At 72.2% G+C, this 41657-nt stretch carries 32 protein-coding genes and 2 tRNA genes (1 of these 34 only partly in view); 22 read left to right on the plus strand and 12 right to left on the minus strand.

What is annotated here, in order from left to right; genetic code table 11:
- Positions 1–506, plus strand: partial view of an ATP-dependent DNA helicase gene (locus ACH0A8_RS01590; RefSeq protein WP_406906228.1) — the end only. It extends 2809 nt beyond the left edge of the window; only the last 506 of its 3315 coding nucleotides appear in the window; its start codon lies beyond the left edge, outside the window; it ends in the stop codon at positions 504–506.
- A 196-nt stretch (positions 507–702) separates the two neighbouring features.
- Here the strand turns inward: ACH0A8_RS01590 and ACH0A8_RS01595 are convergent, their stop codons facing one another.
- Positions 703–1701: a phosphotransferase gene (locus ACH0A8_RS01595; protein ID WP_066652883.1), complete on the minus strand. Its 999-nt coding sequence runs from the start codon at positions 1699–1701 to the stop codon at positions 703–705.
- 119 nt (positions 1702–1820) lie between these two features.
- Between ACH0A8_RS01595 and nudC the strand changes: the two genes are divergently transcribed.
- On the plus strand, positions 1821–2756 hold the full coding sequence (gene nudC, locus ACH0A8_RS01600) for an NAD(+) diphosphatase (protein ID WP_066652885.1): 936 nt from the start codon (positions 1821–1823) through the stop codon (positions 2754–2756).
- Positions 2753–4507 carry an ATP-dependent helicase gene (locus tag ACH0A8_RS01605; RefSeq protein ID WP_311205941.1) on the plus strand — a complete coding sequence of 585 codons (1755 nt, stop codon included), beginning with the start codon at positions 2753–2755 and terminating at the stop codon, positions 4505–4507. The genes nudC and ACH0A8_RS01605 overlap by 4 nt, the downstream gene beginning before the upstream one ends.
- On the opposite strand, the gene ACH0A8_RS01610 is transcribed toward ACH0A8_RS01605, so the two are convergent.
- Both ACH0A8_RS01610 and ACH0A8_RS01615 read right to left on the minus strand, forming a co-directional pair.
- Complete coding sequence (locus tag ACH0A8_RS01610; protein ID WP_406906232.1) at positions 4398–5255, minus strand: TOMM precursor leader peptide-binding protein; 858 nt, start codon at positions 5253–5255, stop codon at positions 4398–4400. The genes ACH0A8_RS01605 and ACH0A8_RS01610 overlap by 110 nt on opposite strands.
- 60 nt (positions 5256–5315) lie before the next feature.
- Positions 5316–6737 carry a zinc-dependent metalloprotease gene (locus ACH0A8_RS01615; RefSeq protein WP_251154720.1) on the minus strand — a complete coding sequence of 474 codons (1422 nt, stop codon included), beginning with the start codon at positions 6735–6737 and terminating at the stop codon, positions 5316–5318.
- A 169-nt stretch (positions 6738–6906) separates the two neighbouring features.
- On the opposite strand from ACH0A8_RS01615, the gene ACH0A8_RS01620 reads away from it, so the two are divergent.
- The 4 genes from ACH0A8_RS01620 to ACH0A8_RS01635 all read left to right on the plus strand — a co-directional run bounded on the left by ACH0A8_RS01620 (position 6907) and on the right by ACH0A8_RS01635 (position 12444).
- Entirely contained in the window at positions 6907–8016 is a 1110-nt protein-coding gene (locus tag ACH0A8_RS01620; protein ID WP_251154721.1) for a S16 family serine protease, read from the plus strand.
- A gap of 248 nt (positions 8017–8264) precedes the next feature.
- Entirely contained in the window at positions 8265–11294 is a 3030-nt protein-coding gene (locus ACH0A8_RS01625; protein WP_311205938.1) for a UPF0182 family protein, read from the plus strand.
- A 63-nt stretch (positions 11295–11357) separates the two neighbouring features.
- Positions 11358–11434: transfer RNA gene (locus ACH0A8_RS01630), tRNA-Met, on the plus strand.
- Between the two features lie 197 nt (positions 11435–11631).
- On the plus strand, positions 11632–12444 hold the full coding sequence (locus tag ACH0A8_RS01635; RefSeq protein WP_066652896.1) for a carbon-nitrogen hydrolase family protein: 813 nt from the start codon (positions 11632–11634) through the stop codon (positions 12442–12444).
- Between the two features lie 947 nt (positions 12445–13391).
- Here ACH0A8_RS01635 and ACH0A8_RS01640 read toward each other — a convergent pair.
- Positions 13392–14594, minus strand: coding sequence for an aminotransferase class I/II-fold pyridoxal phosphate-dependent enzyme (locus tag ACH0A8_RS01640; RefSeq protein ID WP_406906235.1), 1203 nt, complete (start codon positions 14592–14594; stop codon positions 13392–13394).
- 221 nt (positions 14595–14815) lie between these two features.
- Between ACH0A8_RS01640 and ACH0A8_RS01645 the strand changes: the two genes are divergently transcribed.
- The 5 genes from ACH0A8_RS01645 (at position 14816) to ACH0A8_RS01665 (ending at position 21296) form a co-directional block, all read left to right on the plus strand.
- Entirely contained in the window at positions 14816–16894 is a 2079-nt protein-coding gene (locus ACH0A8_RS01645; protein ID WP_406906237.1) for a S1C family serine protease, read from the plus strand.
- Positions 16895–17112: 218 nt separating this feature from the next.
- Positions 17113–18156 (plus strand): glycosyltransferase family 2 protein, encoded by a 1044-nt coding sequence (locus ACH0A8_RS01650; RefSeq protein WP_251154726.1) that lies wholly within the window; start codon positions 17113–17115, stop codon positions 18154–18156.
- A gap of 9 nt (positions 18157–18165) precedes the next feature.
- Positions 18166–18984, plus strand: coding sequence for a CDP-alcohol phosphatidyltransferase family protein (locus ACH0A8_RS01655; RefSeq protein WP_209683599.1), 819 nt, complete (start codon positions 18166–18168; stop codon positions 18982–18984).
- A complete protein-coding gene (locus tag ACH0A8_RS01660) occupies positions 18981–19925 on the plus strand; it encodes a glycosyltransferase (protein ID WP_311205935.1) in 945 nt (314 codons plus the stop codon). The genes ACH0A8_RS01655 and ACH0A8_RS01660 overlap by 4 nt, the downstream gene beginning before the upstream one ends.
- Positions 19926–20063: 138 nt before the next feature.
- Positions 20064–21296 (plus strand): CDP-glycerol glycerophosphotransferase family protein, encoded by a 1233-nt coding sequence (locus tag ACH0A8_RS01665; RefSeq protein WP_311205934.1) that lies wholly within the window; start codon positions 20064–20066, stop codon positions 21294–21296.
- 11 nt (positions 21297–21307) lie between these two features.
- Here the strand turns inward: ACH0A8_RS01665 and ACH0A8_RS01670 are convergent, their stop codons facing one another.
- The 4 genes from ACH0A8_RS01670 to ACH0A8_RS01685 all read right to left on the minus strand — a co-directional run bounded on the left by ACH0A8_RS01670 (position 21308) and on the right by ACH0A8_RS01685 (position 24064).
- The gene (locus ACH0A8_RS01670) at positions 21308–21619 is read right to left on the minus strand and encodes a hypothetical protein (RefSeq protein ID WP_251154728.1); all 312 of its coding nucleotides are present in this window, start codon (positions 21617–21619) and stop codon (positions 21308–21310) included.
- A gap of 108 nt (positions 21620–21727) precedes the next feature.
- Positions 21728–22498 carry an ABC transporter ATP-binding protein gene (locus ACH0A8_RS01675; protein ID WP_271825987.1) on the minus strand — a complete coding sequence of 257 codons (771 nt, stop codon included), beginning with the start codon at positions 22496–22498 and terminating at the stop codon, positions 21728–21730.
- On the minus strand, positions 22498–23322 hold the full coding sequence (locus ACH0A8_RS01680) for an ABC transporter permease (RefSeq protein ID WP_251154730.1): 825 nt from the start codon (positions 23320–23322) through the stop codon (positions 22498–22500). The genes ACH0A8_RS01675 and ACH0A8_RS01680 overlap by 1 nt, the downstream gene beginning before the upstream one ends.
- Positions 23323–23368: 46 nt before the next feature.
- Entirely contained in the window at positions 23369–24064 is a 696-nt protein-coding gene (locus ACH0A8_RS01685; protein ID WP_066652912.1) for an NTP transferase domain-containing protein, read from the minus strand.
- 333 nt (positions 24065–24397) lie between these two features.
- On the opposite strand from ACH0A8_RS01685, the gene ACH0A8_RS01690 reads away from it, so the two are divergent.
- The 3 genes from ACH0A8_RS01690 to ACH0A8_RS01700 all read left to right on the plus strand — a co-directional run bounded on the left by ACH0A8_RS01690 (position 24398) and on the right by ACH0A8_RS01700 (position 27738).
- Positions 24398–25738 (plus strand): ABC transporter ATP-binding protein, encoded by a 1341-nt coding sequence (locus ACH0A8_RS01690; protein WP_271825986.1) that lies wholly within the window; start codon positions 24398–24400, stop codon positions 25736–25738.
- A complete protein-coding gene (locus tag ACH0A8_RS01695; RefSeq protein ID WP_311205932.1) occupies positions 25714–27285 on the plus strand; it encodes an ABC transporter permease in 1572 nt (523 codons plus the stop codon). The genes ACH0A8_RS01690 and ACH0A8_RS01695 overlap by 25 nt, the downstream gene beginning before the upstream one ends.
- Before the next feature lie 192 nt (positions 27286–27477).
- A complete protein-coding gene (locus ACH0A8_RS01700) occupies positions 27478–27738 on the plus strand; it encodes a DUF3039 domain-containing protein (protein ID WP_144411249.1) in 261 nt (86 codons plus the stop codon).
- Positions 27739–27742: 4 nt separating this feature from the next.
- Here ACH0A8_RS01700 and ACH0A8_RS01705 read toward each other — a convergent pair whose 3' ends face one another.
- Positions 27743–29212: a nicotinate phosphoribosyltransferase gene (locus ACH0A8_RS01705; RefSeq protein ID WP_406906259.1), complete on the minus strand. Its 1470-nt coding sequence runs from the start codon at positions 29210–29212 to the stop codon at positions 27743–27745.
- On the opposite strand from ACH0A8_RS01705, the gene murI reads away from it, so the two are divergent.
- From murI to rdgB, 3 genes are read left to right on the plus strand one after another with little or no spacing between them, the layout of a single operon-like run.
- Positions 29196–30041: a glutamate racemase gene (murI, locus tag ACH0A8_RS01710; protein ID WP_066652917.1), complete on the plus strand. Its 846-nt coding sequence runs from the start codon at positions 29196–29198 to the stop codon at positions 30039–30041. The two genes, ACH0A8_RS01705 and murI, sit on opposite strands and share 17 nt — an antisense overlap.
- Entirely contained in the window at positions 30038–30769 is a 732-nt protein-coding gene (rph, locus tag ACH0A8_RS01715; protein WP_066652919.1) for a ribonuclease PH, read from the plus strand. The genes murI and rph overlap by 4 nt, the downstream gene beginning before the upstream one ends.
- Positions 30766–31359 carry an RdgB/HAM1 family non-canonical purine NTP pyrophosphatase gene (gene rdgB, locus ACH0A8_RS01720; RefSeq protein WP_066652922.1) on the plus strand — a complete coding sequence of 198 codons (594 nt, stop codon included), beginning with the start codon at positions 30766–30768 and terminating at the stop codon, positions 31357–31359. The genes rph and rdgB overlap by 4 nt, the downstream gene beginning before the upstream one ends.
- A 189-nt stretch (positions 31360–31548) precedes the next feature.
- On the opposite strand, the gene ACH0A8_RS01725 is transcribed toward rdgB, so the two are convergent.
- The 3 genes from ACH0A8_RS01725 to ACH0A8_RS01735 all read right to left on the minus strand — a co-directional run bounded on the left by ACH0A8_RS01725 (position 31549) and on the right by ACH0A8_RS01735 (position 33916).
- Positions 31549–32289 carry a DedA family protein gene (locus tag ACH0A8_RS01725; protein WP_209683580.1) on the minus strand — a complete coding sequence of 247 codons (741 nt, stop codon included), beginning with the start codon at positions 32287–32289 and terminating at the stop codon, positions 31549–31551.
- 118 nt (positions 32290–32407) lie between these two features.
- A tRNA-Leu gene (locus tag ACH0A8_RS01730) sits at positions 32408–32488 on the minus strand.
- A 66-nt stretch (positions 32489–32554) separates the two neighbouring features.
- Entirely contained in the window at positions 32555–33916 is a 1362-nt protein-coding gene (locus ACH0A8_RS01735) for an MFS transporter (protein ID WP_066652930.1), read from the minus strand.
- A 53-nt stretch (positions 33917–33969) separates the two neighbouring features.
- On the opposite strand from ACH0A8_RS01735, the gene mnmA reads away from it, so the two are divergent.
- The 4 genes from mnmA to ACH0A8_RS01755 form a co-directional block, all read left to right on the plus strand.
- Positions 33970–35076, plus strand: coding sequence for a tRNA 2-thiouridine(34) synthase MnmA (mnmA, locus tag ACH0A8_RS01740; RefSeq protein ID WP_251154733.1), 1107 nt, complete (start codon positions 33970–33972; stop codon positions 35074–35076).
- Between the two features lie 127 nt (positions 35077–35203).
- The gene (gene ligA / locus ACH0A8_RS01745) at positions 35204–37594 is read left to right on the plus strand and encodes an NAD-dependent DNA ligase LigA (protein ID WP_209683570.1); all 2391 of its coding nucleotides are present in this window, start codon (positions 35204–35206) and stop codon (positions 37592–37594) included.
- 229 nt (positions 37595–37823) lie between these two features.
- Positions 37824–39263, plus strand: a complete 1440-nt coding sequence (locus ACH0A8_RS01750; protein WP_209683567.1) for an alpha/beta hydrolase — start codon at positions 37824–37826, stop codon at positions 39261–39263.
- Between the two features lie 116 nt (positions 39264–39379).
- Positions 39380–41657, plus strand: a 2278-nt coding sequence (locus tag ACH0A8_RS01755; protein ID WP_406906246.1) for a transglycosylase domain-containing protein, incomplete at its 3' end; no start/stop codon positions are given.

Consider the following 41657-nt stretch of genomic DNA (forward strand, 5'->3'; position numbering starts at 1 on the left):
GGGTCGAGCAGCGCGCGCGCAGCGGTGGCTCGCTCGAGACCCTCGACCTGTGGGACGACGAACGCGACCTCGACGCGGACGAGGCCGTGGACGCCTCGACCGACGCCGCGGTCACCGACGACGACGCACGACGACTGGCGGCGTTCCAGGCGACCTTCGCCCGGTCACGCTGGGCCGACCTGACCCCGGTGGAGGTCGAGCGCGAGATCCACATCCCGTTCCTCGGGCACAGCGTGGTGTGCAAGCTCGACGCGGTGTACGAGATCGACGGTCGCGCCGAGGTGGTGGACTGGAAGACCGGCAAGGCACCGACCGGCACGGCGGACCTGGCCGCGCGGCAGCTGCAGCTCGCGCTGTACCGGGTGGCGTACGCCGAGTTCACCGGGCGACCGGTCGACGAGGTGGACGCCGTCTTCTACTTCGTCGCGGACGACCTCGAGGTGCGGCCCACGGCACTGCTCGACCGTGCCGGTCTCGAGCGCGCCTGGCAGGAGGCGCTCGGCTGATCCGGTGCGTCGACCGGCCGGGTGCGTCGACCGGCCGGGTGCGTCGACCGGCCGGGCCCGGTGCGTCGGCCGGCCGGATCAGGGCTGGGCCGCTGCGGCACATGGACCGACGCCGTGTCGGACGGGAGGCGCGGGGCGGGGCCGCGGCGAGCCTCCCGTCCGGTGGGTGGTCGCGACGGACGGGGCGGTGGCCGGGTCAGCCGTGTCGACGCTCGGTCGACGACAGCAACTGCTCGACCTCGCCGATCTCCATCGTCTCGGGGGAGACCGACTGCAGCGGCGCCGCGCTCGGGGTCTGCACGGCGTCGACCAGCCGGTGCATCATCGCGACCGCGTCGTCGACCACCTCGGTGCTCTTCGCCTGCACGCCGTGCAGCAGCCACTGGGCGGTCTCGAGCTCGTGGTGGACGCGGGCGCGCTGGGCGAGCTGGCGGTCCCGACCCCCGCCGTTCGCCTCGTACGCACTGATCACGGTGTCGAAGGCGTCGCGGTGACCGGCGAGCACCCATGCCAGGTCCTTCGCGGGGTCGCCGAGTCGGAGCTCGCCCCAGTCGAGGACGCCGGTGACCGAGTCGCCGTCGACCAGGACGACCCCGGTGCCCAGCGCGCCGTGCACGACCGTCGGGGTGAACTGCCAGAGCTGCTGGTCGCGCGCAGCGCCCTCCCACCGTTCGACGAGTGCGGCGGGCACGAGCTTCGTGGCGACCGCGCGGTCCATCACGGAGACGGCGGAGCGCAGGACCTCGAACGGGGTGAGCGACGGCAGTCCCGCGTCCGTCACGAAGCTCGTCGGCAGCTGGTGGACGGCCGCGACGGCACGGCCGACGGCGGTCGCGAGGTCGGGACGCTCGGTCAGGTCGCGCAGCGTCGGGTGGGTGCCCGGCACGTAGGTCGTGACGATCGCCCGGGTCGAGCCGATCGGCGCCTGACCGCGGTACTCGGCCACGGCGAACGGCAGACGCGAACGGATGCCGGCGCTCAGGGCACGGATCGCGACGAGGTCCGCGGACTGCCGGGCCTCGGCCCGCTGGTTGCGTGGGCGACGGATCGCACTGAGCGCGCCGTCCGCGTCGCGGAGGACGGCCGACTCGTAGTCACCGGAGGCGGCCGAGCCGAGTGTGCGCGTGCCCGTGACGACCAGACCGGGAACGGCCGTGGTCGCCAACGCGGCTAGAGTGAACTGGGATCCCGCCATGCCCCTCAGGGTAGGTCCGCGTCCGGTGCCGGAGCGCACGCCACGCTGGCCTGTGCAAGCCCGGGCACCGCCCACAGGGTCCCGTTGAGAAGCCCGTCCCGATCGAGGAGCACCCCGCCGTGACCGTCGAGTTCGCCGCCAGACTCCCGCTGTCCCGCAACGAACTCGACCGCGACGCGGAGTTCCGGACCACCCCCGACCTCGACCGCGTCCTGCGGGCCGACCCGGACACCCGGTGGCTGCCGGTCCGCGGTGCCGAGCTGCTCCGTGACGCCGACGGCGCGCTCCGGTTCGTGGGCGCCGACGCGGTGCCCGAGCACGCGGTGACGCTCTACCTCGGCCGAGCGGTCACCGACGCCGCCGACGCTCCTGCCGGCACGCGCTTCGCCGCCGCGCTGCTCGACGCGACGGCCGCCGCCGCGATCGAGCCCGACGACGAGGCGTGGTCGAGCCTGCGCATGTTCGGCACCGAGCTGTCCGCCCGCGACCAGGGCCTCGCGGTCGAGGCCGTCGCGATGGCGAACTGGCACGCCGTGCACGGGTTCTCCCCGCGCACCGGCTCGCCGTCCGACGTCGTCAGCGGCGGGTGGGTCCGCCGCGACCCCGAGGGGCACGAGCTCTTCCCGCGGACCGACGCGGCGATCATCGTCGGGGTCACCGACGCCGACGACCGCATCCTGCTCGGGTCGAACGCCGCGTGGGACGCCGACCGCTACTCGCTGCTCGCCGGCTTCGTCGAACCGGGGGAGTCCCTCGAGGACGCCGTCCGCCGCGAGGTCTGGGAGGAGTCCGGCGTGCGCGTCGAGGAGCCCGAGTACCTCGGGTCGCAGCCCTGGCCGTTCCCCGCGTCGCTCATGGTCGGCTTCCGCGCACGCGCCGTGGACGGCGATCCCTCGACCGCTCGACCGGACGGCGTCGAGATCCTCGACGTCCGGTGGTTCTCGCGCGACGAGGTCCGCGAGCGTGCCGGCGACACCCTGCTGCTGCCCGGCCGCACGTCGATCGCCCGCGCGATCATCGAGGAGTGGTACGGCGGGCCGCTGGACGTGCCGTGACCGATCCCCGCGCGGCGACCGGTGCCGCACCGGTGCGCCCGCCGTCGCCGGACGAACTGCTCGCGGCGCTCGACGCCGAGCAGCAGACCGTGGCCCGGACGTTGCTCGGCCCCGTCGCCGTGCTCGCCGGCGCAGGGACCGGCAAGACCCGGGCGATCACCCACCGGATCGCGTACGGGGTCGCGACCGGCACGTACTCGCCGAACCACGTCCTCGCGCTCACCTTCACGACACGGGCGGCCGGGGAACTCCGGTCGCGGCTGCGCGCGCTCGGCGCCGGGACGGTCCAGGCGCGGACCTTCCACGCCGCGGCGATGGCACAGCTCAGCTACTTCTGGCCGGACACCGTCGGCGGGCACGCCCCGCGCATCGTGGAGTCCAAGGGTCGGGTCATCGCGCACGCCGCCGACACGGTCGGGATCCACGTGGACACCCCGGTGCTCCGCGACCTCGCGGCCGAGGTCGAGTGGCGCAAGGTGCAGATGCTCACCTACGACGAGTACGAGGCCGCTGCGGCCGACCGGGTGATGCCGCGGGACACCCCGCCCCGGCGGGTGATCGACCTCATGAAGGCGTACGAGCAGCTCAAGGACGACCGTCGGCAACTCGACTTCGAGGACGTCCTGCTCGCGACGCTCGGCATGGTCGAGTCGGAGCCGCGGGTGGCCTCGTACGTCCGACAGCAGTACCGGTTCTTCGTCGTGGACGAGTACCAGGACGTCTCGCCCGTGCAGCACGACCTGCTGCGCGCGTGGCTCGGCGGCCGCGACGACGTGTGCGTGGTCGGTGACGCCAGCCAGACGATCTACTCGTTCGCGGGCGCGTCGAGCCGGTACCTGCTGGGCTTCGGGTCGGAGTTCCCCCGCGGGTCGGTCGTGCGCCTCGAACGGAACTACCGGTCGACGCCCGAGGTGGTGCACGCCGCGAACACCCTGATGCGCGGGCAGCCCGGTGCGCTCGACCTCGTCGCGCAGTCCGCCGAGCGGGGCCCGGAGCCGGAGGTGCTGCCCTGCGTGCACGACGGCGACGAGGCGCAGACCGTCGCCCGTCGCATCGGCGAGCTCGTGGCGTCGGGAGCGGCGTTCGGCGACTGCGCGGTGCTCTTCCGCGTCGGCGCGCAGTCCGCCGCGCTCGAGTCCGCCCTCGGTCGCGCCGGCATCCCGTACCGGGTGCAGGGCGGCACGCGGTTCTTCGACCGGCCCGAGGTGAAGCTCGCGGTGCACCACATGCGCGGCGAGGCCGTCCGGCAGACCGACGACGAGCTCACCCGCCGGGTCGGGCTCGTGCTGCAGCTGAGCGGTTGGACCCCGACGCCGCCGGACGGCACCGGCGCGGTCCGCGACCAGTGGGAGGCGTTGCAGGCGGTCATGGGCCTGGCCGAGGCAGCGCCCGCCGGCACGACGATGCAGCAGTTCACGCAGGACCTGGTCGACCGTGCGGCGACCCACCACGAGCCGGAGCTCGACGCCGTGACCCTCGCCACCATGCACTCCTCGAAGGGTCTGGAGTGGCCCCACGTCGTGGTCGTGGGCGCCGCCGAGGGGCTGCTGCCCATCTCCCACGCCACGACCGACGCCGAGGTCGACGAGGAGCGCCGGCTGTTCTACGTCGGGCTGACCCGCGCGCGTCGCTCGGTCACCGTCACGTGGTCACGGCAGGGTTCCACGCGCGGGGGTGCCCGGGCGCCGAGTCGGTTCCTGGCAGCGCTCGACAGGCGCACCGAGGGTGCTGTGCCACCGGCAGCAGGCTGACCGTCAGGTCGTCGCGGTCGAAGACGACCTGCTCCGTCGTGGGGACCTGGGTCCGCAGGGGCAGGCGCTGCACGAGCATCCGCACCGCGGCCGACGCGACCGCTGCGCGTCGCCAGGGCGACAGCGGTGCTGCCGACCGACCCCACACCTGGGCGGCCAGCGCGGGCCACGCCGGGTCTTCGTCCACGCGGGCGTACTCGACACACTGCAGGCACGGGCCGTCGCCCGGGACGACCACCGGCCCGAGCCGGATCCGTCCGTCGCCGACCACGAGCGACAGGTGCGGGGTCCCGCGCCGCGCCCACGCCGACCGGAGCGCCGGGTCGACGACGTGGTCGGCGACGACCACCGCGAGAGCGGGGGTCGGGTCCGGCAGCACGACCGGCCCACCGCGGGGCGCGGCCGTCCGGGCCACCGTCACGCCCTCGCCGGAGAGCATCTCGGCGACGGTGTCGGCGAGGACGCCGTCCCCGTGGACCTCGACCCGGGCGAGCGGCTCGGGCAGGACGTCGACGACGGCGGGGGAGGCGTCACCGAGCACGCGGGCCGCCACCTCGGGCCTGCACCCCGTCGTCCCGGCGAGGGCGGTCAGGGCGTCGCGGCTCGTCTCCCGCCGGAGCGCGCAGAGGAAGCGCTCCTCGGCCACGGTCGGGACGGGGACGACGGCGCGCGGCGGGTCGACGCCGAGCTGCACGGTCCCCGGGTCGCGCCAGACGAACTCGAGCGTGGGGTCGATGCGGATGCCCATGCACCCACGCTGGCGGAACGGCCGGCCCCGTGGGGACCGGCCGTCACGATCTGTGGAGAACTAGCGGGGTCCGGCGCCGGGGGTGTCGTCGCCCGTAGCGCGGTCGTCCGCGGGGCCGCCCTCGTCCTCGATGCCGCCGCTCTCGTCCTCGCGCGGGCGGTCGCCGGAGGCGTCGTTGAGCAGGTCCTCGAGCGCCTTGTCGAACGCGTCGTCCTCGGCGGAGCGACCCGGGTTCCGCAGCCGCAGCACGAAGGCGTCCGGGTCGTCCACGTCCTCGGACGTCGGCACGGCGTCGAAGTGCGACCACAGGGCGTCGCGCTCCTCGGCCCCGAACTCCTCGGTGACGCGCTGCCAGAGCGCAGCGGCCTCGCGCAGTCGGCGGGGACGCAGCTCGAGGCCGACGAGCGTGGCGAAGGCCGACTCCGCGGGACCACCGGCGGCACGGCGACGGCGGACCATCTCCGCGATCGCGTCGGACTTCGGCAGCCGGACGGTCGCGGCGGCGGTGACCGTGTCGACCCAGCCCTCGACGAGCGCGAGCATCGTCTCGAGCCGGCCGAGCGCGGCTTCCTGCTCGGGCGTGCGCGGCGGGATGAGCGCCCCGGACGCGAGCGCGTCGCGCAGCTGCTCCTGGTTGGTCGGGTCGATCTCCGAGGCCAGCTCCTCGACCCGGTCGAACGGGATGTGGATGCCCCGTGCGTAGTCGGTGATCGACGAGATGATGTGCAGCCGGAGCCAGCGGGCGGAGCGGAAGAGCCGGGCGTGCGCGAGCTCACGGACGGCCAGGTAGATCCGGACCTCGTCCTCGGGCACGTCGAGGCCCTCGGCGAACTCGGCGACGTTCTGCGGCAGCAGTGCGGCGACCTGCTCGTCCAGGAGCGGCACGCCGACGTCGCCGCCGGAGACGACCTCCTTCGACAGCTGCCCGACGACCTGGCCGAGCTGGATCGCGAACAGGGCGCCGCCGACGCCGCGCATCGCCTTCGAGACGTCGCCGAGCATGGCCTTGAGCTGCTCGGGCGCGCGCTGGTCGATCGCCTCGGTGAGCGCGTTCGCGATGCTCAGCGCCACCGGCTCGGCGATCTGCGCCCAGACCGGGGTGGTGGCCTTCGCCCACTGCTCCCGCGTGTACAGGCTCGGCGTCGCGGTGAGCTCGGGGACGCTCGTGGCCTCGTCCAGCCAGAGCGCGGCGACCTGGAACGCCTGGTCCGAGGCCTGGGCGGTCGCCGGGTCGACCGGGTGTCCGCCGTCACGCGCGATCGCGGTCGCACGCTCGGACGCGACCGAGAAGTCGATGCCGTCCCCGCCCGACTGCGCCGCGCGCTGGAGCTGGCTCATCAGGTTCGCCACGAACGCCGGGTCGTTCGGCAGTCCGGCCGCGCCCGCGAGCTGCGACGGGTCGATCTGCCCCTCTCCGGAGAGCAGCTTGCGCAGCATCTCCTGGAAGTCGTCGTCCGGCCCCGGCTGCGGTTGATCAGGCATGACGACTACGCTAACCGCTGCTCACGGGGCCGCGCCCGGGATGCTCCCGAGGGGACGCCCGGACCGCTGCGCCGAGGGCGAACAGCCTGCGAGCACGCGGGCGACCGACCCGCCAGCGCGCGGGTGCACCGCCCGCACCCGCGGGCGCCCCGCCCGTGGAAGGACGTCCGTGACCCTCTTCGCCCCCGCGCCCCGTCGCCGTTCCCGCGCACGCACCGTCGGCTGGGCGTTCGTCATCGGCGCGGTCGTGCTCGGACTCCTGGCGAGCTTCCTGCCGAGCCCCTACCTGATCGAGGTGCCCGGGCCGGTCTACAACACGATCGGCACGCAGCGGCAGGGGCAGGGCAAGGACGCGAAGGACGTCGAGCTCATCCAGATCGACGGGGCGGAGACGTACCCGACGGGTGGCGCGCTCGACATGCTCACCGTGGGCATCCAGGGTGACGCCACGAACCGCCCGTCGTGGACGAGCGTGATCCGCGCGCTGTTCTCGCGCTCCGAGGCGGTCATCCCCGCGAGCGCCGTCTACCCGGAGGGCACCACCACCGAGCAGGTGAACCAGCAGGACGAGGCCGACATGCGGTCGTCGCAGCAGTCCGCCGTCGCCGCCGCGCTCATCCACCAGGGCCACGACCTGCCGACCGAGCTCCGGGTCGGGACGGTGCAGGAGGGCTCCGCTGCGGACGGCACCATCCGCGAGGGCGACGTCATCACGGCCTTCGACGGGGAGCAGCTGACCGAGAACGTCGACGCCGGGTCGCTCCGTGCGGCGGTCGCGGAGCACGGGACCTCGTCGCCGGCGACGGTGACGCTGCTGCGCGACGGGAAGCGCGAGCAGGTCGAGGTCACCCCCCGCGAGGAGCAGGGGACCCCGCTCCTCGGGGTCGGCGTCACCGAACGGTACGACTTCCCCTTCGACGTGAAGATCGCGCTGCAGGACGTCGGCGGCCCGTCCGCCGGCATGATGTTCGCGCTCGGGATCATCGACGAGCTGACGCCGGGCGAGCTCAACGGCGGGAAGCACGTCGCGGGCACCGGCACGATCACCGCGGACGGCGAGGTCGGCCCGATCGGTGGCATCCGGCAGAAGCTCTACGGCGCGAAGGACGCGGGTGCGACCGTGTTCCTGGCGCCGGCCGACAACTGCGACGAGGTCGTCGGCCACGTGCCGGACGGACTCGACGTCTACAAGGTCGCCACGCTCGACCAGGCGGTCACCGACCTCGAGACGATCGCCGCGGGGAAGAGCACCGCCGGGCTCGCACGCTGCGGCTCCTGACCCGGCCACCCGCACGGCGCGACGTGCGCGCTCGACGCGATCCGCGCCTCCCGGCCGACCGGCCTGGAGGCTCGGCTCGCCTTCCTGAGTCCCCGTACAGTTTCGCTGTCGGTCCGGACCAATAGGATCGGAGCACTGACGGCCCGGCGCGCCGGGCCCGCCGGTCCGACACGTCTGGAGCACATCAAGTGACGACAACCTCGTCCACCTCGGGCACTGCTGGGCGGCGTTCGCCGCGGGTCCCGATCGTGGTCACGATCATCGTGCTGGCCGCACTGGTGATCGGCTTCTTCATCTTCGCCAGCCTGTACACCGACTACGCGTGGTTCGCGCAGCTCGGGTTCCAGCAGGTCCTCACCACGCGCTGGATCGCGGGCACGCTCATGTTCGTGGCCGGGTTCCTCGGCATGGCGGTCCCGGTCTACGTGAGCATCGCGCTCGCCTTCCGCTTCCGCCCGGTCTACGCCAAGCTCAACTCGCAGCTCGACCGCTACCAGCAGGTCATCGAGCCCCTGCGCCGCGCGGTCATGATCGGCATCCCGGTCGTCCTCGGCCTGTTCGCCGGGCTCGCGACCGCCGGTCGCTGGAGCATGGTGCTCGAGTACTTCAACCGGACCCCGTTCGGCCAGAAGGACCCGCAGTTCGGGCTGGACATCGGGTTCTACGTGTTCGAGCTGCCGTTCTGGCGCTCGATCGTGGCGTACTCGTCGGCCGTCGTCCTCATCGCCGGCATCGCCGCGCTCGCCGCGACCTACCTCTACGGCGCGCTGCGCTTCGGCGGGCGCGAGGTCCGCATCTCGAAGGCCGCACGCGTCCAGCTCGCCGTCACCGCAGCGGTCTACGTGGCGCTTCAGGCCGTCAGCCTGTGGCTCGACCAGTACGCCGCGCTGACGAAGGACAACCCGCTCATCACGGGTGCGCAGTACACCGACGTCAACGCCGTCATCCCGGGGCGCGAGATCATGGCGGGCATCGCGGCGATCGTCGCGATCCTCTTCATCGTCACCGCCGTCATCGGCCGCTGGCGCATCTCGATCGTCGGCACCGGGCTGCTGCTCGTCGCGGCGATCGTCATCGGCGGCATCTACCCCTGGATCGTCCAGCGCATCCAGGTGAAGCCGTCGGAGCGGACCTACGAGTCGGCCTTCATCGAGCGCAACATCAAGGCCACCCGCGACGCGTACGGCGTGAGCGGGGTGCAGGAGCAGAACTACGACGCCACGACCGAGGCGAGCTCCGGCGCGCTGGCGCAGGACGCCCAGACCACGGCGAACATCCGTCTGATCGACCCGAAGATCGTCTCGGACACGTTCAGCCAGCTGCAGCAGTACCGGCAGTACTACCAGTTCCCCGACCAGCTGGACGTCGACCGCTACGACATCGACGGCCAGACCGAGGACACCGTCATCGCGGTCCGCGACATCGACCTCGACGGGCTCAGCTCGCAGGCGAACACCCAGTACAACCGGACGTTCGTCTACACCCACGGCTTCGGTGTCACCGCGGCCTACGGCAACCAGCGCGCGAGCGACGGCAAGCCGGTGTTCCTCGAGTCCGGCATCCCGTCGAACGGGCAGCTCGGCAACTACCAGGAGCGCGTCTACTTCGGTGAGACCTCGCCGCCGTACTCCATCGTGGGCGGACCCGAGGGCTCGAAGAACATCGAGCTCGACTACCCGGCCGGCTCCGACGACAGCGACGGCGGCAACGCCACGACGACGTACCAGGGCGACGGCGGACCGAGCCTCGGTGGGTTCTTCAACCGCCTCGTCTACGCGGCGAAGTTCCAGTCGGAGCAGATCCTGCTGTCGGACGCGGTGAACCGCGACTCGCAGATCCTGTACGACCGCGACCCGATCCAGCGCGTGCAGAAGGTCGCTCCGTACCTGAAGCTCGACAGTGACGCGTACCCGGCGATCGTCGACCACCGCATCCAGTGGATCGTCGACGGCTACACGACGAGCGACGCCTACCCGTACTCCCAGAGCCAGAGCCTGTCGGACACGGTCGCCGGGACCGACTCGTCGGCGTTCCGCACGGACCAGGTGAACTACATCCGCAACTCGGTGAAGGCCACCGTCGACGCGTACACCGGCAAGGTGACGCTCTACGCGTGGGACACCGAGGACCCGGTGCTCAAGACGTGGCAGAAGATCTTCCCCACGTCGACGCAGCCGGTCTCGCAGATGAGCGCGGAGCTCCTCGACCACGTGCGCTACCCGACCGACCTGTTCAAGGTGCAGCGCTCGATCCTCGGCACGTACCACGTGACGAACGCGAACTCGTTCTACTCGGGTGACGACGCGTGGAACACTCCGCAGGAGACCACCACGGGCACGACCGACTCCGAGGCCAACTCGGACACGGTGTCGCAGACGACGACGAACGCCCTCGGTACCAGGACCACGGCGTCGCAGGGCAACCTGCAGGACCCGTACTACCTGACGATGAAGGTGCCGGGGCAGGACACCGCCTACTCGCTGTACACGACCTACATCCCGCAGCAGTCGGCCGGAGCGAACAACCGCAACGTGCTGACCGGGTACCTGGCGGTGGACTCCGACGCGGGTGGTGCCGGCAAGGGCGAGAAGGCGTCGAACTACGGCAAGCTCACGCTGCTGACGATGCCGAAGACGGACAACATCCCGGGTCCGGCGCAGGTGCAGAGCCTCTTCAACGGTGACACCACCGTGTCGCAGGAGCTGAACATCCTGAAGCGGGGCAACTCGACCGTGAAGCAGGGCAACCTGCTGACGCTGCCGGTCGGCGGTGGGTTCCTCTACGTCCAGCCCGTCTACGTCCAGTCGACCTCGAGTGGCTCGTACCCGCTGCTGCAGAAGGTGCTCGTGGCCTTCGGCGACAAGATCGCGTTCGAGGACACCCTCGACCAGGCGCTCAACGAGCTGTTCGACGGTGACTCCGGTGCTGCCGCCGGTGACCAGGGCGCGGCGAACGGGTCGGGTTCGACCGGTTCGTCGGACTCGGGTTCGTCGGGCTCGGGCTCGTCGGGCTCGGGCTCGTCCGACTCGGGTTCGGGATCGTCCGACTCCTCGGGTGACTCCGGTTCGTCGTCCGGAGGGTCCTCCTCCGGCGGCTCGGGCAGCTCGTCGAGCAACACCGGCAACCAGGCGCTCGACCGGGCCCTGGCCGACGCGCGCAGCGCGCTGCAGGACCGCCAGAAGGCCTACGCCGACAACGACCTGGTCGCTGCGGCCGAGGCGGACAAGCGCCTGCAGGACGCCATCGAGGCCGCGACCGAAGCCGAGAACGGCAACTGACACGCCGTGGCGGGGCACTCGATTTGTGCCCCGCCACCGGGGTGTGTAGGCTATTGGATGTGCCGCGGGGTGGAGCAGTTCGGTAGCTCGCTGGGCTCATAACCCAGAGGTCGTAGGTTCAAATCCTGCCCCCGCAACCAAGCGTCACAAGAAGGCCCCGGTCCACTCGGACCGGGGCCTTCGTCGTTCCACCCGGACGTGCGAGGGCTGCTGGTCGTGCCGGTCGTGCTGGTCGTGCTGGTCGTGCTGGTCGTGCTGGTCGTGCTGGTCGTGCTCGTCGCGCCGGTCGTCCTCGCCGCTGCGTTCAGCGAGGACGTGCCGCGGCTACGCTCGGGCCATGGCAACCCTCACCGTCGCCGCCGCGCAGTTCGCTCCCGTCGACGACACGGCAGCCAACCTCCGCACCGTGCAGGCCGCTGCCGAGGACGCCGCCGCGCGCGGGGTCGACCTGCTCGTGACGCCCGAGTACACGTCGTACTTCAGCGCGGAGATCGACGACCGGTTCGTCGCCGCCGCCGAGCCGCTCGACGGGCCCTTCGTGACCGGGCTCCGGGCGATCGCGCGACAGCACGCCATCGCGCTCGTCGTGGGTGTGGCCGAGACCGCGGGGACGCCGGGACGGTTCCGGAACACCCTGGTCGCGGTGCTGCCCGACGGATCGATCGCGGCGACGTACCGCAAGGTGCACCTGTACGACGCGTTCGGGTCGAAGGAGTCCGACCGCATCGAGTCGGGTGATGCCGACCAGCTGCCGGTGTTCGAGCTCGGCGGGGTCCGCATCGGCCTCGAGACCTGCTACGACCTGCGTTTCCCCGAGGTCACCCGGCGCCTGGCCGCACCCGAGGTCGGCGCAGCCGATGCGGTGGTCCTGCCGGCCGAGTGGGTGCGCGGCCCCGGGAAGGAACACCACTGGCGCACACTGCTGACCGCCCGTGCGATCGAGAACACGGTCTGGGTCGTCGGGGTCGGTCAGACCGGGCCGATCGGTATCGGCGACTCCGTGGTGATCGACCCCGCCGGTGTCGCGGTCGCCGCCGGCGGAGCCCAGCCCGGCACCGTCGTCGCGACGATCGACACCGCGACCACCGAGGCGGTCCGTGCGGTCAACCCCTCGCTCGCGCTCCGTCGATTCGACGTGCACCCGCGCTGAGCGCACGCCCCGCACGGGCACGGACTGTGCACTCGCCCGCGCCGCACAGGCTGCGCCCGCCCGGGCCTCTTCCGCACGGTCTGTCTCCCCGAGCGGGCGGAACCGGCATCGCGGCGCGAGCTCCGCCCTCGATTCCGCCCGCTCGCGGGCCCTGGTGCGGTCGTGTTCGTCCTCTGCTGCAACCAGACGAGCCGCGCGGACCAGCGAACGACGGCGAACGGGCGGAACCGGGAGAGCCGCGTGTCGAAGGATGCAGGAACGACCCGCTCGCGGGGACAGCCGGCGCGGGCCGGTGACGGATCGACGAGCTGCGCTCCCCGAACGGGCGGAAACAGCGGCTCAGTACGGCGAGACGCGCAGAGAAGGTCCGCTCGCGGTGGCTGGGGGACCGGGGCTCGTCGAACGGGCGGAAACGGCGGCTGGGAGCGGCGAGACGTGCAGAGAAGGCCCGCTCGCGGTGGCTGAGGGACCGGGTGGCCGGGTGACCGGCGCTCGTCGAACGGGCGGAAACGGCGGCTGGGTGCGCCGAGATGTGCAGAAGAGGCCCGCTCGCGATGACCCGGTGATCGGAAGCCGGGAGACCGGGTGGCCGGGTGACCGGGTGGCCGGGTGACCGGCGCTCGTCGAACGGGCGGAAACGGTGGCTCGGTGCGCCGAGACGTGCAGGAGAGGCCCGCTCGCGGTGGCTGGGGGACCGGGTGGCCGGCGCTCGCCGGACGGGCGGAAACGGCGGCTCAGTGCGGCGAGACGAGCAGAGAAGGCCCGCTCGCGGTGACCGGGTGACCAGCGCTCGCCGAGCGGGCGGTAACGGCGGCTCGGTGCGGCGAGAAGTGCAGAAGAGGCCCGCTCGGCTGGCCAGCGCGGGACGACGGCTGCGGACGTGCACGTCGGGTGCGGCGCGCCGGAGCACGGGGTGCGCCGTGGGGGAGGGTGGGGGCGCCTCCGGGTCAGCGGGTCGGGCCGAGGGCTGCGAGGCGGCTGACGGCCTCGGACAGGACGTCGCGGCGCTTGCAGAACGCGAAGCGCACGAGCGACCGGTAGCCCGCCGCGCGCTCCGGTCGGACGAACGCCGACACGGGGACGCCGACGACCCCGGCGAGTCCGGGGAGCCGCAGGCAGAACTCCCGGGCGTCGTCGTACCCGAGCGGTGCGGTGTCCGCGAGGACGAAGTACCCACCGTCCGGGTGCATCACCTCGAAGCCCGACGCGCGGAGTCCGCCCGCGAGCAGTTCGTGCTTCTCGGACAGCTCGCGCGCGATCCCGTGGAACACCTCGTCGGGCAGACGGAGCCCGGCTGCGACCGCGGGCTGGAAGGGAGCCCCGTTCACGAACGTCAGGTACTGCTTGACCGAGACGACGGCCTCGACGAGTGCGGGTGCCGCCGTGAGCCAGCCGATCTTCCAGCCGGTGGTGCTGAAGGTCTTGCCAGCGCTGGAGATCGTGATCGTCCGGTCCGCTGCACCGGGCAGGGTCGCGACGGGGACGTGCGGTGTGCCGAAGGTGAGGTGCTCGTACACCTCGTCGGTGACGACCAGGGCGTCGTGCCGCTCGGCGAGCTCGAGGACGGTGGCCAGGACCTCGCGGGGGAGGACCCGCCCGGTCGGGTTGTGCGGTGTGTTCACCAGCACGACCCGCGTGCGGTCGGTGAACGCGGCACGCAGGGTGTCCTCGTCCGGCAGGAAGTCCGGTGCCGTCAGGGGAACCGTGACGTGGGTGCCGCCGGCGAGACGGATCAGCGCCCCGTACGCGTCGTAGAAGGGCTCGAAGGTGACGACCTCGTCGCCCGGCTCGACGAACGCGAGCAGCGTCGCGGCGAGGGCCTCGGTCGCGCCGGCGGTGACGAGGACCTCGCGGTCCGGGTCGACCGTCAGCCCGTACCAGTGCGCCTGGTGCTCGGCGATCGCCTCCCGGAGCTCCGGCGCCCCGCGGCCGGGCGGGTACTGGTTCACGCCGCGGCGGATCGCGTCGACCGCGGCGTCGAGCACCTCGACCGGGCCGTCCTGGTCGGGGAAGCCCTGGCCGAGGTTGACGGCGCCGGTGGCGGCAGCGAGCGCGCTCATCTCGGCGAAGACGGTCGGCGCGGGGACGCCGTCGGGACCGAGCAGCATCGCCCCCTCGGCGGCTCGGAGCCAGGGTCCGGTGCGGTGCATGGTGGTCCCTCCGGTGCGCGCGGCGCGGGTCGACGGCCTGGAGGCCCCAACCTAGTCGGACGGATCGGCAGTGCGCGTCCTGCGGGTCACCCGGCGCCGCGAGACCGGGAACGCGTCCACAGCCCACGCATAAGATCGCCATAGGTCGCTTGCAGCGCCAGCAGGAGCACCGCTCAGGTGGGTCCGGAAGACTGCACGAGCTTGAAAGGAGCACGTCCAGCATGACCGACACCACGCCACACGGCCAGGGCGACGACAACCGCCCCGAGGAAACCGACCACCGGGCCGCAGCCGAGGACGCCTCGCGCGCCACCTCCGGCGAGGGCACGTCGACGCAGGACGTCTCCGGACAGCCCGCCGACCGCCGTACGGACCACGACCACACCGACGTCATCGACGACGCCCACGGGGCCGAGACCGACGTCATCGCTGCGGGGACCGACACCACGACGGACCGCTACACCGCGCCCTACCCGACCATCGACCGCGACCGCGACGGCAGCGATGCCGGGCAGCAGGCCAGCCCCTACGGCTCCGACAACGCTCACCACGGGCGGGGCGACGGACAGAGCGCGTCCGGCCAGAGCGCCCACGGCCAGGACGACGACCGGTACGGGCACAGCCAGTACGGCCAGGGTCAGAGCCAGTACGGCCAGGGCCAGTACGGCCAGGACCAGGGCCAGTACGGCCAGGGCCAGTACGGCCAGGGCCAGTACGGACAGAGCCAGTACGGCCAGGGCCAGTACGGCCAGGAGCAGAGCCAGTACGGCCAGAGCCAGTACGGCCAGGACCAGAACCAGTACGGCCAGGACCAGAACCAGTACGGCCAGACCCAGAACCCGACCCCCTACGGTCAGGACCAGTACGGCCGGTCCCAGGGCCAGCCCCGCTACGGCGAGTACGCCCAGGGCACGCCGCAGGTCGGCTCGCAGTACGGCGCACCGCAGAGCGCTTCGTACCCCGGCTCCGCCCAGGCCCCCTCGTCCGCCAGCGCCTTCGGCGACGTGGACGGCTCGAACCAGCGCAACGGCCACTACTTCGGCGGCGCTGCCGCGGGTGCGGCGACCGGGACCGCCACGGGTGCCGCAACGGGCACGACCGCGAACGGGAAGGGCGGCCGCAACAAGCTCGTCCTGCCGATCGTCGCGGGTCTGGTGCTCGCCGGCCTGGTCGGCGGCGGCGCCGGTTGGGCGGCCGGTGCAGCCCAGGGCGGCGGCACCACCGTGATCGGCTCCGGCTCGTCGCAGAACGGCGGCAACCTCACGGTCAACGACTACAACAACGCCACCGTCGTGACCGCGGTCGCCGCGCAGGCGACGCCGTCCGTCGTCACGATCAACGTCTCCTCGGGCTCCGCGGGCGGCACCGGCTCCGGTGTCTTCTTCACGAAGGACGGGTACATCGTCACGAACACCCACGTGGTGACCCTCGACGGTGACAGCTCGAACGGCACGATCACGGTCACGACGTCCGACGGCAGGATCTACCCGGCGAAGCTCGTCGGCACCGACCCGACGGTCGACCTCGCGGTCATCAAGATCGACGCGACCGGCACCAAGCCGATCTCCTTCGCGAACTCCTCCGAGCTCAACGTCGGTGACACCGCCGTCGCGATCGGCGCGCCGCTCGGCCTGTCGAACACCGTCACCGACGGCATCGTCTCGACCCTGAACCGCAGCATCCAGGTCGCCTCGAGCGCCCCCAGCCAGGGCGGCGACTCGAACGAGGGCGGCAACGGCGACAGCCCGTTCGAGTTCCCGGGCAACGGCGGATCCTCCACCAAGACGACCGTCTCGCTGCCGGTCATCCAGACCGACGCGTCGATCAACCCCGGCAACTCGGGCGGCGCCCTGCTCGACTCGAAGGGCAAGCTGATCGGGATCAACGTCGCGATCGCGAGCGCGGGCAGCTCACAGTCCTCCGACGCGCAGTCGGGCAGCATCGGTGTCGGCTTCGCCATCCCGGCGAACCTGGTCCAGCGCGTCGCGAACGAGATCCGTGAGAACGGGTCCGCGACGCACGGTCTGCTCGGCGCGACGGTCGGCGACGCCTCCGAGGACGCGAACGCCACGCAGATGGGTGCGCTCATCAAGTCGGTGTCGTCCGGCGGAGCGGCGGCGGATGCCGGCCTGCAGAAGGGCGACGTCGTGACGAAGATCGGCTCGGCATCAGTGGCGGACGCCACCGACCTGACCGCGCAGGTCCGCTTCTTCGCCGGCGGTGCGAAGACGACGATCACCTACGTCCGCGACGGTCAGACGCGCGAGGCCGACGTCACGCTCGGGACCTACAAGAGCTGACGCGACCAGCGACGGACGGGAGGCGCGGTGCCGGCTGGCACCGCGCCTCCCGTCCGTCGTCCGGCCCCGACGCGGCTCGTGGTGCGGTCCGCCGGTCGGCGCCCTGGCGGGTCCGACGCAGGTGGGCGCTCCGGCCGCTTGATAGGCTCATGGCTGCTCTCCGGGGCGGTACCGGTCCACGGTGCGCTCCGCGCGTCAGCCACGACCCCGAGGACCGCATGCAGACAGACGGACAGCCCCTGCCGGGGGTCTCGTACGTGATGCCGGTGCTCAACGAGGTCACCGAGGTCCGTGCCGCGGTCGGGAGCCTGCTGGAGCAGGACTACGAGGGTCCGTTCGAGGTGATCCTCGCGCTCGGACCGTCGATCGACGGGACGAACGAACTCGTCGCCGAGATGAGCGCCGCCGATCCTCGTGTCCGGGCCATCGAGAACCCCGTCGGCTCCACACCCGCCGGGCTCAACGTCGCCATCCGAGCATCGGTGCACCCGATCGTGATCCGGGTCGACGCCCACTCGGTGCTGCCGTCGGACTACACCCGGATCGCCGTCCGCGTGCTGCTCGAGTCGGGTGCGGACAACGTCGGTGGCATCATGCACGCCGAGGGCCGCACGCCGTTCGAGCGTGCCGTCGCGCTCGCCTACGGCAGCCGGGTCGGCCTCGGGGGGACACCGCACCACGTCGGCGGCAAGGCCGGTCCGGCCGAGACCGCCTACCTCGGGGTGTTCCGACGCGACCGGCTGTTCGAGGTCGGACTCTTCGACGAGGGCATCAAGCGCGGCCAGGACTGGGAACTCAACCGGCGGTTGCGCCAGACCGGTGGCACGGTGTGGTTCACCCCGGAACTCGTGGTGACCTACCGGCCGCGGCCGAGCCTCCGACGACTGGTGCGCCAGTTCGTCGCGACGGGCCTGTGGCGCGGTGAGCTCGCCCGACGCTTCCCGGCGAACAACGGCCTGCGGTACTTCGCGCCCCCGGCGATGGTCGTGGCGATGGCGCTCGGGATCGTGGCCGGACTCGTCGGCATCGTCGGTGCCGTGCTCGGGTCGCCCGTCGCCTGGGCGGCGCTGGGCTTCGTCGTCCCCGCCGTCTACCTGCTCTTCGTCGTGCTCGGCGCCGTCCTCGTGGCGCGGCGTTCCGGGCTGCCCACGATGCTCTGGCTGATCGTCGTGCTGCCCTGCATCCACGTCGGTTGGGGCATCGGTTTCATCATCGGGTTCCTGACCCGGACCTCCGAGCTGACCACGCACACGGGACGGTGACCTGACCCCTTGACCGACGACACCACCGGCCGCGGCAGCGCCCGCCCGACCTCGATCGCCGAACTCCGTGCGGTCGCCCAACCCGACGAGGTCCGCTCGCGGGCGAACGCCGAGCACTGGACGGCGTCGCTCTACCTGCGCGACGTGTCGCCGTACCTGACCTGGGTGCTGCTCAGGACGCGGGTCTCGGCGAACCAGGTGACCGGCCTGATGATCCTGGTGGGGTGGAGCGTCGCCGCCGCGCTGCTGATCCCGGGCATCTGGGGTGCACTGCTCGCACTCGTGCTCGGTCAGCTGCAGATGCTCGTGGACTGCTGTGACGGTGAGGTCGCCCGGTGGCGCGGCACCCGGTCGCCCGCCGGGGTGTTCCTCGACAAGGTCGGGCACTACACGACCGAGGGACTCATCCCGATCGCGCTCGGCGTCCGCGCCGCGACCTGGCCGGTCCACGGCGCGGACTGGATGTGGACGACGATCGGGTGCGCGCTCGGCCTGGTGATCGTGCTCAACAAGGCGCTCAACGACATGGTCCACGTCGCCCGCGCGAACGCCGGGCTCGAGAAGCTCGTCGACCGCCGGGACGCCGGCACGGCCCCGTCCGGGCGGCGCTTGGCGACGCTGCGTCGCTTCGCACGCTTCCTGCCCTTCCACCGCCTGTACCACTCGGTCGAGCTGACCATCCTGGCGTTCGTGTTCGCACTGCTCGGGCTCGTCGTCGGCAGCCCGCTGGTCGACCGGGTCCTGGTCGGGGCGCTGTTGCCGCTCGCCGTCCTCGCCACGGCCGGTCACTTCGTCGCCATCATCTCGTCGAAGCGGGTGCGGGCATGACCTCGGGAGCGACGACGGGCGCCACACCGGAGGCGTTGCCCGGGACCCACCGTCGGAACGCCGTCCCGCACCGGCAGCGCCCGCGCATCGCCGTCGTGAGCCTGTCCCAGGGCACCCGTCCGGACGACCTCCGCCGTGGGCTGACGAGCGTGCTCGCGCAGCAGGACGTCGAGCTCGACGTCGTGTGCGTCGGCAACGGCTGGGAGCCGACGGGGTTGCCCGAGGGCGTCCGTGCGCTCGCGCTGCCCGAGAACGTCGGGATCCCCGCCGGTCGCAACGCCGGAGCAGCAGTCGTCGACGGCGACTACGTGTTCTTCCTCGACGACGACGCGTCGATCCCGTCGCCGACCTTCCTGCGTGACGCCGTGGCACTGCTCGAACGCGACCCGTCGCTCGGCCTGGTGCAGCCGCGGGTGGTCGATCCGACCGGATCGGCGAACCCCCGTCGCTGGGTGCCGCGCATCCGCAAGGGCGCTGCGACCGACTCGTCGCCGGTCTTCTCGGTGTGGGAGGGGGCCGTGCTCCTGCCGATGGACGTCCACCGCGCCGTCGGCGGGTGGGGTGCACCGTACTTCTACGCGCACGAGGGCATCGAGCTGGCGTGGCGTGTGTGGGACGCCGGTCGACGCGCCTGGTACGCCGGCGACCTGGTCGCGCACCACCCGGCGATCGACCCCGCCCGGCACGCCGAGTACGTCCGGCTGAACGCCCGCAACCGCGTGTTCCTGGCACGCCGCAACCTGCCGGTGGCACTGCGACCCGTCTACGTCGGGTCGTGGGCCGCGATCCAGATCGCTCGCTGGTGGCGACACCCGGTGCGCCTGCGGACGTGGTTCGCGGGGATCCGGGAGGGCTGGACGGCGGACTGCGGACCGTCGCGGCCCATGGGGTGGCTGACCATCGCCCGGATGACGCTGGCCGGTCGGCCACCCGTCGTCTGACTCCGCCGCCCGGACGTCCCGGCGCCCCGACCGGGCGTCCGCGGTCGAGCACCCCGTCGCTGCCCGCACCACACCCTTCGTCACTGCCGTCGTCGCCGAGCACACCGCCCAGCAACCGCCCGTAGCCTGAGGACCACCATGCCGATCACCAAGGACGTCCGGACCGCGATCCGTCTCGCCCGCCGCCTGCTGCGTGCCCGTCAGAACCGGCGGGAGCTCGACCGCCGGCTCCCGGAGGTCCCGGAGCTCGCACCGCGCTCGATCGAGGTCGCGGTCTACTTCGCCGACGGCAAGGTGAACATGTACCAGCTCCGGCAGTGGTACGCGCCGTTGGCGGAACTCGCCCGCGAGCACCCCGTCGCGATCATCTCCCGCAGCCCCGGCACGATGACGACCCTGCTCGACGAGTCGCCCGTCCCGGCGGTGTACGCCCGCCAGGTCGTCGACCTCGAACGGTTCGTCGAGGAGCAGGCACCGAAGATCGTCCTGTACGTCAACCAGAACGCCCGCAACTTCCAGATGATGCGGTACGGGCGCATGTGGCACGTCTTCGTCAACCACGGCGAGAGCGACAAGATGTACATGACCACCAACCAGTTCAAGGCGTACGACTACGCCCTGATCGCGGGAGACGCCGCCCGGGACCGCCTGCGTGCCGCCCTGTGGGACTACGACGTGGACCGCCGCACCATCGCCATCGGACGCCCGCAGGCCGACCACTTCGCCGGTGCGGTGCCGTACCCCCACGACGACCGGACCGTGGTGCTCTACGCGCCCACGTGGGAGGGCGACCGCGCCGCCGCCGCGTACGGCTCGATCGCGTCGCACGGGGTCGAGCTCGCCGAGCGCCTGCTCGCGACCGGTCGACACCGGCTGGTGTACCGGCCGCACCCGCGCAGCGGCGTGCTCGACCAGGACTACCGTGCTGCCCACGAGCGCATCGTCGCCGCGATCACCGCCGCGAACGCCGCCGACCCGTCTGCGCACCACGTGTACGACGACGGCCCGCAGCTCGGGTGGCAGCTCGCGGACGCGGACGTCGCCGTGACCGACATCAGCGCGATGATCTACGACCGACTGGCCGTCGGCAAGCCGCTGCTCGTGACGCGTCCTGCGGCACCCGAGGCCGACGTGGACGAGCGCGGGTACCTCGGCGCCGCGAACTGGCTGCTCGCCGAGGACGCCGCCGACGTGGTCGCGCGGGTGGACGCCGCCGCGAACGACGCCGAGGAGCTCGCGACGCTGCAGCACTGGGTCGAGCGGTACTTCGGCGACACCACACCCGGCGTCGCGACGCGCCGGCTGCACGCTGCCGTCGACCGTCTCGTGGCGCGCTGGCACGAGGTCGCCCGGGAGCGCGGCGAGGGCTGACCCTGCGGTCGTCACGACGCGAGGCCGACCAGACGGTCGCCCACGAGTGACATCCGCCACAGGTACTCGGAACGGTCCGGGCGCCGCCACCGGACGACCACGATGCCGGTCTGCTCGGGGTCGGCGCCGAACACCGCGATCGACAGGGATCGACCCGGGTCGAGACGGTTGACCGCCAGCGGCGGGCAGTACCCGCTGCCGAGGTGCGTGAGGGAGATCGCGTGGAGCGGCTCCGGCCCGGTGTTCACCAGGTCGTAGCGACGTGGTGCCCAGGATCGGTCGACGGTGAACGGGACTGCGTAGGCCGTGGGTGGGTGGTGCATGCGGGCCACGGTAGGGGGAGGGGCCGACGTCGGGAGCCCGGGGGAGTGCGCTGGTGCCTCGGCTTGTGGACGAGGGGACGGCGGGGCCCGGGTGTGGAGGAGCGGAGCTCAGGCCCCGTGGTCGGCCGCGTACCGCGCCAGGGCTGCCTCGATCGTGTCGTCGAGCTGCAGACGCCCCTTGTCGAGGTAGAGCCCCCGGTCGCAGAAGCGACGCAGGTCCTTGTCGTTGTGCGAGACGAAGAACAGCGTCCGGCCACCGGACAGCAGCTCCTCGATGCGCTTGTAGCACTTCTCGCGGAAGCTCTTGTCACCCACCGCCAGGACCTCGTCCACCAGGATCACCGGTTCGTCCAACCGCGAGATCACCGCGAACGCGATGCGCACCTTCATGCCGCTCGACAGGTGCTTGTAGGGGGTGTCGACGAAGTCGCCGATCTCGGCGAAGTCGATGATCTCGTCGAAGGCGTCGCGGATCTCGGCCCGGGACATCCCGTGCAGACCCGCTGTCAGGTACACGTTGTCCCGGACGGTGAGGTCGCCGACGAAGCCGCCGGTGATCTCGATGAGCGGAGCGACACCCGCATCGACACGGATCCGTCCCTCGTCCGGCAGCATGACCTGCGCGACGAGCTTGAGCAGGGTGGACTTCCCCTGACCGTTGCGTCCGACGACGCCGATGGCCTCGCCCGGTCGGACGTCGAACGACACGTTGCGGAGCGCCCAGAACTCGTCCGCGCGCTTGCGGCGGTTGCTCCCGGCGAACAGGTCCTTGAAGCTCCGGCTCGCGCGGCGGTTGCGCTTGAACCGGATCCCGGCGTCGCGCACGGAGATCACGGGCGCCACGCTCGTGGACGGCGCGGTCCGGTCGGTCGCGGTCATCACAGCTCCTTCAGGACGCGGTGCTCGCTCCGGCGGAACACGACGAGACCGACGGCGAGGACCACGGCTGTGACCACCACCGACACGCCGACCTCGAGCCAGTCGAGCTGGCCGGGGAAGAACGCGGAGCGGTACAGGCCGAAGATACCGCTGAGCGGGTTCAGTGCGGCGATGTCGTGCAGCCGGTCGGGCAGGGCCTGCGTGCCGTAGATGATCGGCGATGCGTAGAACAGGAACCGCAGGACGAGCTTCACGGCGCGTTCCAGGTCACGGAAGAAGACGACCAGGGGTGCGACGATCAGCCCGATCCCGTAGACCAGGGCGCACTGCAGCACGATGGCCAGCGGGTACAGCGCCAGTTCCCAGTGCAGGTGCGCACCGGCGGCGATCGCGAAGACCGCGAGCACCGGCAGGCTCAGCAGGAACTCGATGCCCTTCGAGGCGTTCACCCGGGCGACCCAGATGCTCCGGGGGATCGTCGTCGACCGGATCAGCTTCGCCTCCTTCGTGAAGGCCCGCGTCGAGTCCGACACCGCTCCGGTGAACCACATCCACGGCAGCAACGCCGACAGCAGGAAGACGATGTACGGTTCCTCGCCCACCGATCCCCGGTGGAAGACCTGGGTGAAGACGAACCAGTAGATCGCCGACATCACCAGCGGGTCGAGGATCGACCACAGGTACCCGAGCGCGGACGTCGAGTACCGGACGCGCAGGTCCCGCACGGTCAGCAGCCAGAGTGCCTGGCGGTACCGCCGACCGGCGCTCCGGGACGACGTCGATGCAGTCGTCGCGGGCGCGGTCGGCGCACTCGCTGTGGTCACGCGGCTTCCCTCCGGGCGGAACCGCCGAGGGGGTCCTGACGGTGGTTCAGGCGAACAGGTCGTTCGCGCGCTGGAGGTCCTCGGCGAAGTCGATCTCGACCGCGTACAGGTCGGAGATGTCGATCGGCGACCAGCGTAGCCCGTCCTCGGCGATGGCAGCCTCGATGCCGCCCTCGAAGTACTCCTGGTCGTCGACGCGGCCGAGCTGGCGGATGAGTGCCTGCTTGTCGCGCGAGGAGACGTAGTTGATGCCGACGGCCTCGCCCAGTCCGCCCACGACCCGCTTCGAGAGTTCCTTGATGCAGCCGTCGGCGTCGACCGTGTACTTGACCTCCTCGTCGGAGACCTTCTCGGTGTTGACGCTGACGAACGAGCGGTCCTGGTCCATCATGTCCGCGGCACGGACGAGGGCGCGCGGGTCGAAGACGACGTCGCCGTTCATCCACAGGACGCCGCTCTTGCCGGTCGCCTTGAGCGCGCGCAGCAGGCTCTTCGACGTGTTCGTCGAGTCGTAGGACTCGTTGTAGACGAAGTTCGCCTCGGGGAACGCCTCGACGATGTACTCGGACTTGTAGCCGACGACGATCGTGACGCGGGCGCTCGAGCCGAAGGCGGCTCGGATGTTGTCGAACTGCTGCTGCATGATGGTGCGGCCGTCGCTGAGTTCGGTCAGCGGCTTCGGCAGGCTCCGACCGAGTCGGCTGCCCATCCCCGCTGCGAGGATGACGATCTGCGTGGTCATGCTGGTCCCTTCTGGTGTCCGCCCGCGCGCCGCGTGGGGCACGGGCGGGCCTCGTCGAGTGTGCCCGCTCCGGGTCCGAGTTCGCCGTGAGCGTGCGCTTCCTGCACCTTCGTGCGGGGGACGAGCGGCCACGGGCGCCCGTCCGGGCAGGTTTCCATGTGGTGAACACTCCGTCGTGCCCTGGTGAATGATACGGAACGAGTGCGCTCCGGGGTACACCCCCGCGTGCTTCGTGCTCATTTCGTGATCCTGTGACCGGTTCGGTACCGAGGCCCTCGCGGACGCGCCGCCGGTCGGGGTCGGCCGCGTCCGGCGCGTTGGTACGGTGGGGCGGTGGCTGCAGCTGATGACGACGACGTGTACGCGACGTCCGACGCCGCCTGGCTGGCGGACGCGGACGGACCGTCCGGTGACGCGGCCGACGACGACACGGGGGACGAGGATGCGCGCGACGACGCCTCCGATGATGACGAGATGACCGACGACACGACGGGTGCGGCCGTCGCGGTCGGCCACGACGAAGGTGCACCCGACCAGGGCGCCGACCCGGAGACCGCCGTCGCCGCGCGACCGGCAGCTGCTGCGACGAGCGCACCCGCCACCGCTGCTGCGGCGACCGGCGCACCGACGGCCACGGCCGCCGCGTCGGACCGCACTCCCCGCAAGGGCAAGGGCAAGGGCAAGGGCAAGGGGCGTGCCGCACGACCCTCGGGCCCCGCGACGCCCGCACAGCCCACCGACACGACCGCCACCGGCTCCGGCGCGGCCGGGGACGACGCGTCGAGCACAGGGACGACCCAGCGTGCGGGCACGCCGAAGACCGCTGCGGCCGGCTCCACGGCGAAGGAGAAGCGCGCTCCCGGACGCCAGCCGACCGCCACCGCCGCCGCGACGCAGACCGCACAGGCGCAGCAGCCCGTCGTGCTCCGCGCGAGCGGCCTCGTGAAGCGGTACGGCCAGACCCTCGCCGCGGACGAGGTCGACCTCGAGATCCGCCAGGGTTCGATCTTCGGCGTCGTCGGACCGAACGGCGCCGGCAAGACCACCACGCTCTCGATGGTCACCGGTCTCCTCCGGCCCGACGCGGGCACCGTGACCGTCCTCGACCACGACGTCTGGTCCGACCCGACGGCGGCCAAGCGCGCCCTCGGTGTGCTGCCCGACCGGCTCCGGCTGTTCGACCGGCTCACCGGCGCGCAGCTGCTGCACTACTCGGCCACGCTCCGTGGGCTCGACGGTGCGACCGCACGGAAGCGCAGCACCGACCTGGCCGAGGCGTTCGGTCTCGGCGAGGCGCTCGGGCGCCAGGTCGCCGACTACTCGGTCGGCATGGCGAAGAAGATCGCGCTCGCCGCGACCCTGATCCACTCGCCGCGCGTCCTCGTGCTCGACGAGCCGTTCGAGTCGGTCGACCCGGTGAGCGCGGCGACGATCACGGACATCCTGCGGCGGTACACCCGCGGCGGCGGCACCGTGGTGCTCTCCAGCCACTCCATGGAGCTCGTGCAGCGCACGTGCGACTCCGTCGCGATCATCGTCGGCGGCAAGGTCCTCGCCTCCGGCACGATGGCGCAGGTCCGCGGGCGCAAGAGCCTCGAGGACAAGTTCGTCGAACTCGCGGGCGGCCGCGTCGTGGCAGAGAGCATGGAATGGTTGCACAGCTTCTCCGACTGAGGGTCGACCTGCTCGCGGGCGAGGTCCGTGGGGGAGCCCGACGGTCGGTCCTCGTGGTGCTCGGGTCCCTGCTCGGCCTGGTCGCCGCCGTGGTGGTGGCCGGCGAGCTCCTCGCGCTGCGGCAGGCACCCGTCGAGGTCGCGCGGTCGGTCGCGGTCCCCGTCGGCACGTTCGTCGCCCTCGCACTCACGCTGGTGCCGCTCGTCGTCGGTCGCAGCGACCAGTTCGACCCGCGCCGCTTCGCCGTGTACGGGATCGACCGCCGTCACCTCGCCGTCGGTCTCGGCGTCGCCGGACTCGTGGGCGTCCCGGTGCTCGCCGTCGCGGTCGTCGCGGTCGGGCAGGTCGGCGCGTGGTCGCGCAGCGGCGGCACCGCGGTGCTGGCCGTCGTCGCCGCACTGCTCGGCACCCTGACCTGCGCCCTGCTGCTGCGGGTCGGCAGCGCCGTCGGTGCGACCTTCGTCGGACCGCACCGGTCGCGCGACGCCGGCTGGCTCGCCGCCCTCGTGATCGTCGTGCTGGGACTGCCGGTGGCGTCGCTGCTGTTCCGCAGCGACTGGCTCGACCCCGCCAGCACCGAGCTCCAGCGGATCGCCGACGTCGCCGGGTGGACGCCGTGGGGTGCCGCCTGGGCGGTGCCGGCGGACGTGGCGAGCGGTCGCGTCGGCGAGGGGCTCCTGAAGCTGCTGGTCGCCCTGGTCACCGTCGCACTGCTCGCGTGGGCCTGGTGGGCGCTGGTCGGCGTCGCACTCGAGGCCGCGGACGGACGCGCCGGCACCCGCCGCTACCGCGGGCTCGGCTGGTTCGCCGGCCTGGGCTCGACGCCGGTCGGCGCGGTCGCCGCCCGGGCGCTGACGTACTGGGGCCGTGACCCGCGCTACCGGATGTCCTACCTGGTCATCCTGTTCGTGCCGCTCGTGGTGCTCCCGCTCGGGGTCGCCGGCGTGCCGTGGCACTGGACCGCGCTGGTCCCGCTGCCGCTCATGGCACTCATCGCCGGGTTCCTGCCCCACAACGACGTCTCCTACGACAACACCGCGGTCTGGCTGCACGTGGCGTCGGGCGCTCCCGGTTGGACCGACCGGCTCGGGCGACTCGTGCCCCTGCTCGTCGTCGGACTGCCGCTCGTCGTGGCGGGCGCCGCCGTGTCCGCCGCGCTCTTCGGGGACCCCACGGCCTTCCCGGTGCTCACCGGCATCGCAGTGGGTGCACTGCTCGCCGGGCTCGGGCTGTCGAGCGTCGTCTCCGTCCTGCTGCCGTACCCGACCGTCCGCCCCGGCGACCACCCGTTCCAGCAGCCGCAGGCCGCCGGGACGACGGCCGCGGTCGCGCAGACGACGATGATCGTCGGCATCCTGGCGTCGCTCGTCCCCGCGGGCTGGCTGGCGGTGCTCACCGCGGTCGAGGGTCCGGAACCCTGGGCACTCGCGACGCTCCTCGTCGGCATCGCCGTCGGTGTCGTCGTGCTCGTGACCGGCGTGGCCGTCGGCGGTCGGCTCTTCGACCGGCGCGGTCCCGACCTGCTCGCTGCGGCGCAGCGGAACTGAGCGACTGCCGGCCGGGAGGCACGCTGTGGCCCGACGCCGTGCCTCCCGTCGGCACGCACCGTCGGACGGGAGGCGCGTGGCGGGACCGTCCCGCGTCTCCCGTCCGTCCTCGGTGCAGGTGAGCCGCGTGGCGGGGCGAACCCGTGCCTCCCGTCCGTCGCGGCGTCGGCCGCATCGTCGTACCCTGGACCCATGAGCATGACGGAACCCGGCGGCGGCCTCGACGTGATGGACCGCGAGCTCGAGAAGCTCCTCGAGGAAGAGGCGATCGAGCCCGGCGACCACGAGCGGTTCTCGCACTACGTGAAGAAGGACAAGATCCTGCAGTCCGCACTCTCCGGCAAGCCGGTCAAGGCGCTCTGCGGCAAGAAGTGGGTGCCGGGCCGCGACCCGGAGAAGTTCCCGGTGTGCCCGGACTGCAAGGCCATCTACGAGAAGATGAAGTCCGAGTAGTCCGCTAGACCACCATGGTGGGGATCGCCGGGTCGCCGCGTCCGATGCGGGACGCGTCCACCGGGAGCTCCGCCTTGGCGCGCTCGTGGTGCGCCCGAGCCGCCTCGACGCCGGCGACCCCGAGGAACGCCGGGTCGACCTCGCCGTGGTCCACCACGGGGACGAGCAGGGGTCGCTCGTCGGGGCCGAGGCGACCGGAGGTCAGGACGACCTCGGCGGTGGCGATGCCGTTGCGGAGGCGTCGGCCGGCCTCCTTGCGGCCACCGGTCGAGGCCTTGTCCGCGGACTTCTTCGCGACGGGGACCCACTCGTCGCCCGCCGGGGTCTGGTGCGCGACGAGCTTGAACACCATGCCCGCCGCCGGGTGGCCCGAACCGGACACGACGCTCGTGCCGACACCGTAGGAGTCGACCGGCGCGGCCCGGAGCGCGGCGATCGTGTACTCGTCCAGGTCGTTCGTCACGGTGATCTTCGTCGCAGGGGCACCGAGCCGGTCGAGCTGCGCGCGGACCGCGGCGACGACGCTCGGCAGGTCACCGCTGTCGATGCGGACCGCGCCGAGCCGGCCGTCGGTGAGCCGGACGGCGGTCTCCACCGCTGCCTCGATGTCGTACGTGTCGACGAGCAGCGTGGTGCCGTCGCCGAGGGCGTCGAGCTGCGAGCGGAACGCGGCCTCCTCGGAGTCGTGCAGGAGCGTGAACGCGTGCGCGGCGGTGCCCATCGTCGGGATGCCCCAGGTGCGGCCGGCCTCGAGGTTGCTCGTCGCGCCGAAGCCCGCGATGTACGCGGCGCGGGCGGCGGCGACGGCGTTCCACTCGCCGGTGCGGCGCGAGCCCATCTCGGCGAGCGGACGGCCGTCGGCGGCGGACACCATGCGGGCCGCTGCGCCGGCGATGGCCGAGTCGGCGTTGAAGATGCTGAGCGCGAGGGTCTCGAGGACCACCGACTCGGCGAAGGTGCCCTCGACCTGCAGCACGGGGGAGTTGGGGAAGAAGACCTCGCCCTCGCGGTAGGCGCGGACGTCCCCGGTGAACCGGTAGTCCGCGAGCCACCGAGCCGTCCCCTCGTCGATCACGCCGCGGTCGCGGAGGAAGCCGATCTCCTCGTCGCCGAAGCGGAACTCCGTGAGCGCCGTGAGGAAGCGCCCGAGACCGGCGGCAACACCGTAGCGGCGGCCGTCGGGGAGGCGGCGGGCGAACACCTCGAACACGCAGCGTCGATCGGCGGTGCCGTCCTTGAGGGCGGCGTCCACCATGGTGAGTTCGTACTGGTCCGTGAGGAGCGCGCTGGTCACGCGTCCGACACTAGTGACCTCCCGGTGCCGAGGTGACGTCGGTGTGCCACGGTGACGTCGCGGAGCCGGGGCGACGTCGCGGAGCCGGGGCGACGTCGCGGTGCCGAGGCGCGGGGCGCGCGTGGTCGGGCGCCGGGCGGGTGCGGCTCGGTACGCTGGGCGCGTGACGGATGCACCGATCGGAGTCTTCGACAGCGGGGTCGGTGGACTGACGGTCGCGCGGGCGATCATCGACCAGCTGCCGCGCGAGAGCATCCGCTACGTCGGGGACACCGTGCACTCGCCCTACGGCCCGAAGCCGATCGCCGACGTCCGGCGGTACGCGCTCGAGGTGATGGACGACCTCGTCGACCAGGGCGTGAAGGCGCTGGTGATCGCCTGCAACACCGCGTCCTCCGCCGTGCTCCGCGATGCTCGGGAACGCTACGAGCAGGCGTACGGCATCCCCGTCGTCGAGGTGATCCAGCCGGCCGCCCGTGCCGCCGTGAAGCAGACCCGGACCGGTCGCGTCGGGGTGATCGGGACGGTGGGGACCATCGCCTCGCGGGCGTACGAGGACGCGTTCGCCGTGGCTGCCGACGTCACCCTGTCCCTCGCGGCGTGCCCGCGCTTCGTCGAGTTCGTCGAGGCCGGGGACACCTCGTCGCCGGCGCTCCGTGAGGTGGCGGCGCAGTACCTCGCGCCGATCCGCGCCGCCGACGTCGACACGCTCGTGCTCGGGTGCACCCACTACCCGCTGATGTCCGCGGCGATCCAGTACGTGATGGGCCCGGACGTCACGCTCGTGTCGAGCGCCGAGGAGACCGCGAACGACGTCTACCGTCGGCTCGTCGAGCACGGGCTCGAACGCACCACCCCGGAACCGCCGACCTACGCGTTCGAGGCCACCGGCGACGACAAGAACGGCTTCATCCGGCTCGCCCGGCGCTTCCTCGGTCCCGAGGTCTCGAGCGTCGGACACCTCCAGACCGGGGCCATCACGCTGCCCCGAACCGAAAGGACCCCATGAGCACCCGCATCGACGGCCGCAGTGCCACCGACCACCGTCCGGTCAGCATCGAGCGGGGGTGGAGTTCGCAGGCCGAGGGCAGCGCACTCATCTCGTTCGGCAACACGAAGGTGCTGTGCACGGCGTCCTTCACCAACGGTGTGCCGCGCTGGATGGCCGGCAAGGGCACCGGCTGGGTCACCGCCGAGTACTCGATGCTGCCGCGGTCGACGAACGAGCGCATGCAGCGCGAGTCGATCAAGGGCAAGGTCGGCGGACGGACGCACGAGATCTCGCGGCTCATCGGGCGGTCGCTCCGAGCGGTCGTGGACATGAAGGGCCTCGGCGAGAACACCCTCGTCCTCGACTGCGACGTGCTGCAGGCCGACGGCGGGACCCGCACCGCGTCGATCACCGGCGCCTACGTGGCGATGGTGGACGCGATCGAGTGGGGCCGCGACAAGGGCTTCATCGCCAAGAAGGCGACGCCGCTCACCGACAGCGTGCAGGCGATCTCGGTCGGCATCGTCGGGGGGGAGCCGATGCTCGACCTCGCGTACACCGAGGACTCCGCGGCCGACACCGACATGAACATCGTGACGACCGGCTCCGGCAAGTTCATCGAGGTGCAGGGCACGGCGGAGCACGCGCCGTTCGATCGCGACGAGCTGGACACGCTGCTCGACCTCGGCCTCGCGGGCAACCGGTCGCTCGCGGCGATCCAGCGCGACGTGCTGGGCCTCGCGTGACCGGCCACACCGTCGTCCTGGCGACGCACAACCAGGGCAAGGTCGTCGAGCTGCGCGGGATCCTCGGCGAGGCCCTCGGCGCGGGCGTCGAGCTCGTCGGGTACGACGGTCCGGAGCCCGTCGAGGACGGCGACACCTACGCGGCGAACGCGCTCATCAAGGCGCGTGCGGCGGTGGCGCACACCGGGCTGCCGGCGCTCGCCGACGACTCCGGGATCGCCGTCGACGCGCTCGGCGGGGCACCCGGCATCCACTCCGCCCGGTACGCCGGGACGCGCGTGGACGCGGACAACATCGCGCTGTTGCTGCGGAACCTCGAGGGGGTCGTGGAGCGGACCGCTGCGTTCGTGTGTGCCGCCGCCTTCGTCACCCCGGACGGCACGGAGCACCTGTTCGAGGCGGTGTGGAACGGCGAGGTCCTGACCGAGCCGGTCGGGGACGGCGGACACGGGTACGACCCGGTGTTCCAGCCGGACGACGCCGACCGTTCGGCAGCACAGCTGACGCGCGACGAGAAGAACGCACTGTCGCACCGGTCGAAGGCGTTCCGGGGGATCGCACCGATCGTCCGCGAGTACTTCGGGGTCTGACCACACCGGTCGGAGGGCTCCGCGGGACGCCGGCGTCAGCGCGGCGTTCCGTGCCCAGGCACAACGAGCGACACCTCGCGCCACGAGTTCCCGTGGCGCGAGGTGTCTTCGGTTGTGCAGGGCCGCCGGAGCCAGCAGCGCCGCGTGCGGACCATCAGCGTCGCCGCCGGAGCGCCGACGGCCCGCCGACTACTGCTCGGCCGGGCGACCCGCGCCGTCGGCGGTACCCCGCTCGGCGCCACCGCGCTGCGCTGCCTCCTCGGCCTCGGCGGCGTGCTTCGCCTTGCGCGCGGTCCGCCAGTAGTGCAGCCCCGCGGGGACGACCGTGACGAGCACCGCGAGGATGAGGATCACGTCGATGTAGTTCCGCACGACGTACGCGATCGGCGGGATGTACCCGAGGAAGTACCCGAGGAAGGTCACGCCGACGCCCCAGACGACCGCACCGACGGCGTTGTACAACGAGTACTTCTTGTAGTTCATGCGCCCGACCCCGGCCGCGATCGGCAGGAAGGTGCGGACCACGGGGACGAAGCGGGCGAGGATGACCGCGAGCGGGCCGAAGCGGTGGAAGAACGCGTTCGTGCGGTCGACGTTCTCCTTCGAGAAGAGTCCGCTCTCCTTGCGCTCGAAGATCGGGGGCCCGGCCTTCTTGCCGATGTAGTACCCGAGCTCACCGCCCAGGAACGCCGCCGCGCCGATCATCAGCGCCGCCGCCCAGATGGGGATGCCGCCGATCTGGCCGCCGCGGTCGAAGGCGAAGAGCCCCGTGATGACGAGCAGGCTGTCGCCGGGGAAGACGAAGCCGATCAGCAGGCCCGTCTCGGCGAAGACGATGGCGCAGACGATGAGCACGGCGATGGCCCCGAAGTGGTCGAGGATGTACTGCGGGTCGAGCCACGGGATCAGGGCGAGTGCGACGGAGTGCATGGTTGTTCCGGTCGTGTCGGGGCGGGGCACGGGGAAGCTCCCGCCTGACGAGGGTACCGCCCGGCGGTGACCGCCCCATCCTCCTGTGGTGTGACTCCACCCGGCGAGCCGACCATCGTGCGGAAGGAGGGACTCGAACCCTCACGCCTGGGGCACAGGAACCTAAATCCTGCGTGTCTACCGATTCCACCACTCCCGCGAGCAGCGGCAGTCTACCGAGGCGTGGACGCGGGGCGGGCGGGAGCCGCGCCTCCAGGCCGTCCGCTCAGCGCAGCCGACGAGGCAGGTACCGCGGCACGTACCGCAGCAGCACCCCCGCACCGACCAGGCCGAGCACCCCCATCACCCCGCTCGCCAACGCCAGCGAGGCGACCGCGGTGACGCCCGAGATCAGCAGTGGCGCCGCAGCCGACCCGAAGTCCCCCGTGAAGCGCCACGCACCGAGGAACGGTGCCGGGTTCCCCCGCGGCGCGAGGTCCGCACCGAGCGTCATGAGGATGCCGCTGCCGACACCGTTGGCGAGGGACATACCGATCGCGATGCCGACGAACCACCCGACCCTCGCGTCGAGGTGCCCGCTCCAGGCGAGCAGGAAGTAGCTCACGGCGAGCCCGAGCATGCACGGCAGGGCGCTCGCGAGTCGACCCCAGCGGTCCATGATCTGCCCGCTCGTGTAGAAGAGCGCGAAGTCGACGGCACCCGCGATGCCGATGACGAGCGCGGCCGAGGCGTCGTCGAGACCGACGCTGACCGCCCAGAGCGGCAGGATCACCTGCCGTCCGGCGCGGAGCGCGCCGATGAGCGCCGCTCCGCTGCCGAGCCGTGCCAGGACGGCGCGGTTCTCGCGGATGGTGCGGAAGAGGCCGTGTGCCTCGCGTTCGACGAACTGCGCGCCCGTGTCGGTGGGCGGCTCGTCGGGGTGCCGCGCGGGTGCCGTGCGCCGTGCCGCGTCGGCCGCGTCCGGTCCGCGGGTCGCGTCCGTCCCGTCGGTCGCGCTCGTCGTGTCCGGCCTGGAGGCCCTGCTCGGCAACCGCAGACCGCGTGCGCCCGTCGCGGGGTCGCGCAGGACGAGGAGCACGACCGCCGCCGCGAGGCAGCACACCACGTGGATCCAGAAGGCGCTCTGCGTCGTGCCGGTCAGGTGGACGACGCCGGCCGAGAGGAAGGGCCCGACGAAGTAGCCGAAGCGGAACACGCCGCCGAGGCTCGACAGGGCGCGGGCCCGGATCCGCAGGGGGATCGCGGTCGTCATGTAGGCGTGCCGGGCGAGGGCGAAGACGGCGGTCGAGACACCGACCAGGAACACCCCGACGGCGAGCACCCAGGGGCTCGGTGAGACGACGCAGACGAGCAGCCCGACGACGGACACCACCGCGGCGCCGATCATCGCGTTCCGTTCACCGATCCGCCCGACCACGACGCCGGAGGGCACGTCACCGATGAGCTCGCCGACGAGGATGAGCGCGGCGACGAACCCGGCGAACGCGAGGCTCGCGCCGAGGGAGTCGGCGGCGATCGGGATGATCGGGATGATCGCTCCCTCGCCGATCGCGAAGAGCGCCGCGGGCAGGAAGCCGGACAGCAGGACGCCGCGGCGGTCGAAGGCGTCGTTCGTGGTGCTGGTCATCGTCGAGCAACGGTACGCCTGGACTCGTCGGGGGATGCGCTTACCCTGGATGCATGCGTGTACTTGCGGCGATGAGCGGTGGGGTCGACTCGGCGGTGGCCGCGGCGCGGGCCGTCGACGCCGGGCACGACGTGGTCGGTGTGCACCTGGCGCTGAGCCGGATGCCGGGCACGCTCCGCACGGGGAGCCGTGGCTGCTGCACGATCGAGGACTCGATGGACGCGCAGCGGGCAGCCTCGGCACTCGGGATCCCGTACTACGTGTGGGACTTCTCGGCGCGCTTCAAGGAGGACGTCGTCGACGACTTCGTCGCGGAGTACCAGGCCGGCCGCACCCCGAACCCCTGCATGCGGTGCAACGAGCGGATCAAGTTCGCCGCCCTGCTCGAGAAGGCGCTCGCCCTGGGCTTCGACGCCGTGTGCACCGGCCACTACGCCTCGGTCGTGACCGGGTCGGACGGCGCCCGTGAGCTGCACCGTTCGGCGGCGTGGGCGAAGGACCAGTCGTACGTGCTCGGCGTGCTGACGGCCGAGCAGCTGGAGCACGCGATGTTCCCGCTCGGTGCGACACCGTCGAAGGACGAGGTCCGTGCCGAGGCGGCGGCGCGCGGGCTGACCGTCGCGCAGAAGCCCGACTCCTACGACATCTGCTTCATCCCGGACGGGGACACCCGCGGGTGGCTGGCCGACCGCGTGGGGACCGCGCCGGGCTCGGTCGTGGAGCGCGACGGCACCGTGGTCGGCGAGCACGAGGGTGCCACGGGCTACACCGTCGGGCAGCGCCGCGGACTGCACCTCGGACGCCCGGCACCGGACGGCAAGCCGCGCTTCGTGCTCGAGATCCGGCCGAAGGACAACACCGTCGTCGTCGGACCGAAGGAGGCGCTCGACGTCCGGTCGATGGCCGGCTCGCGGTTCACCTGGGCCGGGACCGCTCCGGCCGACCCGTCGACGCCGTTCGCGTGCGACGTGCAGATCCGGGCGCACGCCGATCCGGTCCCGGCGACGGCGCGGGTGACGGACGGCGAACTCGTGATCGACGTCGACGAGCCGCTGTCCGGTGTGGCTCCCGGTCAGACTGCGGTGGTCTACGTCGGCACCCGGGTGCTCGGGCAGTGCACGATCGACCGCACCGTCTCGGCGGTGCCCGCGACCGTCTGAGCCTGCGGCCCGGGGCCGGGCAGCCCGCTGCTGCCGGGGCCGGGCAGCGGGGTGCTGCCGGGGCCGGGCGGCTGGGGTCGGGGAGCCGGCTGCGGCCGGGGTCGGCGGTGCACGGTAGAACTGAGGCATGAGCGACACGACCCCCGACTCGGCCGACTCGACGTTCGAGACGCTGGCCCCGGCCGACCTCGACGCCGCGCAGGCCCAGCGGGAGGTCGACCGGCTCCGGGTGCGCATCGGCGAGCTGCGCGACCAGTACTACGAGGGCAACGGCTCGACGGTGTCGGACGGCGACTACGACGCGATGGTCCGTCGCCTCGACGCGATCGAGCAGCGCTTCCCGGACCTGCGCACCCCGGACAGCCCGACCCAGACCGTCGGCGGCCAGGCGCAGACGGTGCAGTTCGCGCCGGTCGAGCACGCCGAGCGCATGCTGAGCCTCGACAACGTGTTCAGCCCCGAGGAGCTGACCGAGTGGGCCGACAAGGTGCAGCGCGACGCCGGCTCCGAACGGGTCCGGTTCCTCACCGAGCTGAAGATCGACGGGCTCGCGATCAACCTGCGGTACGAGCACGGTCGCCTCGTGTCGGCGGCGACCCGTGGTGACGGCGTGGTGGGCGAGGACGTCACCGGCAACGTGCGCACCATGGGCACGATCCCCGACCGGTTGTCCGGCGAGGGACACCCGGCCATCGTCGAGGTCCGCGGCGAGATCTTCTTCCCCGTCGCGCAGTTCGACGAGCTGAACGCCCGGCAGCGCGAGGCGGGGGAGCGGGTGTTCGCGAACCCGCGCAACGCGGCTGCCGGATCGCTCCGCCAGAAGGAGGAGGGCAAGTCCGAGGCGAAGCGCGCGCTCATGGTCGACCGCCTGCGACGCCTCCGCATGCTCGTGCACGGCATCGGCGCGTGGCCGGTGCGCGAGCTCGAGCGCGACACCGAGGTGCACTCCCAGTCCGAGGTCTACGAGCTGCTGCAGACCTGGGGCCTGCCGACGAGTTCGCACTACCGGGTGTTCGACACCGTGGACGAGGTCATCGGCTTCGTGCGGACGACCGGCGAGCGTCGTGCGTCGGTCGAGCACCAGATCGACGGCGTCGTGGTGAAGGTCGACGACCTGGCCCTGCACGAGGAACTCGGCTCGACCTCCCGTGCACCGCGCTGGGCCATCGCGTACAAGTACCCGCCGGAGGAGGTCCACACGAAGCTCCTCGACGTCGTGGTCAGCGTCGGGCGGACCGGACGTGCGACGCCCTTCGCGGTGATGCAGCCGGCCGAGGTCGCGGGGTCCGTGGTGCGGCAGGCGACCCTGCACAACCAGGACGTCGTGAAGGCGAAGGGCGTCCTGATCGGCGACACCGTCGTGCTCCGCAAGGCCGGCGACGTCATCCCCGAGGTGCTCGGCCCGGTCGTCGAGCTGCGCGACGGCACCGAGCGCGAGTTCGTCATGCCCGCCGCGTGCCCGGAGTGCGGGACGCCCCTCGCACCGGCGAAGGAGGGCGACAAGGACCTCCGCTGCCCGAACGCCCGGAGCTGCCCCGCCCAGGTCCGTGGCCGGGTCGAGCACATCGCCTCGCGCGGCTCGCTCGACATCGAGGGCCTGGGCGAGGTCGCCGCCGCGGCGCTCACGCAGCCGCTGCACCCCGAGCAGCCGCCGCTCGTCACCGAGGCCGGGCTGTTCGACCTGACGATGGAGGACATCGTCCCCATCGAGGTGATCGTCCGCGACGCCGAGACGGGCATGGAGAAGTCCGACGACGACGGCACACCGAAGCGCGTCACGCCGTTCAGCCGTGCCCGCAAGAAGACCGATCCGCCGTTCGACCCCGACGCGCGCGGAGCCGACCACACGGGTGAGCCGAGCCGCTACCCGTCGAAGAACGCCTTCGAGATGCTGGCGAACATCGAGGCCGCGAAGACCAAGCCGCTCTGGCGCATCATGGTCGGGCTCAGCATCCGGCACGTCGGCCCGGTCGCCGCACGGGCACTCGCGAACCACTTCGGGTCGCTCGACCGCATCCGGGAGGCGTCGCGCGAGGAGCTCGCGGCGGTCGACGGGGTCGGCGGGATCATCGCGGACGCCCTGCTCGACTGGTTCGCCGTGGACTGGCACCGCGAGATCATCGACCGCTGGACGGCCGCGGGGGTGCAGTTCACCACGCCGGACCACCCCGGTCCCGGCGCCGCCGTCGAGGGGGGCGTCCTCAGCGGGGTCACCGTCGTCGCGACGGGCTCGCTCGAGGGGTACACCCGTGAGGGCGCGCAGGAGGCGATCATCGCCGCCGGCGGCAAGGCTGCGTCGAGCGTCAGCAAGAAGACGGACTTCGTCGCCGCCGGTCCCGGTGCCGGGTCGAAGCTCACGAAGGCCGAGCAGCTCGGGCTCCGCATCATCGACGCGGAGCAGTTCCGCCTGCTCGTGACCGAGGGGCCCGGCGCCCTGGAACCGGACCGGGCGGACGGACGGGAGCCGTCCGACGGCGCCGACGGCCAGGCGACCGACGACGCGGACGCAGGGAGCTGAGCAGCACGGCGGAGCGCGGCTCGCCGTGAGCGACGCGCCGTCTTCCGCGGGGGACCGTCGACGATCCGCACCCAGTTCGAGGGGCAAGTTGCACCGCGCACCCCCTCGTGAGCGCATTCTCCTTACACTCGAGAGGGCATCAATCGTCGGCTGAGGGGGTCGACGACACGGCCTTCCCGGGGAGACCTGATTGCTGCTCATCGCCGCGGCCCTGCTACTCACCGCCTCGATGCACTCGCTGGGAGTGGTCGAGGCCCCTGCCGTGCCCGTCCCGGGAGCGTCCGGCGTGGGCGTCCCGGCAGCGGCCGAGGCGCCCGTCGCGGAGGTGTCCGGGGTCCGGGACCCCGTGGCACGCGACGCTCCGCCCGACGCCCCGACGACCGCTGCCGGCGGTCACGTCGACCTCGAGCGGTTGGCGCAGGCGCGCGGCACGGCGTTCCTCGACGCACTCGTCGCGGTCGGTCCCGGCGACCTGGCACGCGCCGACGAGGACGATCGGGTGCTCGCGACCGCCCAGGACCGGCCACCCACCGCGGCCGCCGTCGCACGGTGGTGGGACGCGCTCGGCACCGCCGCACAGGAGCGCCTGGTCGCCCTCGCCCCCGCGGTCGTCGGCAACCTGGACGGGGTGCCGTACGACGTCCGTGACCGCGCCAACCGGACCACCCTCGCCGACGGGGTCGGCACCGACGACCAGGACTCCGACGACCAGGACTCCGATGCCCAGGACTCCGGCGCCGGGTCCGACCGTGCCGCCGCCCGCACCGCGTTGCTCGCGCAGGTCCGGGACTCCCTGCACCGCGAGTCGGGCCAGGCCCCCCGGCGCCTGATCGTCCTCGACACCCGGGGCTCGGGCCGCGCGGCGATCGCGGTGGGGGACCTCGCGACCGCCCGGGACGTGACGGTGGTCGTCCCGGGGATGTTCTTCACCGTGACCGGGCAGATGCACGACTTCACCGACACCGCGAGCGACCTGTACGACGAGCAGACCACCGTGTCGGCGCTCGCCACGACGCAGACCGCCCGAGGCGTCGCGGACCACGCGTCGAGCGGCACCGCCGTGCTCGCGTGGATGGGCTACCGGACGCCCGACATGTCCAACATCCTGTCGCTCGGACTCGCCCGCACCGGTGCCGAGCGGCTCGAACGGGTGGTCGACGGTCTCGACGCCGTCCGCGGCGACGACCGGCCCCGGTTGAACGTCGTCGCGCACTCCTACGGGTCGACGACGGCGCTGATGGCGCTGTCGTCCGGCCGCATGCAGGCGGACTCGCTCACCGTGCTCGGCTCGCCGGGCAGTGCGGTGCAGACCGCCTCCGAGCTCGCGGTGGGTCCTGGCCAGGTGTACGTCGGCGACGCGCACAGCGACCCGATCGCGGGCTCCGGGTACTTCGGGACCGACCCGGGTTCGGCGGGGTTCGGGTCGACGCTCCTCGACCTCTCCACGGACACCGTCGAACCGGACGCGGGCGTGTTCCGCCGACCGGTGGGTCACAACGACTACCTCAAGCCGGGGACGGCGTCGCTGCACGACGTCGCCCTCATCGGGGTCGGTCGCGGTGACCTCGTCCGGCACCAGGCCCGGCGCGGCCAGGGTGGCGGCGGGACCGCGCAACCGGTGCCCGACATGTACCTCCTGCGACCCCAGGACCTGCAGCCCCGCGACTGAGCGGACCCGCCCCGTGGGCGATGCACGACCCTCCCTGTGGGTGATCCTGTGCGCCGCCGCAGCCCCTGACCTCCGCACGGCAGAAGCACCCCAGTCCGGGCCCGTACCGTGCCGCCATGCGTGCGATGCGGTGGTCCGGTGCCCTCACGACCTTCCTCGCCATGTCCGGCCTCGCAGGACTGCTGGTGGCGGTCGCGGTGACCCCGGCCGTGGCGGTGGCGGGCGAGGCGACGTCCGGAGCGGTGTCGTTCTTCGAGGACCTGCCGAGCTACCTCGACATCCAGACCCCGCAGCAGGTGTCGTCGGTCTACGCCACGAAGGACGGCCAGCAGGTCAAGATCGCGTCGTTCTACGCCGAGAACCGGACCGACGTCGCCTCGGACGCCATGGCGGAGTCGCTCAAGCGCGCGGCGATCGACACCGAGGACCCCCGCTTCGAGGACGAGGGCGGCATCGACGTGCTCGGGACCGTCCGCGGCGTCGCGGCGACCGTCGTCGGGGGCGACGTGCAGGGCGGTTCGAGCATCACGCAGCAGTACGTGAAGAACGTCCTCGTGCAGCAGTGCGAGCAGCTCACCGGCGCGACCGCGGCCGCCACCCAGGCCAAGGTCGCGGCGTGCTACCAGGACGCCGCCGGGGTGACACCGCAACGCAAGCTGCAGGAGATGCGCTACGCCATCGCGGTCGACAAGAAGTACACGAAGGACCAGATCCTCACCGGCTACCTGAACCTCGTCGGGCTCGGCGGCCGCGTCTACGGCGCCGAGGCGGGTGCCGAGTACTACTTCGGCGTGCACGCGAAGGACCTGTCGCTCCCGCAGTCCGCGACGCTCGTCGCCATCCTCAACAACCCGGCGAACCTGCGCATCGACGAGCCGGACGACGAGGACAACGGCGCGGCGAACGGCTACGCGGCGACGAAGACGCGGCGCGACTACGTCCTGCAGCGGATGTACGTGCACCACGACATCTCGAAGGCGCAGCTCGACCAGGCGGAGGCCACCCCGGTCACGCCGCGGATCACCGACACCGCGAACGGCTGCTCGGCCGCGGCGAGTGCGTACGACGCGGGGTACTTCTGCGACTACGTCCGCGACCAGGTGCTGCAGGACCCGGCGTTCGGCAAGACCGCCGCGGAGCGCATCGAGACCCTCGACACGAAGGGCCTCGAGATCCACACGTCGCTCGACCTCGACCTGCAGGCCCAGGCCCAGTCCGCACTCTCGTCCTACGTGCCCGCGACGATGACCGGTGTCGACCTCGGCGGCACGAACGTCACCGTCCAGCCCGGCACCGGACGTGTGCTGTCGATGGTGCAGAACACGACGTACACGCAGCGCGACAACGCCGGCCCCGGTGCGACGGCCATCGACTACAACGCGGACACGGCCTACGGCAACTCCGGGGGGTTCCAGACCGGCTCGACCTACAAGGTCTTCACCCTGGCCGAGTGGCTGGCGTCCGGGCACACGCTGTCGGAGTCGGTGCCGACTGGCGAGCACCTGTTCCAGCAGTCCGAGTTCACGAACTCGTGCGAGGCACTCGGCGGGTCCCCCTGGCCCGTCTCGAACGCCGAGACCGTCCCGGCGAGCATGAGCGTCCAGGCGGCGACCTCGGAGTCGATCAACACCGCGTTCGGCGCGATGGCGAAGCAGCTCGACCTCTGCAAGATCAAGGACCTCGCGCAGGCCATGGGCATCCACCAGGCGGACGGCTCGGCCCCGGCGTCGAACCCGGCGTCCGTGCTCGGCACGAACCCGCTCTCGCCGATCGACCTGGCCGAGGCGTACGCCGGCTTCGCGAACGGCGGCGTCGTGTGCACGCCGACCGTCATCGACTCGGTGCGCGAGGCCGACGGCGCGACGGTCACGCCCACGCCGTCCAGCTGCACCCGGGGCGTCTCCGCCGAGGTCGCCGGGACGGTCGACCACGCACTGCAGGGCGTCCTGACCGGCAGCGGCACCGCGGCCTCGGCGAACCCCGGTGACAGCACCCCGAAGTTCGCCAAGACCGGCACGACCGACGCCGACACGCAGAACTGGCTCGTCACGTCGAGCACGAAGTACACCAACGCGACGTGGATCGGCAACGTCAGGGGGCTCGTCGGTCTCGCGAACACGTCCTTCCCGCAGGGCACGACCGGGTACAGCGCGAAGTTCGGCGTCGGCCGCTCGATGATGTCGTGGCTCGACCAGCGCTACGGCGGGGGAGCGCTGCCCGAGCCCGACCCGGCGATGATCGGCTCGACGCCGCGGTCCGTCGACGGTTCGGCCTCGGACGCGGCGACGGGCGGGGACCAGGCGACGCCGGGGACGAGCGCCCAGGCGCCCGCCGCGCCGGGATCGTCCACCGCGGACACGACCGGCGGCGCGGAGCTTCGCGACCGGGGTGGCG

Source organism: Curtobacterium sp. 179-B 9B NHS (assembly GCF_045370965.1).
In the GTDB taxonomy this organism is placed as follows: domain Bacteria; phylum Actinomycetota; class Actinomycetes; order Actinomycetales; family Microbacteriaceae; genus Curtobacterium.

What these genes read in the sequence shown, in the direction of transcription:
- ACH0A8_RS01650 (WP_251154726.1), top strand. Translation starts at nt 17,113, where the DNA reads ATGCAGACAGACGGACAGCCCCTGCCGGGGGTCTCGTACGTGATGCCG.
- ACH0A8_RS01735 (WP_066652930.1), bottom strand. Translation starts at nt 33,916, where the DNA reads ATGACCAGCACCACGAACGACGCCTTCGACCGCCGCGGCGTCCTGCTG.
- ACH0A8_RS01635 (WP_066652896.1), top strand. Translation starts at nt 11,632, where the DNA reads ATGGCAACCCTCACCGTCGCCGCCGCGCAGTTCGCTCCCGTCGACGAC.
- rph (WP_066652919.1), top strand. Translation starts at nt 30,038, where the DNA reads ATGAGCACCCGCATCGACGGCCGCAGTGCCACCGACCACCGTCCGGTC.
- ACH0A8_RS01640 (WP_406906235.1), bottom strand. Translation starts at nt 14,594, where the DNA reads ATGCACCGCACCGGACCCTGGCTCCGAGCCGCCGAGGGGGCGATGCTG.
- ACH0A8_RS01700 (WP_144411249.1), top strand. Translation starts at nt 27,478, where the DNA reads ATGAGCATGACGGAACCCGGCGGCGGCCTCGACGTGATGGACCGCGAG.
- ACH0A8_RS01645 (WP_406906237.1), top strand. Translation starts at nt 14,816, where the DNA reads ATGACCGACACCACGCCACACGGCCAGGGCGACGACAACCGCCCCGAG.
- ligA (WP_209683570.1), top strand. Translation starts at nt 35,204, where the DNA reads ATGAGCGACACGACCCCCGACTCGGCCGACTCGACGTTCGAGACGCTG.
- ACH0A8_RS01665 (WP_311205934.1), top strand. Translation starts at nt 20,064, where the DNA reads ATGCCGATCACCAAGGACGTCCGGACCGCGATCCGTCTCGCCCGCCGC.
- mnmA (WP_251154733.1), top strand. Translation starts at nt 33,970, where the DNA reads ATGCGTGTACTTGCGGCGATGAGCGGTGGGGTCGACTCGGCGGTGGCC.
- ACH0A8_RS01595 (WP_066652883.1), bottom strand. Translation starts at nt 1,701, where the DNA reads ATGGCGGGATCCCAGTTCACTCTAGCCGCGTTGGCGACCACGGCCGTT.
- ACH0A8_RS01615 (WP_251154720.1), bottom strand. Translation starts at nt 6,737, where the DNA reads ATGCCTGATCAACCGCAGCCGGGGCCGGACGACGACTTCCAGGAGATG.
- ACH0A8_RS01725 (WP_209683580.1), bottom strand. Translation starts at nt 32,289, where the DNA reads ATGCACTCCGTCGCACTCGCCCTGATCCCGTGGCTCGACCCGCAGTAC.
- ACH0A8_RS01660 (WP_311205935.1), top strand. Translation starts at nt 18,981, where the DNA reads ATGACCTCGGGAGCGACGACGGGCGCCACACCGGAGGCGTTGCCCGGG.
- ACH0A8_RS01675 (WP_271825987.1), bottom strand. Translation starts at nt 22,498, where the DNA reads ATGACCGCGACCGACCGGACCGCGCCGTCCACGAGCGTGGCGCCCGTG.
- ACH0A8_RS01695 (WP_311205932.1), top strand. Translation starts at nt 25,714, where the DNA reads ATGGTTGCACAGCTTCTCCGACTGAGGGTCGACCTGCTCGCGGGCGAG.
- ACH0A8_RS01750 (WP_209683567.1), top strand. Translation starts at nt 37,824, where the DNA reads ATGCACTCGCTGGGAGTGGTCGAGGCCCCTGCCGTGCCCGTCCCGGGA.
- ACH0A8_RS01610 (WP_406906232.1), bottom strand. Translation starts at nt 5,255, where the DNA reads ATGGGCATCCGCATCGACCCCACGCTCGAGTTCGTCTGGCGCGACCCG.
- ACH0A8_RS01685 (WP_066652912.1), bottom strand. Translation starts at nt 24,064, where the DNA reads ATGACCACGCAGATCGTCATCCTCGCAGCGGGGATGGGCAGCCGACTC.
- ACH0A8_RS01670 (WP_251154728.1), bottom strand. Translation starts at nt 21,619, where the DNA reads ATGCACCACCCACCCACGGCCTACGCAGTCCCGTTCACCGTCGACCGA.